The sequence below is a fragment of the Kitasatospora sp. NPDC003701 genome, from assembly GCF_053587085.1.
Genome location: NZ_JBSFNM010000058.1, coordinates 1 through 56,695, shown reverse-complemented (window position 1 = coordinate 56,695; position 56,695 = coordinate 1). Strand labels below are relative to the sequence as shown.

The 56,695-nt window shown below is 74.5% G+C and carries 45 protein-coding genes, 1 tRNA gene, 1 pseudogene and 1 riboswitch (1 of these 48 cut by a window edge); of the genes and pseudogenes, 12 read left to right on the top strand and 35 right to left on the bottom strand.

Annotated features, from left to right (window positions below):
• The 6 genes from ACWDRR_RS35650 to ACWDRR_RS35625 form a co-directional block, all read right to left on the bottom strand.
• Nucleotides 1–926, bottom strand: partial view of a Ppx/GppA phosphatase family protein gene (locus ACWDRR_RS35650; RefSeq protein WP_449776414.1) — the 5' portion only. It extends 16 nt beyond the left edge of the window; only the first 926 of its 942 coding nucleotides appear in the window; it begins with the start codon at nucleotides 924–926; its stop codon lies off the left edge, out of view.
• The gene (locus ACWDRR_RS35645; RefSeq protein WP_449776413.1) at nucleotides 923–1,570 is read right to left on the bottom strand and encodes a DUF501 domain-containing protein; all 648 of its coding nucleotides are present in this window, start codon (nucleotides 1,568–1,570) and stop codon (nucleotides 923–925) included. Before ACWDRR_RS35645 ends, ACWDRR_RS35650 begins: the two co-directional genes overlap by 4 nt.
• The gene (locus ACWDRR_RS35640) at nucleotides 1,560–2,057 is read right to left on the bottom strand and encodes an FtsB family cell division protein (RefSeq protein WP_449776412.1); all 498 of its coding nucleotides are present in this window, start codon (nucleotides 2,055–2,057) and stop codon (nucleotides 1,560–1,562) included. Before ACWDRR_RS35640 ends, ACWDRR_RS35645 begins: the two co-directional genes overlap by 11 nt.
• Nucleotides 2,058–2,280: 223 nt before the next feature.
• Nucleotides 2,281–3,567: a phosphopyruvate hydratase gene (gene eno / locus ACWDRR_RS35635; RefSeq protein ID WP_449776411.1), complete on the bottom strand. Its 1,287-nt coding sequence runs from the start codon at nucleotides 3,565–3,567 to the stop codon at nucleotides 2,281–2,283.
• 243 nt (nucleotides 3,568–3,810) lie between these two features.
• Complete coding sequence (locus tag ACWDRR_RS35630) at nucleotides 3,811–4,728, bottom strand: transglycosylase family protein (RefSeq protein WP_449776410.1); 918 nt, start codon at nucleotides 4,726–4,728, stop codon at nucleotides 3,811–3,813.
• 4 nt (nucleotides 4,729–4,732) lie between these two features.
• Nucleotides 4,733–4,904: riboswitch (cyclic di-AMP (ydaO/yuaA leader) on the bottom strand.
• A 298-nt stretch (nucleotides 4,905–5,202) separates the two neighbouring features.
• Nucleotides 5,203–6,477: a cytochrome P450 family protein gene (locus tag ACWDRR_RS35625; RefSeq protein ID WP_449776409.1), complete on the bottom strand. Its 1,275-nt coding sequence runs from the start codon at nucleotides 6,475–6,477 to the stop codon at nucleotides 5,203–5,205.
• 158 nt (nucleotides 6,478–6,635) lie between these two features.
• Between ACWDRR_RS35625 and ACWDRR_RS35620 the strand changes: the two genes are divergently transcribed.
• Nucleotides 6,636–7,070, top strand: coding sequence for an SDR family NAD(P)-dependent oxidoreductase (locus ACWDRR_RS35620; protein ID WP_449776408.1), 435 nt, complete (start codon nucleotides 6,636–6,638; stop codon nucleotides 7,068–7,070).
• A gap of 69 nt (nucleotides 7,071–7,139) precedes the next feature.
• Here the strand turns inward: ACWDRR_RS35620 and ACWDRR_RS35615 are convergent, their stop codons facing one another.
• The 3 genes from ACWDRR_RS35615 to ACWDRR_RS35605 form a co-directional block, all read right to left on the bottom strand.
• Nucleotides 7,140–8,159: a MazG family protein gene (locus tag ACWDRR_RS35615; protein WP_449776407.1), complete on the bottom strand. Its 1,020-nt coding sequence runs from the start codon at nucleotides 8,157–8,159 to the stop codon at nucleotides 7,140–7,142.
• A gap of 517 nt (nucleotides 8,160–8,676) precedes the next feature.
• On the bottom strand, nucleotides 8,677–9,273 hold the full coding sequence (locus ACWDRR_RS35610) for a SurA N-terminal domain-containing protein (RefSeq protein WP_449776406.1): 597 nt from the start codon (nucleotides 9,271–9,273) through the stop codon (nucleotides 8,677–8,679).
• A gap of 471 nt (nucleotides 9,274–9,744) precedes the next feature.
• Nucleotides 9,745–10,065, bottom strand: coding sequence for a hypothetical protein (locus tag ACWDRR_RS35605; protein WP_449776418.1), 321 nt, complete (start codon nucleotides 10,063–10,065; stop codon nucleotides 9,745–9,747).
• Between ACWDRR_RS35605 and ACWDRR_RS35600 the strand changes: the two are divergent.
• A pseudogene (locus ACWDRR_RS35600) lies at nucleotides 9,950–10,189 on the top strand (phosphatase PAP2 family protein); the annotation flags it as partial. The gene ACWDRR_RS35605 and the pseudogene ACWDRR_RS35600 sit on opposite strands and share 116 nt — an antisense overlap.
• 141 nt (nucleotides 10,190–10,330) lie before the next feature.
• Here the strand turns inward: ACWDRR_RS35600 and ACWDRR_RS35595 are convergent.
• From ACWDRR_RS35595 to ACWDRR_RS35575, 5 genes are all read right to left on the bottom strand, one after another.
• A complete protein-coding gene (locus tag ACWDRR_RS35595; RefSeq protein WP_449776405.1) occupies nucleotides 10,331–11,056 on the bottom strand; it encodes a response regulator in 726 nt (241 codons plus the stop codon).
• Between the two features lie 7 nt (nucleotides 11,057–11,063).
• A complete protein-coding gene (locus ACWDRR_RS35590; protein WP_449776404.1) occupies nucleotides 11,064–12,482 on the bottom strand; it encodes a sensor histidine kinase in 1,419 nt (472 codons plus the stop codon).
• 134 nt (nucleotides 12,483–12,616) lie between these two features.
• Nucleotides 12,617–14,338 (bottom strand): protein kinase domain-containing protein, encoded by a 1,722-nt coding sequence (locus ACWDRR_RS35585; protein ID WP_449776403.1) that lies wholly within the window; start codon nucleotides 14,336–14,338, stop codon nucleotides 12,617–12,619.
• Nucleotides 14,335–15,072, bottom strand: coding sequence for a hypothetical protein (locus ACWDRR_RS35580; protein ID WP_449776402.1), 738 nt, complete (start codon nucleotides 15,070–15,072; stop codon nucleotides 14,335–14,337). Before ACWDRR_RS35580 ends, ACWDRR_RS35585 begins: the two co-directional genes overlap by 4 nt.
• A 252-nt stretch (nucleotides 15,073–15,324) precedes the next feature.
• Complete coding sequence (locus ACWDRR_RS35575; protein ID WP_449776401.1) at nucleotides 15,325–17,484, bottom strand: N-6 DNA methylase; 2,160 nt, start codon at nucleotides 17,482–17,484, stop codon at nucleotides 15,325–15,327.
• 212 nt (nucleotides 17,485–17,696) lie between these two features.
• Here ACWDRR_RS35575 and ACWDRR_RS35570 point away from each other — a divergent pair, with 212 nt between their 5' ends.
• Entirely contained in the window at nucleotides 17,697–18,335 is a 639-nt protein-coding gene (locus tag ACWDRR_RS35570; RefSeq protein WP_449776400.1) for a DUF4352 domain-containing protein, read from the top strand.
• A 98-nt stretch (nucleotides 18,336–18,433) separates the two neighbouring features.
• Here ACWDRR_RS35570 and mfd read toward each other — a convergent pair whose 3' ends face one another.
• Entirely contained in the window at nucleotides 18,434–22,063 is a 3,630-nt protein-coding gene (gene mfd / locus ACWDRR_RS35565; protein ID WP_449776399.1) for a transcription-repair coupling factor, read from the bottom strand.
• Nucleotides 22,064–22,845: 782 nt separating this feature from the next.
• Between mfd and ACWDRR_RS35560 the strand changes: the two genes are divergently transcribed.
• Complete coding sequence (locus tag ACWDRR_RS35560; RefSeq protein ID WP_449776398.1) at nucleotides 22,846–24,159, top strand: nucleotide sugar dehydrogenase; 1,314 nt, start codon at nucleotides 22,846–22,848, stop codon at nucleotides 24,157–24,159.
• Nucleotides 24,160–24,249: 90 nt separating this feature from the next.
• Here ACWDRR_RS35560 and ACWDRR_RS35555 read toward each other — a convergent pair whose 3' ends face one another.
• Nucleotides 24,250–24,651, bottom strand: coding sequence for a beta/gamma crystallin domain-containing protein (locus tag ACWDRR_RS35555; protein ID WP_449776397.1), 402 nt, complete (start codon nucleotides 24,649–24,651; stop codon nucleotides 24,250–24,252).
• A gap of 388 nt (nucleotides 24,652–25,039) precedes the next feature.
• Here ACWDRR_RS35555 and ACWDRR_RS35550 point away from each other — a divergent pair, with 388 nt between their 5' ends.
• A complete protein-coding gene (locus ACWDRR_RS35550) occupies nucleotides 25,040–25,705 on the top strand; it encodes a hypothetical protein (RefSeq protein ID WP_449776396.1) in 666 nt (221 codons plus the stop codon).
• 66 nt (nucleotides 25,706–25,771) lie between these two features.
• Here the strand turns inward: ACWDRR_RS35550 and ACWDRR_RS35545 are convergent, their stop codons facing one another.
• The 7 genes from ACWDRR_RS35545 to ACWDRR_RS35515 form a co-directional block, all read right to left on the bottom strand.
• The gene (locus tag ACWDRR_RS35545) at nucleotides 25,772–27,151 is read right to left on the bottom strand and encodes a hypothetical protein (protein WP_449776395.1); all 1,380 of its coding nucleotides are present in this window, start codon (nucleotides 27,149–27,151) and stop codon (nucleotides 25,772–25,774) included.
• Nucleotides 27,152–27,416: 265 nt separating this feature from the next.
• Entirely contained in the window at nucleotides 27,417–30,155 is a 2,739-nt protein-coding gene (locus ACWDRR_RS35540) for an SUKH-4 family immunity protein (protein WP_449776394.1), read from the bottom strand.
• Nucleotides 30,156–30,230: 75 nt separating this feature from the next.
• Nucleotides 30,231–31,232 carry an SMI1/KNR4 family protein gene (locus tag ACWDRR_RS35535; protein ID WP_449776393.1) on the bottom strand — a complete coding sequence of 334 codons (1,002 nt, stop codon included), beginning with the start codon at nucleotides 31,230–31,232 and terminating at the stop codon, nucleotides 30,231–30,233.
• 176 nt (nucleotides 31,233–31,408) lie between these two features.
• Nucleotides 31,409–32,569 carry a DegT/DnrJ/EryC1/StrS family aminotransferase gene (locus ACWDRR_RS35530; protein WP_449776392.1) on the bottom strand — a complete coding sequence of 387 codons (1,161 nt, stop codon included), beginning with the start codon at nucleotides 32,567–32,569 and terminating at the stop codon, nucleotides 31,409–31,411.
• A 147-nt stretch (nucleotides 32,570–32,716) separates the two neighbouring features.
• Nucleotides 32,717–33,847, bottom strand: coding sequence for a DegT/DnrJ/EryC1/StrS family aminotransferase (locus ACWDRR_RS35525; protein ID WP_449776391.1), 1,131 nt, complete (start codon nucleotides 33,845–33,847; stop codon nucleotides 32,717–32,719).
• 35 nt (nucleotides 33,848–33,882) lie between these two features.
• Complete coding sequence (locus ACWDRR_RS35520; RefSeq protein WP_449776390.1) at nucleotides 33,883–34,863, bottom strand: NAD-dependent epimerase/dehydratase family protein; 981 nt, start codon at nucleotides 34,861–34,863, stop codon at nucleotides 33,883–33,885.
• Nucleotides 34,860–36,038 carry a Gfo/Idh/MocA family protein gene (locus tag ACWDRR_RS35515; RefSeq protein WP_449776389.1) on the bottom strand — a complete coding sequence of 393 codons (1,179 nt, stop codon included), beginning with the start codon at nucleotides 36,036–36,038 and terminating at the stop codon, nucleotides 34,860–34,862. Before ACWDRR_RS35515 ends, ACWDRR_RS35520 begins: the two co-directional genes overlap by 4 nt.
• 363 nt (nucleotides 36,039–36,401) lie before the next feature.
• Here ACWDRR_RS35515 and ACWDRR_RS35510 point away from each other — a divergent pair, with 363 nt between their 5' ends.
• Complete coding sequence (locus ACWDRR_RS35510) at nucleotides 36,402–36,863, top strand: YwqJ-related putative deaminase (protein ID WP_449776388.1); 462 nt, start codon at nucleotides 36,402–36,404, stop codon at nucleotides 36,861–36,863.
• A gap of 47 nt (nucleotides 36,864–36,910) precedes the next feature.
• Nucleotides 36,911–37,462, top strand: coding sequence for an SUKH-3 domain-containing protein (locus ACWDRR_RS35505; protein WP_449776417.1), 552 nt, complete (start codon nucleotides 36,911–36,913; stop codon nucleotides 37,460–37,462).
• A gap of 47 nt (nucleotides 37,463–37,509) precedes the next feature.
• On the opposite strand, the gene ACWDRR_RS35500 is transcribed toward ACWDRR_RS35505, so the two are convergent.
• Nucleotides 37,510–38,778, bottom strand: coding sequence for a sensor histidine kinase (locus tag ACWDRR_RS35500; protein ID WP_449776387.1), 1,269 nt, complete (start codon nucleotides 38,776–38,778; stop codon nucleotides 37,510–37,512).
• 338 nt (nucleotides 38,779–39,116) lie between these two features.
• Here ACWDRR_RS35500 and ppc point away from each other — a divergent pair, with 338 nt between their 5' ends.
• Complete coding sequence (ppc, locus tag ACWDRR_RS35495; RefSeq protein ID WP_449776416.1) at nucleotides 39,117–41,852, top strand: phosphoenolpyruvate carboxylase; 2,736 nt, start codon at nucleotides 39,117–39,119, stop codon at nucleotides 41,850–41,852.
• Nucleotides 41,853–42,193: 341 nt separating this feature from the next.
• Here ppc and ACWDRR_RS35490 read toward each other — a convergent pair whose 3' ends face one another.
• From ACWDRR_RS35490 to ACWDRR_RS35465, 6 genes are all read right to left on the bottom strand, one after another.
• Nucleotides 42,194–42,520 carry a hypothetical protein gene (locus ACWDRR_RS35490; RefSeq protein WP_449776386.1) on the bottom strand — a complete coding sequence of 109 codons (327 nt, stop codon included), beginning with the start codon at nucleotides 42,518–42,520 and terminating at the stop codon, nucleotides 42,194–42,196.
• A 258-nt stretch (nucleotides 42,521–42,778) separates the two neighbouring features.
• Complete coding sequence (gene pth / locus ACWDRR_RS35485; RefSeq protein WP_449776385.1) at nucleotides 42,779–43,360, bottom strand: aminoacyl-tRNA hydrolase; 582 nt, start codon at nucleotides 43,358–43,360, stop codon at nucleotides 42,779–42,781.
• A 107-nt stretch (nucleotides 43,361–43,467) separates the two neighbouring features.
• Nucleotides 43,468–44,064, bottom strand: coding sequence for a 50S ribosomal protein L25/general stress protein Ctc (locus ACWDRR_RS35480; protein ID WP_449776384.1), 597 nt, complete (start codon nucleotides 44,062–44,064; stop codon nucleotides 43,468–43,470).
• Between the two features lie 285 nt (nucleotides 44,065–44,349).
• Nucleotides 44,350–45,327, bottom strand: a complete 978-nt coding sequence (locus tag ACWDRR_RS35475) for a ribose-phosphate diphosphokinase (protein WP_449776383.1) — start codon at nucleotides 45,325–45,327, stop codon at nucleotides 44,350–44,352.
• Nucleotides 45,328–45,528: 201 nt separating this feature from the next.
• A complete protein-coding gene (glmU, locus tag ACWDRR_RS35470) occupies nucleotides 45,529–46,986 on the bottom strand; it encodes a bifunctional UDP-N-acetylglucosamine diphosphorylase/glucosamine-1-phosphate N-acetyltransferase GlmU (protein ID WP_449776382.1) in 1,458 nt (485 codons plus the stop codon).
• Nucleotides 46,987–47,125: 139 nt separating this feature from the next.
• Nucleotides 47,126–47,199, bottom strand: a tRNA-Gln gene (locus ACWDRR_RS35465).
• Between the two features lie 237 nt (nucleotides 47,200–47,436).
• On the opposite strand from ACWDRR_RS35465, the gene ACWDRR_RS35460 reads away from it, so the two are divergent.
• Nucleotides 47,437–48,408, top strand: coding sequence for an acyl-CoA desaturase (locus tag ACWDRR_RS35460; protein ID WP_449776381.1), 972 nt, complete (start codon nucleotides 47,437–47,439; stop codon nucleotides 48,406–48,408).
• A 191-nt stretch (nucleotides 48,409–48,599) separates the two neighbouring features.
• A complete protein-coding gene (locus ACWDRR_RS35455; protein ID WP_449776380.1) occupies nucleotides 48,600–49,202 on the top strand; it encodes a TetR family transcriptional regulator in 603 nt (200 codons plus the stop codon).
• Between the two features lie 13 nt (nucleotides 49,203–49,215).
• On the opposite strand, the gene ACWDRR_RS35450 is transcribed toward ACWDRR_RS35455, so the two are convergent.
• Nucleotides 49,216–50,037, bottom strand: coding sequence for a methyltransferase domain-containing protein (locus ACWDRR_RS35450; RefSeq protein WP_449776379.1), 822 nt, complete (start codon nucleotides 50,035–50,037; stop codon nucleotides 49,216–49,218).
• 111 nt (nucleotides 50,038–50,148) lie between these two features.
• Here ACWDRR_RS35450 and ACWDRR_RS35445 point away from each other — a divergent pair, with 111 nt between their 5' ends.
• A complete protein-coding gene (locus tag ACWDRR_RS35445) occupies nucleotides 50,149–50,646 on the top strand; it encodes a MarR family winged helix-turn-helix transcriptional regulator (RefSeq protein ID WP_329489314.1) in 498 nt (165 codons plus the stop codon).
• Nucleotides 50,647–50,664: 18 nt separating this feature from the next.
• Here ACWDRR_RS35445 and ACWDRR_RS35440 read toward each other — a convergent pair whose 3' ends face one another.
• The 4 genes from ACWDRR_RS35440 to ACWDRR_RS35425 form a co-directional block, all read right to left on the bottom strand.
• The gene (locus ACWDRR_RS35440; RefSeq protein ID WP_449776378.1) at nucleotides 50,665–52,251 is read right to left on the bottom strand and encodes a polysaccharide biosynthesis protein; all 1,587 of its coding nucleotides are present in this window, start codon (nucleotides 52,249–52,251) and stop codon (nucleotides 50,665–50,667) included.
• A 61-nt stretch (nucleotides 52,252–52,312) separates the two neighbouring features.
• Nucleotides 52,313–53,254: a LuxR C-terminal-related transcriptional regulator gene (locus ACWDRR_RS35435; RefSeq protein ID WP_449776377.1), complete on the bottom strand. Its 942-nt coding sequence runs from the start codon at nucleotides 53,252–53,254 to the stop codon at nucleotides 52,313–52,315.
• Nucleotides 53,255–53,438: 184 nt separating this feature from the next.
• Nucleotides 53,439–54,959, bottom strand: coding sequence for a DHA2 family efflux MFS transporter permease subunit (locus ACWDRR_RS35430; RefSeq protein WP_449776376.1), 1,521 nt, complete (start codon nucleotides 54,957–54,959; stop codon nucleotides 53,439–53,441).
• 132 nt (nucleotides 54,960–55,091) lie between these two features.
• Nucleotides 55,092–55,673, bottom strand: coding sequence for an NADPH-dependent FMN reductase (locus tag ACWDRR_RS35425; protein ID WP_449776375.1), 582 nt, complete (start codon nucleotides 55,671–55,673; stop codon nucleotides 55,092–55,094).
• A 117-nt stretch (nucleotides 55,674–55,790) separates the two neighbouring features.
• Between ACWDRR_RS35425 and ACWDRR_RS35420 the strand changes: the two genes are divergently transcribed.
• Complete coding sequence (locus ACWDRR_RS35420) at nucleotides 55,791–56,450, top strand: TetR/AcrR family transcriptional regulator (RefSeq protein ID WP_449776374.1); 660 nt, start codon at nucleotides 55,791–55,793, stop codon at nucleotides 56,448–56,450.
• The last annotated feature ends 245 nt before the right edge of the window (nucleotides 56,451–56,695 follow it).

The following is a 56,695-nucleotide window of genomic DNA, read 5'->3' as shown; positions in this document are numbered from 1 at the left end:
CAGGCGATGCCGTCCAGGATGTCGTGCTCGCTGACGACCACCTCGGCGGCGCCGGTCCGCTCCATGATCTCCAGCAGCTCCAGCGCGCCGGCCGCGATCACGTCCACCCGGCCGGGGTGCATCGACGGGATCGCCGCCCGCTGGGCGTGCGTGGCGGAGAGCAGCTCGGCCGCGATCCGGGCCACCTGCTCCCGGCCGATCCGGGAGTGGTGGATCCGCTCGGAGTCGTACGCGGGCAGGTCCTGGGCGATCGCCGACACGGTGGTGACCGTCCCGGCCAGGCCGACCAGGGTGGCCGCGCCGGTCAGCGGGACGGCCTCCTCGGCCTTGTCCAGCTCGGCCCGGACGTGCGCCCGCGCCTCGGCGACCTGCTCGGCCGAGGGCAGCTCGGCCCCGCCGAAGTGGCGCTCGGTCAGCCGGACGCAGCCGATGTCGACCGAGCGGGCCGCCTGGACGTCCGCCGCCCCGAGCACGAACTCGGTGGAGCCGCCGCCGAGGTCGAAGACCAGGTACGGCGCCGGGAACTGGCCGCCGGTGAGCTCCTTGGTGGCGCCGACGAAGGAGAGGTGCGCCTCCTCCTCACCGCTCACCACCTCGGGCCCGACACCCAGGATGTCGCGCACGCCCTTGGCGTACTCGTCGCTGTTCTCGGCGTCCCGGGAGGCGCTGGTGGCGACGAAGCGGATCCGGTCCGGACCCACCCCGAAGCCGGAGATGACCTCGGCGTACTCGCGGCAGGCCGCGAAGGTGCGCGCCAGCGCGTCCGGGTGCAGCCGGCCGGTCCGGTCCACGCCCTGGCCCAGCCGGTTGATGATCATCCGGCGGTCGAGGTCGGTGATCGCACCGGTCTCCGGGTCGAGGTCGGCGACCAGCAGACGGATCGAGTTGGTGCCGCAGTCGATCGCGGCGACCCGGGTGACGCTCATGCGCCGTCCTCCTCGGGACTCTCCTGCGCGGCCCGCTTGGCGGCGCGCTCGGCGGCCTTCTGCTGCTTGGCCGCGATCACGGCCTCGTGGTCCTGCTCCTTGGCACGGTTCCTCGCGACCCGCTCACCGGCGGCCTCGACCTCGGCGGCGGAGACGCAGGGGCCCTTGGCCCACCAGTCCTCCAGCATGCCGATCGCCTCGTCGCCGAGCGGGTTGACGCCCTCGCCGGCCGCCAGCGAGTGGCCGACCAGCACGTGCAGGCACTTGACCCGGTCCGGCATGCCGCCGGCGCTCGGGAAGCCCTCCAGCACCTCGATGGCGTCGCGCCGGGCGATGTAGTCCTCGTGCGCCTTCTGGTAGGCGGCGGCCAGCTCCGGATCCTCGGCGAGCCGGGCGGTCTGCTCCTTCATCACGCCGTCCGCCTCCAGCGTGCCGATCAGCGAGGCGGCCTTGGGGCAGGTCAGGTAGTAGAGCGTGGGGAACGGCGTGCCGTCCGCGAGGCGCGGGGCCGTCTCCACGACGTCCGGGTTGCCGCAGGGGCAGCGGTGCGCCACCGAGCGCAGGCCGCGCGGGACCCGGCCGAGCTGCGCGGCGATGGCCGCGACATCGGTGTCGGAGACGGAGGGGTGGTTCTCAGTGGTCATGGGGGGAGCTGGCTCCAGCAGGGGCAGGGGCGGGTGGAGAGGGCGGGGCGAGGGCGGCGGTGTCGGCTGCGTCCACCGAGTCCCAGACGCTCGCGTACCAGGGCTTGGCGGCCTTCACCGCTCCGGCGGCCACGCCGTCGGACGGGGCGGGCGGGGCGACGGAGGAACGGCCGGGGCCCTGGCCCGCCGGATCCACCGCAATGTACGGGGTCTCCCCCGGCATCGCGTAGTGCAGCCGGCTGCGGGCCTGCGCCTTGACGTACTCCGGGTCCTGCCAGCGGGCCTTCTCCCGGCGCAGCTGTTCGACCTGCTGCCGGGCGTGCTCGGCCTTCGCCCGCTGGGCGGAGATCTCGGACCGCTGGGAGATGAACTGCCTGGTCGGGTAGGCCAGGATCGCCACCAGGGAGCAGAGCACCAGGACGAGGACGGTCGCCCGGCTCGTGAAGCGAGGCCGGGCGGCAAAGCCCGGGATCCTCCAGCCTGCCATCTCCCCTGTCCCCTCCTGGTCGCGACGGTGCCCCGCCGACCACCCTACGGGGTGAACGGCGGGGCACCGGTCAGGCTTGCGCTACTGGGCGCGCGCGGCCCTCGTGCTCGGCTGCGGCGGCGACCGCTCCGGGGAGCGCGTGTGCTCGTTGCTCCCCGGAGCGCGTGTGCTTGTTGCTCCGCCGAGCGACCGTGCTGGTTACTCCGCCGAGCGACTGTGCTTGTTACTCCGCAGAGCGGAAGCGCGGGAACGCGCCGCGGCCGGCGTACTCGGCGGCGTCGTCGAGGATCTCCTCGATGCGCAGCAGCTGGTTGTACTTGGCGACGCGCTCGGAGCGGGCCGGGGCGCCGGTCTTGATCTGGCCGCAGTTGGTGGCGACGGCGAGGTCGGCGATGGTGACGTCCTCGGTCTCGCCGGAGCGGTGGGACATCATGCAGCGGTAGCCGTTGCGCTGGGCCAGCTCGACGGCGTCCAGGGTCTCGGTCAGCGAACCGATCTGGTTCACCTTCACCAGCAGCGCGTTGGCGGTGCCGGTCTCGATGCCCTTGGCCAGGCGGGCCGGGTTGGTGACGAACAGGTCGTCGCCGACCAGCTGGACCTTGTCGCCCAGCTTGACGGTCATGGCCTTCCAGCCGTCCCAGTCCGACTCGTCCAGCGGGTCCTCGATGGAGACCAGCGGGTAGGAGGCGACCAGGTCGGCGTAGTACTCGATGAGCTCGGCGGCGGAGAGCGCCTTGCCCTCGAACTGGTAGGCGCCGTCCTTGTAGAACTCGGAGGCGGCGACGTCCAGGGCGAGCGCGATGTCCTTGCCGGGCACGTAGCCGGCCTTCTTGATGGCCTCGGTGATGAGGTCCAGGGCCTCGCGGTTGCTGTCCAGGTTCGGCGCGAAGCCGCCCTCGTCGCCGAGGCCGGTGGACAGGCCGCGCTCCTTCAGCACGCCCTTGAGGGTGTGGTAGACCTCGACGCCCCAGCGGACGGCCTCGGAGAAGGACTCCGCGCCGATCGGAGCGATCATGAACTCCTGGATGTCGACGTTGGAGTCCGCGTGCGAGCCACCGTTGAGGATGTTCATCATCGGGACCGGCAGGACGTGCGCGTTCGGGCCGCCCAGGTAGCGGAACAGCGGCAGGTCGCTGGCCTCGGAGGCGGCGTGCGCGACGGCCAGCGAGACGCCGAGGATCGCGTTGGCGCCGAGCGAGGACTTGTCCGGGGTGGCGTCCAGGTCGAGCATGGCCTGGTCGATCAGGCGCTGCTCGGTGGCGTCGTAGCCGACCAGCTCGGGGCCGATCTGCTCGATGACGGCCAGGACGGCCTTCTCCACGCCCTTGCCGAAGTAGCGGTTCTTGTCACCGTCGCGAAGCTCCAGCGCCTCGAAGGCACCGGTGGAGGCACCCGACGGGACAGCGGCACGGCCGGTGCTGCCGTCGTCGAGGCCGACCTCGACCTCGACCGTGGGGTTGCCACGCGAGTCGAGAATCTCACGGGCTACGACGACATCGATGGACGGCACGAGGCATCTCCTAGCGGAAGCAGGTTCGGCTGACGATGGGTGCTGTCGGCCGGATGGTTGCGGAGTCGTTACGACCAGAGCCTAACCGCACGGGCTCTCGGGACCACGTCGACCTCGGTCCCGTCTCAGCGTGTGGCCCGGCTACCCACCGGTAGTTCACCTGGTTGCCCCATGAAAGGGGCCCGAATGCGGACGAAGGGGGTCTGACCGACCCCCTTCGTGGAGCCACCGCGGCGGCGGGCGTCAGCCGAGGTCGAGCACCTGGCCCGGAAGGATCAGGTTCGGGTCGGTGCCGACGGTGCCGCGGTTGCCGTCGTACAGCGACTGCCAGCCGCCCTGAACACCCTGCGCCGTGGCGATGGTCGACAGCGTGTCACCGGACTGGACGGTGTAGCCGTGGCCGGCGCGCTGCTGGGCGGCGGGGGCGGCCGCGGCGACCGGGGCGCCGTGGGCGGCGGCCGGGCGACCGTCCTGGCCCGCGTACTGGCCCGCGGCCTGACCCGCGTACTGCTGATAGACGCTCTGGTGGCTGGTCCAGTACCAGGCGCCGTTGCTCTGGTACCAGAAGACCTTGGCGTCGGCGTCCCAGCCGGACTTGTGCTGCGCGTCCTGCTGGACGGGCTGCTGGGCGGCGGGCTTCGGGGCCTGCTGCTGGACCGGCTGCTGGGCGGGCTTCTGAGCGGGCTTCGGCTGCGCGGGCTTCGGCTGGGCCGGCTTCGGCGCGGCGGGCTGCTGGGCCGCGGACTCGGCGTCCGAGGAGGTGCCGACCGAAGCCGGGGCGCCGCCCTTGGTCAGGCCCGCCTTCTGCGAGCAGACCGGCCAGGCGCCCGGCCCCTGCGAGGCGAGGACCTTCTCGGCGACGGAGATCTGCTGCGCCCGGCTGGCCTGGTGGGCCTGCGGCGCGTACGAGGTGCCGCCGTACGCCTTCCAGGTGCTGGGGGTGAACTGCAGCCCGCCGTAGAAGCCGTTGCCGGTGTTGATGCTCCAGTTGCCGCCGCTCTCGCACTGGGCGACCGCGTCCCAGGTCGAGACCGGGGCGGCGGAGGCGCCGGCGGCGGTGAGCAGCGGCAGTGCGAGTCCGACGCCGGCCACACCGGCGACGGCGATGGCCTTCTCGGTCTGGGTGCGACGACGATGACGGCCGGTTCCGACGAAGAGCATGACGTTTCCCTCTCCGCACGCCTGCGAGGTGAGCTGTCGGGTTCGGACCGGGAGGTGGCCCGGCCGCGTGACGCGAAGGCTTTCTGCCCGCGCGAGCGGCTTCACCCCAAGCCGTGGGGGACGGCAACAAACCTGGTTCCCCCGCCCCTGCCCAAGGGTTCTGGTCGGTTTCCCGTGACGCGGCGGGCAGGATTCGGCGTTCCGCGCACGGGGTTCGCAGCTGCGAACTCCAGGGAGGGTAGACAGATCCTCACATCAATCACAAGCTCATATCGCAGGTATCACACATAAATTACGGCGCGTGGCCGATCGCCTACCAACGACGGCGCTATGTCCTGATTGATTGCGGTTCAGGTCCCGTAGGAGGGCGCGGCGGCGACACCCCGTCAGCCCGAAGGCGACACCCCGTCAGCGTGTCGCCGGCCCGAAAGGGCGGAGATCGAGGCGCCGTCGGGGCATCGCCGCGCGGATTGCTCAGAGCCCGGCCGGGGGTTCCGCGGACGGCTTCTCGGGGGTGAATTCCACCGGGAGATCGCGAAGTCCGCGCATGATCAGGCCGCCGCGCCAGCGGAGATTCTCCGGGCTTTCGGCGAGTTGCAGATCGGGCAGCCGGGTGAGCAGGGTGGCGAGCGCCGACCGCCCCTCCAACCGGGCCAGCGGAGCGCCGATGCAGTAGTGGATGCCGTGCCCGAACCCCAGGTGCGGGTTGTCGGTCCGGGCCAGGTCGAGGGTGTTCTCGTCGGCGAACCGCGCCGGATCCCGGTCCGCCGCCGCGAGCACCACCAACACCGGGTCGCCGACCGGGATCTCCACCCCGCCGATGGTCAGCGGGCTGGTCGCGAACCGCCAGGTGGCGAGCTCCACCGGCCCGTCGTAGCGCAGGAGTTCCTCGATCCCGGTCTCCAGCAGAGCGGTCTCGCCGCGGGCGATCGAATCCTGGAGCAGCGCCCGCTGCCCGGGGTTGCGCAGCAGCGCGTAAGTGCCGTTGCCGATCAGGTTGACGGTCGTCTCGAACCCGGCGAAGAGGAGGATGAAGGCCATCGCCGCGGCCTCGTTCTCGGTCAGGTGCTCACCGTGATCGCTGGCCCGGATCAGGCCGGAGATCAGGTCGTCGCCGAGGTCGGCCCGCTTGCGGTGGATCAGCTCCGCCAGATAGGCGCGCATCCGCTTGACGGCCCGCCCCACCCCGCCGCGCTGCCCGCTGCCGTGGCGGATCATCATGCCCGCCCAGTCCCGGAAGTCGTCCTGGTCCTCGGCCGGCACGCCGAGCAGGTCGCAGATCGCGTAGATGGGCAGCGGGAAGGCGAACTCGTGGATCAGGTCCGCCGAGCCGCGCTGCGCGAAGCCGTCGATCAGCCGGTCGGTGAGCTGCTGCACCCGGGGTTCGAACTCGGCGACCCGGCGCGGCGTGAACGCCTTGGAGACCAGCCGGCGCAGCCGGGTGTGGTCCGGCGGGTCGATGTTCAGCAGGTGGGTCATCAGGTTGGCCTGGCGCTCGCCGGGGATGCCGACCCGGCCGGCCCGGTGGGCGTGCCCGCTGTGGTGGGCCGGGTTCTTCGAGAGCCGGCTGTCGGCGAGCGCCTGCCGGGCGTCCGCGTACCTGGTCACCAGCCAGGCCTCGACCCCGCTCGGCAGGGTGGTGCGGTGCACCGGCTCGTGCTCCCGCAGCCACGCGTACGCCGGGTACGGGTCGGCGGCGAACTCCCAGGTGAAGAGCGGCGGGCGGGCTGAATCGGGCTGAACTGGCATGTGTCGACCGTATCCGGTGGGGATCTCCGGCGTGGCAGGCGTGAGCCTGGTCACCTGCGGGGTAATCCCTGTTGCGGAGGGTCAGGACCTGCCTACGATCCTCCGCAAGCAAAACGCGTGGGCGCCGGTGCGGAGCCGCCCACAGGGAGGAGCGCACCATGCGGGTCACCGGGGCAGTCGTGGTCATCGCCGTACTCGCCGGCGGGTCGGGGGCCGACCTCGCCCGCCGGTTCACCGCCGCGGGCGCCGCCGGCGTGCTCATCGCCGACCAGCAGGTCGGCATCGCCGAGGACCTCGCCGCCGAGCTCGACCGGACGGGCTGCCCGGTCGTCGGCGTCTGCGGTGACATCCGCCGCCCGAGCGACATCGCCGCGCTGGTCGACACCACCGAGAAGCACCTCGGCCCGATCGACCTGTTCTGCGTGGCCGGCCCGGACGGCGAGCGCATCGTCTCCCTCGCCGAACTGCCCGACCACCTGGACCTGGAGCGGCTCGCCGAGCTGCTCGCCCTGGTCGGCGAGGCGATCGCGGAGGTCGTCGGCGAGGTCGTCCCGGCGCAGCGCCGGTCGGTGGTGGACGTCGCGGCGGTCTGACGGGCGGGCGCGGTCGGCCCGGGTGGTTCGGGGCGGTTCGGGCAGCTCCGGCTGCTCGGGCTGTTCGGGCTACTCGGGCTTGAGTCCCTCGGCCGCGCGCACGGCGTCCCGGTAGCCGCGTGCGGCCGCCCGAAGCGCGGCGTCCACGTCGACGCCCGCGTCGTGCGCCCGCTGCGCCACGGCGAGCAGCAGCCTGCCCGCCGACTCCGCCGTGAGCTCCGCGGGCAGCTCGTAGGCCGCGTCCGGCACACCCGTGAACCCCGCCCGGCGCACCCGGGACACCAGCTTCGCCGCGTACGCCAGCGACGGCAGACCGGCCGGTACGCCGTCCAGCACCGACTCGCGCTCCGACTTCTCGGCGGCCTTCAGCGCCTCCCAGTTCGCCTCGACCTCGGCGGCGCCCTCCGCCTCGGCGTCCCCGAACACGTGCGGGTGGCGGTACATCAGCTTCTCGACGATGTCGCCCGCCACGTCGTCGATGGAGAACGCGTCGGTGGGGTGCTCCTCGGCGATCCGGGAGTGGAAGAAGACCTGAAGCAGGACGTCGCCCAGTTCCTCGCGGAGGGTCCCGCGGTCCCCCTCCTCGATCGCCTCGACCAGCTCGAAGGCCTCCTCGACCAGGTACTTCACCAGGCTGGCGTGGGTCTGCTCGGCGTCCCAGGGGCAGCCGCCGGGCGAGCGCAGGCGGTCCATCACCGAGACCAGGTCCAGCAGCCGCGCGCCCGGCAGGTCGTACGAGCCCGGCAGCACCTCGATCTCGGGCACCTCGCCCGCGTGCTCGACCGCGAGGCGCGCCAGCGCGTCGGTGAGCCCCGGGTCGCCGTCCGGGCCGCCCAGCCAGACCGTCGGGCCCGAAGCCGCCGGCTGCCCGGTCAGCAGCCGGGCGAGCGACGGCGCCGAACCGGGCACCACCACCTCCACCTCGACCCCGGCCGCCCGCACCGCCGGCAGCTGCGGGTGCGCGGCGTCGCCGGCGAGCACCCGTCCGGCCGACCGCAGCGCCTCCCAGGCGGGCCAGGCCAGCAGGCCGGGGGCGACCCGGTGGGTGGTGGTGAGCAGGATCAGCTTCGCGCCCGGAAGATTCGTCACACCCCGAACCTACCCGCCCCCGGCAGGCCGCCGCCCCCGCGTTTCCGCCCGGTCCGGGGCCCGGGCAGGACGGGCGGCGGCGGGTCCGGCGGAGGGGGCGCGGGCCGCGGAGCGTGGCAGAGCCCGCAGGCGGGAGCAGGAAGTTGGCCGGCTCGACTTCCTGCTCCTCCACGGCCACCCGCATGCGGGGCTGCGGGGCCGGGGCAGCGGCGCCGGGGCGGGGCGGGCGACGGAGGCGGGACGGCCGAGGCGGGCGGTAGCCCGGGGCCCGGGCAGGACGGGCGGCTGTGGGTCCGGCGGAGGGGGCGCGGGCCGCGGAGCGTGGCAAAGCCCGCGGGCGGGAGCAGGAAGTCGGCCGGCTCGACTTCCTGCTCCTCCACGGCCACCCGCATGCGGGGCTGCGGGGCCGGTCCCCGTGAGGGCCGGCCCCGGACCGCGCGCCCGGAGCCCGGGAGTGGGACGTCGGGCGGGCCGACTTCCCACTCCCCGGCAGCACCCGCAGCACCCGCACGCAGGACTACGGGGCCAGCCAGAGCGGGCTGTCGGGGAGGAGGGCGACCCGGTCGGCGTCCCAGGTGCCGTAGCGGGGGTTGACGCGCAGGTGGAGGGCGGTGGCGGCCTCGGCCAGGGCGAGGCGGACGGCGGTGTCGCCTGCCGGGGTGCCGGCGTCCTGCCCAGCTGCGGCGGCGAGGCGGCGGATGCCCAGCTGGCGACGGAGGTAGTCGTCGATCCCGGCGCCGGGGACGCCCCGGGAAGCCAGCACCCGGGCGAACGGACCGGCCCCGCCGTACCGGACCTCCTCCGCCGTCCGGGCCGCCGCCACCTCGGCACCGCCCACGGCGAGCCCGCGGTCGGCAGCCGCGCGGGCGACCACCGCGTCGAGCACCAGGTCCGTGACGGCTCGCCGCGCCAGCCCGTCCGACTGCTGCCGGGCGTCCGCCGAGGCGCCACCGGCCGTGTCACGCAGCTCCGCGACCCGGGCCTCGACCGCCGCCACCGGGATCCGCCGGCCGTCCAGCGCCGCCGCCGTGCCCGGCGACAGCCCGTTGCCTCCGCAGGCGGCCAGCGCCGAGGCGGCGAGCAGGGCGCCGGCGACGGCGGTCCGACGGTGCATGGCTGGTCTCCGGGGTGGGGTGGCACGCGACCGGGCCGCCGTCCCACGAGCGGCCGGGCGTTGTCCCGAGAGTAGGGCGGCCGGGCCCGCACCGCGCGGACCGTGACCCGAACGGGTCACCCCGCGTGCGGCGGCTGTCAACCCTGACGATCGTCCAGGTCTCCCCCTGCCTTTAGGCCCGGGCCTCGGTCCCCGGACCGCCCCTACCGTCCTGACCATGACGAACACGGACAGGAAGCGAGCGGCCAGCACGAGCACAGTCGGGGCCGGAACGGTCAGAACGAGGACGGCCGGAGAGAAGGCCGCCGGAAGGAGGACGGACGGTGCGAGGACGGTCAGGACCACCGGTACCCGGGTGGCCGCGGCGGCGGCGCTGCTGGGTGCGGGCGCCGGCGTGGTCGGGTGGCTGGCACCGGCCCGCGGTGAGGAGGGCGGGCCGGCCCGGGTGACCACCGGCGCGTCCACCGGCGGCTATCGGCGGGTGGCCGACGCCGTCGCCGATGCGCCGGACCGGCTCGGCTCACTGCTGGAGCCCGCCACCGAGGCCGGGCTGCTGGTGCTGGGCCTGCTGCTGGCGCTCTGCTGGTGGACGGCCCGCGGCCAGCGCGCCGCCGACCTGGTCGCGGGGGTCGCGCTCACCGGCCTCGGCACGGTCGTCGCGTACGGGGCGAGCGAGGTGTTGAAGGTCGTGATCGACGAGGAGCGGCCCTGCCGCGCGCTGTCCGGCGCCCTGTCCGCACGGTCGGCCGTCGCGGAATGCCCGCCGCCGGGCGACTGGTCGTTCCCCAGCAACCACGCGACCCTCGCCGTCGCCCTCGCGACCGGCCTGGTCCTGCTGCGACCGCGCTGGGCCCTGCTGGTCGTCCCGGTCGGCGTGGCGACGGCCGCGCTGCGGGTGGCCGCCGGGGTGCACTATCCGCACGACGTGGTCGCCGGGGCCGCACTCGGCGGGGCGGTCACCGCGGCGGTGGTCGTCGCGCTGCTGCCGCTCACCACCGCCGCCGTGACGTCACTGGCCGGTATACCGGTGCTGGGCCCGCTGCTGGCGGCGCCGCCGTCAGGCGCGCGGACCGCCCGCGCAGGCTCCGCCGGTGGTCAGACCGGCCTCGTGGGCGAGGACGGCGGCGGCCGCCCGGTTGGCCACGCCGAGCCGCGCCAGGACGGAGCTCACGTGGGCCTTCACGGTGCCCTCCACCACCCCGATCCGGCGGGCGATCTGACCGTTGGACAGGCCGGCGGCGATCAGCGTCAGCACGTCCCGTTCCCGGGTGGTCAGCCCGGCCACCTGTTCACGGGCGGCGGAGCGGCGGTCGGCCGGCCCACCGGCTCCGGCGGCGGCGAGGTGGGCAACCACCCGCGCGGCCACCTTGGGTGACAGGTAGGCGGCGCCGTCCGCCACCGCCCGTACCCCGGCGATCAGCTCCTCCGGCTCACCGGACTTGATCAGGAACCCGTTGGCGCCACCGGCGAGGGCCCGCAGGATGTAGTCGTCCTCGCCGAAGGTCGTCAGCATGACGATCCCGGCGGTGGCGCCGCTGCGGCGGATCTCGGCGGCGGCGGTGATGCCGTCCGTACCGGGCATCCGGATGTCCAGCACGACGACGTCGGGCCGGTGGCGGCGGACCAGTTCGACGGCCTCCCGGCCGTCCCCGGTCTCGGCCACGATCTCGATCCCCGGGTCGGTGGTGAGCACCGCGCGGACGCCGGCGCGGACCATCGGCTCGTCGTCGGCGATCACCACCCGGATCGGCGTGCCGGTCGCGGCCCGCTCGCCGCCGCTCATCCGGCGCTCACGCGACCAGCGCGTCCAGGGAGATCAGCACGCCGCCCTGGAAGCAGAGCCGGTAGGCGTCGCCGGAACGGTCGTTGCTGAACGGTTCGGCGGTGATCGCGTAGTACTCGCACGTCACTCCTTCTCCCCGGGGCGGCGGGTTCCCCACGGATGGATGGTACGGAAACTGATGGGCCGGCAGAAACCGCTGGACGGTCGCGCGATCCTGGCCGACCCGCAGCGACGCGTAGTCCGCCGGCTCCAGCACGGCACGGCCGGCGGTGTAGATCGTCCACCCCCGTAGGACGCCGGTCAGCACCAGAACGGTGACCAGCGGAGCCAGCACCGTCGCGGCCATCATCCGACCCACCCGACGGCGGGCGCGGCTCAGCTCACGGGCCGGTGACACCGGGGCGGGCCCGGGAGCCCGGGCGATGGCGGAGCCGGAGCGCGGAAGGTACGCGAGCACCTCGAAGCCACCGCCGTCGGTGCGCGGCCCGTGTGCGAAGGTGCCGCCGGCCAGTCTGACCCGCTCGGCCAGGCCGATCAGCCCACGGCCGCCCCCGCCCGGTGCGGCCGTCGGGCCCGCCGGTGACGGGCCGTTGACCACCTGGACGCGGGCGCCGTCCGGTGTGTAGGCCACCCGCACCGTGACCGGCGCCTGCGGGGCGTGCTTGGCCGCGTTGGTCAGCGCCTCCTGGGTCACCCGGTAGGCGGCGTGCTCGGCCGCCCGCGGCAGGCCGTCCGCCGTGCCGCTCACGGTCAGCCGGACCTCCAACCCTGCAGCGGCCGCCTCCTCGACCAGCTGGGCGATTCCCGCGTCGGCGGGGCCCCGGCCGGCCTCGTCCACGTCGTCCCGCAGGATTCCGATCACCTCGGCGAGGCGCTCCACGGCCGCTCCCGCGCCCTTGCGGATCTCCTGGGCCGCCTCGCGGTGCGACGGCGCGAGGTCGGGCGCCAGCTTCAGTGCGCCGGCCCGCAGGGCGATCAGGCTCAGGTCATGGCCGAGGGCGTCGTGCATGTCCTGGGCGATCCGGGCCCGCTCGCGCAGCCGGGCCTGTTCGGCCACCAGCTGCTGCTCGCGCTCCAGCCGCTCCGCCCGCTCCCAGCCGGCCCGGACCAACTCCTGCGACTGGCGCCAGAACCGGCCCGCCATCCAGGGCGCCATACCCGCGCAGACCACCAGGGACAGGAACGACGTCCCCTGGACCATCCACGCCGGCACCGTCAGCGCCGCCGTCACCCCGAGCGCGACCATCAGGGCCAGGACGACCGTCGCCCACCGCACCCGGTCCGTCCGCCACCCGGTGAGGAACGCCGCACCGATCGCCGGCAGGGCCCACCAGATGCTCACCGTGCCGGCCCCGGTCGCCGCCGCCGCACCCGCCAGCAGTCCGCCGTCGAGCCACCCGCTCCACCGCTCACCGTTCGTCCTCACGGCTACGACAGTAGAAGGCGGTCTGCGGCACCGGATCTGCCGAAAGTCATACCGATGCCACGGTCATACCGGGTGGACCGGACCGCAGGGCACGCGCGGGGCCCACCATCCGACGGCCCGGGCGGCCCGGTGACTCAGCGGGTGGGGGGCCACGGGGCGGCGCGAGGGTCGGGAGGTGCGGGGTTGTTGGTGCTGCGGTGCGGCTGGAGGGTGTCGAGGGCCTGGCGCAGCCGGCGGACGGCCGGGTGGTGCGGGCCCTCCCGGCGTTCGCGGTCGAAGAGGAGCTGGAGCAGCCACTGCCAGGCCTCCTCGGACTCGCCGCCCGCCGCCAGCAGCAGACCGATCCGCTCGCGCGCGTCGAACGCCCGCTCCGGGTCCAGCCCCGGTCCGCCGTCGAGCAGTGCCCGGTACTCGGCGAGGGCCTCGGTGCCCTGCCCCGACCGCTCCAGGCACTCGGCCGCGCGGTAGCGGTGTTCGAGAGCCTGCGGGCCGTGCGGGCCCCCGTCGGCGGTGGCGGCCAGCAGCCGGTACTCGGGCAGTGCCTGCCGGTAGCGGCGCTCCTGGTGCAGGGTACGGGCGTAGATGGTCCGGACGGTGCGCACCAGCGGTGCGTTGTCGCCGAGTTCGGCCTGGGCCCGGGGCAGCAGCGTGCCGGCGAGGTCGAGCACCTCCGCGCGGCGGCCCGCGTCGAGCAGGTCGGAGAGCCGGGCGCAGGCCGCCGCCAGCTCCGCCCCGGACCCCGGCGCGGCGGGTGCCGCGGCCGGAGGGGGCGGCGAGGACGGGAGGACGGGCCCCGGCACCGCGGCCATCAGGAACGGGCGCGGCTCCGCGCGCGGCGCGGGCGGTGGTACCGGTGCCGGTGAAGGTGCCGGCGCCGGTGGCGGTGTCGCGGCCTCGACCGGCCGGGGCTGCGGCTGGTGGGGGTGGCGGTACGGGCGGGCGGGATCGGGCAGCGGCCCGTACCGGGGCTGCGGCGCCCGGGTGGTGGCGGGCAGCAGCGGGAGCAGCCGCGCGTACACCTCCTGGGCGTCGGTGGGGCGGCCGTCGGGCTGCTTGGCGAGCAGGTCGAGGACCAGCCGCTCCAGCGGTTCCGGGACGTCCGGGCGGAGTTCGCGCAGCGGCACCGGCGGTTCGTCGACGTGCCGGCGCAGCACGCCGAGCGCGGTGGGCGCGCGGAACGGCTCCTCGCCGGCGAGCATCTCGTGCAGCAGGCAACCGAGCGCGTAGAGGTCGCTGCGCGGGTCGACCGTCGCGGCGAGCGCCTGCTCGGGCGCCATGTAGGACGGGCTGCCGACGGGGACGCCGGTCAGGGTGAGGCGGGTGGCCTCGGTGTCGAGCGCGGTGGCGATGCCGAGATCGAGCAGGATCGTCCGGCCGTCGTCACGGACCATCACATTGCTGGGCTTCAGGTCGCGGTGGACCACCGGTACGGCGTGGACGGCCGCCAGGGCCGCGCAGAGCTGGGCCGCCACGGCGGCCGCGCGCTCCGGCGGGAACGGTGCGTCCTCGGCGATCAGGTCGGCCAGGCTGATGCCCGGCACGCGCTGCATGACCAGGTACAGCTCGCCGTCGTCCTCCCCGGCGTCGAAGACGGTGACCAGACCGGGGTGGTCGAGGGCGGCGGTGATCCGGCACTCGCGCAGGAAGCGGCGGCGGAGCTCGTCCCCCTGCCGGCGGTGTTCGGTACCGCCGCCGGCGGACGGGTCGACCGGGAGCAGGCGGTCGGTCCGGAGCAGTTTGACGGCGACCGGGCGGTCCAGCCGCTCGTCGTAGCCGCCCCAGACCTGGCCCATCCCGCCGTGGCCGATCTTCTCGGCCAGGCGGTAGCGGCCGCCGATCACCCTGGCGGTGGTCACGGTCGGCCGCCCTCGCGGGCCTGACGCCGCAGCAGCTCACCCAGCTCGCGCAGCTCCTCACCGGTCGCGGGCGCGCTCGGAGCCGTGTACGGGGACTGGTAGCCGTAGCCGGGCGCGGGCGGCGGGGTGCTCGGAGCGGCCGCACCGGGCGGGGTCGGGGCGCCGAAGGGCGCGGCGTACCCGGGCGCCGGGGTCGGGGCGTAGCCCGCACCGGGCGCGGGCTGCGCGTAAGGCGCGGCCGGCTGCGCGTACGGCGCGGCGGGCGGCGGGTACTGGGCGGCCGGGGCGGGCGCCTTCGGCTTGCCGGCCTCCCAGACGGCGCGCAGGTCCATCGCCAGGAAGTGCAGTGGCGCACCGAACCACATCACCACCATGGCGACCATGCCGACGGTGTCCGCGGTGGGCGCATCGCCGGTGCCGCCGGCCACGCCCGCGCAGACCAGGTAGGTGAGGAACAGCCCCGCGAAGACCAGCGCACCGAGGATGTCGTAGGCCCGGCGGCGGCGGATCGCCAGCAGCAGCGAGGGGATCATGCCGAGCAGACCGACCGTCACCAGCGGGGTGAGGGCGCACAGCACCCGGCCGAGCACGCCGTAGGGCCCGGGGCTCCGCGTCGGTCCGGGTGGTGACGGGACGGCGTACGGCACCGGGCCCGGCCCCCCGCCGTGGGGCAGACCGCCGGGGAACGCGCCGCCGGGCGGTGGTCCGAACTGCCCCGGGTACTGCCCTGACATGTGCGCTCCTGAGCGGGTGAGGACGGCGGTCGGCCGCGGACGGACGAACCCCGCACACCGTACCTTCCGCGGCCGACACGCCGGGGCGGCTTCCCGAGCTCCGGTACCCGGCCGGGCCCGACGGGCCTGACGGGCCTGACGGGCGGCCACCGACCGGTGGCAGCCGGGCCGCACCCGGGCCGGCACCGCACCCGGACCGCACCGGGAGCACATCGGCACCGCACCCGGACCGGGCCGCGGCGGCACCGGCAGTCAGGAGCGGCCGGGCGGGGCCAGGGTGCCGGTCGCGAGGCCGTCGGTGAGGGCCTGGGTGAGGGTGTGGGCGAGCCCGGCGGCCTGGTGGAGCGCGCTCTCGAAGCCGGCCAGGCGCGCGAAGGCGGCACCGAGCAGGCGCTGTTCGGCGATCGGGAGGCGCGGGAGCTCGACCCGGCGGATGTCGAGGCGGGCGGTGGTGGAGGCGTGGCTGGCGGCCCGCCGGGTGGCGGCCGTCGAGCGGAACTGGCCGGCCAGGAAGTCGGGGTCGAGCACCGCGGGGTCGGGGCGCAGCAGGTGGAGCTGGCGCCCCAGCGCGGCACCGTCCGACGGGCCGCCGGCCCGGACGACGCGCGCCGCACCCGTGCCCAGGGCCGGGACCAGGACGTCACCGGGGCGGGTCCGGAGGTCGCCGGCCGGCCCGGAGCCGTCGAGGACGGCGCTGGGCGGGTTGCCCGCGATCACGTCCTGGTCGGTCAGCACGGGCGTGCCGGAGGGGCCGGCGCCCGCCGGGCGGGTCGGTGCGCCGGCGCCCGAGGAGTGGACCTCCAGCACACCGCTGCGGACCAGTTCGCCCACCGTGACGACCGGTCCGGCCGCCGCCGCGGGCTGCGCCGTCGGCACCGCCGGGTCGGGCAGCAGCGAGCCGGGGTCGGCCAGGCCGGCCAGCAGTTCGGTCAGCCGGCCGCTCAGGTGGGCGAGTTCGGCGGCGCCGCCGACCGGGGCGGCGGGCGGGACGTGGCGGGTGGGCGAGAGGTCGGTCTCGTCGTCGAGCAGGTCGATCGCGGCCATCGTCCGGTGCACGCCCGGCCGGTCGGCCGGCAGCGGCAGGCCCTCCCGGGCGGCGAGGTCGAAGGCGTGCCAGGCGTCCAGGACGGTCCGGCGCAGCTCCGGCCAGCGGACCTTGTCGCGCCCGCCCTCGGCCTCGGCGGCGGCGGGCACGGCGGAGTGGCCGGCGGGGAGTGCGGTCGAGGCCGCGTCCAGCAGCAGCACCTGCCGGAAGTCGTCGCCCGGCCGGGGCGCGCGCAGCACCCAGAGGTGGAGCGGCACCCCGTACGGCGGTGCGGCTCCGGCCGGCAGCGCGACCACGGCGCGCAGCGCACCGGAGCGCAGCAGTTCGGCGCGGACCCGTCGCCCGGCCCGGCGGGTGGCGACGGTGGGCGGCAGCAGCAGGGCGGCGAGGCCACCGGGGCGGGTGTGGGCGAGGCAGTGCAGCACCCAGGCGAGTTCGGACTCGCCGCGCGGCGGCACGAGGCCGCCCGGCCAGCGCGAGTCGAACTGCAACTCGTCGTGACCCCAGTCCCGTTCGTTGTACGGCGGCTGGCAGAGCACGGCCTCGAAGGTGTCACCGGGGTAGCCGTCGGCGCGCAGGGCGTCGCCGGCGCGCAGCTCGAGGGGCAGCGGCCCGGGGTCGGCGGCCGGGGTGTGCAGCGCGAGCCGGAGCCGGGCGAGGGCGCCGGTCACCTCGTCCGCGTCCTGTCCGTAGCGGCCGGTGGTGGGCGGGAGGGCGAGCAGCAGGGCGCCCAGACCGGTGGCCGGGTCCAGCACGGTGGCGGGGACGCCGGCGACGGCCGCGAGCAGGTCGGCGGCCTCCGGCGGGGTGGGGCTGAGCTGGCGGGTGTTGGCCTCGGCGTAGCGGGTCAGCAGCTGCTCGTACGCGCCCGGGACGCCGGCGGCGGCCGCGAGTTCGGCCAGCAGTCGGGCCAGGTCCAGCTGGGTGGAGCCGAGCAGGCCGGGCAGGCGCAGGGCCGCGGCGCCGTCGCCGAACGCACCGGAGGCGGTCTCGGCCAGGGCCCGGGGCAGGGCGGTGGCGAGCCGGGTGTCCGGTTCGGCGGCGAGCGCGGACCAGCGGTCGGGGTCACGGTGCAGCAGCAACAGGACGGCGCCGACCTGGACGAGGGGTGCGGCGGGGTGGCCGGCCGGGTCGCGCAGGGTCTCCACCAGTTGCCAGACGCGTTCCAGCAACGGCAGTTCGGCGATCTTGCCCTGCCCGCGCAACCAGGACGCCACTTCGTCGAGGGCGAAGGTCGGGCTGCTGTCGGTGCCGCCGACCGGGCGGGGGAAGTCGGCGTGGCGACGGCGCCAGTTGCTGACGGCGGCCCGCCCGACCCCGGCCAGCCGAGCGATCTCGACGGCGGTCACCTCGGGACGGTCCGGCATGGAGACTCCTTCGGCACACGGGGGCGGTGTGCTCACACGTGGGGGCGGGTGTGACCACACAGCATAGCCAGCACCTCGCGATCCACCGTTCACACGTGAACAGAGAGGTTCCATGAATCACTGTTGACACCGTTCACAGTGAATGGTGTGATCTCTCTGTCGGCACCGCAGAGGGCGCCGGCACCACACCACCGAGAACCGGGAGACACCCCATGGCCGTCACCACCCGCGCCACCCGTCGCAACGCCGCCCTGCTGCTGGGCGCGGCGCTCGTCGCCCTCACCGCGACGGCCTGCAACTCCACCGGCGGGTCGACCGTCTCCACCGAGCCGAAGCAGACCTCGGCCGCCGCGCCCGCCGCGGGCTCCCCCGGCGCCGCCAACCCCGCCGAGTCCAAGCCGGCCGAGTCCAAGCCGGCCGACGCCCCCAAGGCCGCGGCCAAGGTGGGCGACACCATCGCGCTCAAGGGCAACGACCCGGCCGACGTCGCCGACGTCACCCTGGTGAAGGTGGTGGACAACGCCGAGGGCGAGGACGAGTTCACCCACCCGGCCGACGGCAAGCGCTTCGTCTCGGTCCAGTTCCGGATCAAGGCGAGCGGCAAGAAGGCCTACAGCGACGTCCCCGGCAACAGCGCCAAGCTGCTGGACGCCCAGGGCCAGGCCTTCGGCTCGACGGTCGCCGACACCAAGGCGGGCCCGGGCTTCCAGCTCCCCGCCAACGTCGCCCCCGGGGAGAGCGCCCTCGGCTTCGTCACCTTCGAGGTGCCGAAGGACATCAAGCTCGACAGGGCCCAGTTCGGCCTCGACAGCGGCTTCGCCCCGCAGACCGGCCAGTGGAAGCTCGGCTGACCCCGGGCAGCACCCGCCGAACGTGCGACGGCGGCCTCAGGCACCCTGGCCCGAGACCGCCGCAAGGCCCGCCGAACCGGCGGGCGACTCCCCCGCCGCTACTTCTTCGCCCCCGCCAGGTCGTCGAACATCGCGGACAGGAACTCGCGGCACCAGCCCAGGAGTTCCCGCCCGACCAGCGGCTTCCCGCCGATCCGCCCGGTGGCCGGCCGGGGCACCAGCAGCTGCTGGGCAGCCGCCTTCACCTGGCTGCGCGGGTAGAGCCGGTTCAGCCGCAGCTGCTGCGACTCGCGCAGCTCCACCGGCCCGAACCGGACGTTGGCGCCCTGCAGCGTGATGTCCGCGATGCCGCACCGGCGGGCGTACAGCCGCAGTGCGGCCACCAGCAGCAGGTTCTCCACCGGCTCGGGCAACTTGCCGTACCGGTCGACCAGTTCGTCCCGGACCTGCTTGATGTCGTCCTCCGAGTTGACCGCCGCGATCGAGCGGTACGCCTGGAGCCGGAGCCGCTCGCCCGGGGCGTAGTCGTGCGGCACGTGGGCGTCCACCGGCAGCTCGATCTTGACCTCCAGCGGCTCCTCCTCCGGCTCGCCGCCACCGGCCAGCGACTCCCGGAACTCGGCCACCGCCTCGCCGACCATCCGCATGTAGAGGTCGAAGCCGACGCCCGCGATGTGCCCGGACTGCTCGCCGCCGAGCAGGTTCCCGGCGCCGCGGATCTCCAGGTCCTTCATCGCCACGTACATACCGGCGCCCATCTCGGTGTGCTGGGCGATGGTGGCCAACCGCTCGTGCGCCGTCTCGGTCAGCGGCTTCTCCGGCGGGTACAGCATGTACGCGTAGCCGCGCTCGCGCCCGCGGCCGACCCGGCCGCGCAGCTGGTGCAGCTGGGAGAGGCCGAAGGTGTCACCGCGCTCGACGATCAGGGTGTTGGCGTTGGAGATGTCGATGCCCGACTCGACGATCGTGGTGGAGACCAGGACGTCGAACTCCTTCTCCCAGAAGTCGACGACCACCTTCTCCAGCGCGGTCTCCCCCATCTGCCCGTGCGCGGTGGCGATCCGCGCCTCGGGGACGAGGTCCTTCAGCCGGGCGGCCGCCCGGTCGATCGACTCCACCCGGTTGTGGATGTAGAACACCTGGCCCTCGCGCAGGAGTTCACGCCGGATGGCGGCCGAGATCTGCTTCTCGTCGTACGGGCCGACGAAGGTCAGCACCGGGTGCCGCTCCTCCGGCGGGGTGGTGATGGTGGACATCTCCCGGATCCCGGTGACCGCCATCTCCAGGGTGCGCGGGATCGGCGTGGCGGACATCGTCAGCACGTCCACGTTGGCGCGCAGCTTCTTCAGCTGCTCCTTGTGCTCGACGCCGAAGCGCTGCTCCTCGTCCACGATGACCAGGCCGAGGTCCTTGAAGCGGGTCTCCGAGGAGAACAGCCGGTGGGTGCCGATCACGACGTCCACCGAGCCCTCGAAGAGCCCCTCCAGCACGGCCTTCGCCTCGCCGTCGGTCTGGAACCGGGAGAGCGCCTTCACCGTCACCGGGAAGTTGGCGTACCGCTCGGCGAAGGTGGAGAAGTGCTGCTGCACCAGCAGCGTGGTCGGCACCAGCACCGCCACCTGCTTGCCGTCCTGCACCGCCTTGAAGGCCGCCCGGACGGCGATCTCGGTCTTGCCGTAGCCGACGTCGCCGCAGATCAGGCGGTCCATCGGGACGGACTTCTCCATGTCCGACTTGACCTCGGCGATGGTGGTGAGCTGGTCGGGCGTCTCCGCGTAGGGGAAGGCGTCCTCCAGCTCGCGCTGCCACGGGGTGTCCGGGCCGAAGGTGTGGCCGGGCGCGGCCATCCGGGCCGAGTACAGCTTGATCAGGTCGGCGGCGATCTCCTTGACCGCCTTCTTGGCCCGCTGCTTGGTCTTCGCCCAGTCCGCGCCGCCGAGGCGGTGCAGCGTCGGGGCCTCGCCGCCGACGTACTTGGTGACCTGGTCCAGCTGGTCGGTCGGCACGAACAGTCGGTCGCCGGGGTGCCCGCGCTTGGCCGGCGCGTACTCCAGCACCAGGTACTCGCGGGTGGCGCCCTGCACCGTGCGCTGCACCATCTCGACGTAGCGACCGACGCCGTGCGCCTCGTGGACGACGTAGTCGCCGGCCACCAGCGCCAGCGGGTCGATCGCGTTGCGCCGCCGGGACGGCATCCGGCGCATGTCCTTGGTGGAGGACTTCTGCCCGGAGAGGTCGGTCTCGGTGATGACGGTGAGCTTGAGCGCCTCGTCGACGAAGCCGTGCTCGATCGAACCGCAGGAGACGTAGACGACGTCCCTGGTCGGCGCCTCGGCGAGGTCGGCGACCAGCCGGGCCGGGATGCCCTCGTTGCCGAGCACCTCGGCGAGCCGGGAGGCCGGGCCGTGGCCCTCCGTCACCATGACGACCCGCCAGTCGGCGGCCAGCCGCTCCTTGGCGTCGGCGATCGCCCGGGCCGTGTCGCCCCGGTACGCCTCGACCGCGTGCATGCCCAGGGTCAGCGTGTTGACGTCGAACTCCAGCACCTCGCTGATGCTGGACTCGCTGGTCGCGAACGGGCTGACCGACCACCAGGGCAGGTCGATCTCGGCGGCGTGCTCGCGCACGTCCGCGAGCGAGCGCAGCGAGGCGGCCGAGACGTCGATCGCCTCCAGGTCGATCGGCCGGTCCCCGCCGGCCGCGGCCGCCACCCAGGAGGCGTGCAGGAACTCCTGGCTGGTCGCCACCAGGTCGGCCGCCCGGGTACGGACCCGCTCCGGGTCGCAGACCACGGCGACCGAGCCGAGCGGCAGCACGTCCAGCAGCAGCTCCATGTCGTCCACCAGGACGGGCGCCAGCGACTCCATGCCCTCGACCGCGATGCCCTCGGCGATCTTGTCCAGGATCTCGGCCAGCCCCGGGTGCGCGACGGACAGCTCGGCGGCCCGTGCCCGCACCTCGTCGGTCAGCAGCAGTTCACGGCAGGGCGGAGCCCAGAGGCCGTGCTCGGCGATCTCCAGCGAGCGCTGGTCGGCGACCTTGAAGTACCGGATCTCCTCGACGTCGTCGCCCCAGAACTCCACCCGCAGCGGGTGCTCCTCGGTCGGCGGGAAGACGTCCAGGATGCCGCCGCGCACGGCGAACTCGCCGCGCTTCTCCACCAGTTCGACCCGGGCGTAGGCGGCCGCCGACAACCGCCGGGCCACCGTCTCCAGGTCGTGCGACTCCCCGCGCCGGACGAACACCGGCTCCAGCTCGGCCAGCCCCTTGACCTGCGGCTGGAGCACCGAACGGACGGGGGCCACGATCACCTGCACCGGGCCGGCCGCCGGGTCGTCCGCCCGCGGGTGCACGATCCGGCGCAGCACCGCCAGCCGGCGGCCGACGGTGTCCGAGCGCGGCGAGAGGCGCTCGTGCGGCAGGGTCTCCCAGGCCGGGTACTCGGCGACCGCGTCGGGCGGCAGCAGCGAACGGAGCGAGGCGGCGAGGTCCTCGGCCTCCCGGCCGGTCGCCGTGACGGCCAGCACCGGGCGGCCGCGCTCCCCGGCCGCCTGCCCGGCCAGCGCACGGGCCAGCGCGGCGATGGCGAAGGGCCTGGCGGCGGGCGGGCCGACCAGGTCCAGGTGGTGGCGGCCGCCGGCCGCGGTACCGATCGCGGTCGCGGCCTCGATCGCCTCGGCGAGCGCCGCGTCCCGCGCGACGACATCGAGCAGTCCGGTCAGGCTCATCAGGAGTCTCTTCTTCGTGCCGTGGCTGGTGCTGCCCCCGGGCGGCACCAGCCTGCCGGGGCAACGCGAACGGCCCGGCACGCCGAGCGGCCGGGGGTCTCCAGCCTACGCCGCAGCGCCGACACGCACGCGGTGCACGAGCCCGGCGGGGCCGCGGGACGGGCGGGTCGGGCGCGGGGCCCGGCCGCGGCGACGCCCGGACGGGGACGAAGCACCGGCCGCACGCTGCGACTCGGGCTCCGCGATCTGCCACGAACTGGACATACTCCTGTCACTGCCCGTCCATGGAGATCGCGCACCATGGTGAATGTGCCCGCCGCACCCAACCGTGGGGGATGGCTGTGGCGGCACAGTCGCACACCCGATGGGGGTCGGGAGTGCGAGGCCGGGCGACCCTGGGTGGGGGCGCCCGCCCAAGCGCCGGGAACCGTGGCGCCCTTTCCTGGAGGGCGCCACGGGTCTCGGCCTCTTTGTCGTCCGGCCCCACCCCGCGGTTCGGCCCCGTCCCCGCGGTTCGGCACGGTCTTCGCCGTTCGGCTCGGCCGTTCACAGCCACTCGCTCCGCGCGCGCCCGTTCCCCACCTCGCACCCCTCCCTCGCGCCCCTTCCCCGTTCCCCGCACACCGCACCCCGGCCCCCGCCCACGGCCCCGCGGGTGACGGATCCGCCCACTTCGCCGAAAAGCCACGCGGCCCGGCGCCGCTCCCTACCCTGTTGTGAAGGCCGTGTGGGGATGCCCCGGAGGGGACCAGGGGGCGTCGCGATGGAGGGGGTTCTTCGTCATGCGCGTTGTCATCGCAGGTCAGGGCTATGTGGGGCTGCCACTGGCGGTCCGGGCGGCCGAGGTGGGCTACCGGGTGGTCGGCTACGACGTGGACGAGCGCCGGATCAAACGGCTGGCCGTCGGCGAGTCCTACGTCGAGGACATCCCGGCCGCGCGGCTACGGCCGCTGCTGGAGAGCGGCACGTACCTGCCGTCCGCCGATCCGGCCGACGTGGCCGGCTTCGACATCGCGGTGATCACCGTGCCGACGCCGCTGCGCGACGGGGTGCCCGACCTCTCCTTCATCGAGTCCTCGGCCCGGCTGCTCGCCCAGCACCTGCGCCCGGGGGCGACCGTCGTGCTGGAGTCCACCACCTACCCGGGCACCACCGAGGAGCTGCTCGCGCCGCTGCTGGAGGAGGGCTCGGGGCTGACCGCCGGCCGCGACTTCCACCTCGGCTACAGCCCCGAGCGGATCGACCCGGGCAACCCGACCTGGCGACTGGAGAACACCCCGAAGGTGGTCTCCGGCGTCGATCCGGCGGCACTGGCGGCGGTCGAGGGCTTCTACGGGCGGCTGGTCGAACGGACGGTGCCGGTCTCCTCCTGCAAGGAGGCCGAGCTGACCAAGCTGCTGGAGAACACCTTCCGGCATGTGAACATCGCCCTGGTCAACGAGCTGGCGATGTTCGCGCACGACCTCGGCATCGACGTCTGGGAGGCGATCGACGCCGCCTCCACCAAGCCGTTCGGCTATCTGCGCTTCACCCCGGGGCCCGGGGTCGGCGGGCACTGCCTGCCGATCGACCCCTCCTACCTGTCCTGGCGGGTGGAGCGGGCGCTCGGCCAGTCGTTCCGCTTCGTCGAGCTGGCCAACGACGTGAACAGCCACATGCCCGACTACGTGGTGCGCCGGCTCGCCGAGGCGCTGAACGAGCGGCAGCGCTCCGTCAAGGGCTCCCGGGTGCTGCTGCTCGGGCTCGCCTACAAGAAGAACACCGGCGACGCCCGGGAGACGCCGGCCGCCCGGGTCGCCGAGCTGCTGACCCGGATGGGCGCCGAGGTCCGGGCCGCCGACCCGCACGTGGTCGTCGGGGTGCACGTCCCGGAGCCGGTGATCCCCGGGCAGCGGGCCCCCGAGCTGGACCCGCACGGCGACCCGTTCGCCGCCGTCCGCCGGGTCGAGGCGACGCCGGAGGAGCTGGCCGCGGCCGACGCGGTGGTGCTGCTCGCCGACCACGACGAGTTCGACTACGAGGCCGTCGCCACGCACTCCCGCTACGTGCTGGACTGCCGCCGCCGGCTCGCGGGCGCGGCCGTCGAGGTGCTCTAGGGCCCGTCGACAAGCGGAAACGCGGTGCCGGGCGTCCGCACCCGCCCGGCACCGCGCACGGGAAATCCGGCCCGCTCCGGCCACCGGCGGCTACCAGCGGGAGAGATTGATGTCGTACATCGTCACCTGATAGCCCTGGTTGCCGTTGAAGTCGTACTGCTCCCAGTTGAAGACGGTCCAGGAGCCGAGGCCACCCCCCAGATAGGTGATGACCCGGTTGTTGCCCGCATCGATCCGGTCGACGTTGTAGACGCGGACGGACATCCAGCCGTCATTCGCGAAGCAGAGCCGGCCGCTGTAGCCGTAGTTGTACACCTTCGCGAAATCGGTGCGGTTTCCGCAGTCGACCCGGCTCACCGCGTTCGCGCCGGTGGTCGGCAGCAGCGCGGCCGCGGCGGCGGTGAGAACGGCGACGGCACCGATCCGGCGGGCCAGGACATTTCCGGTGCGGCGATCCCTGCGGGGATTTGCGGGATTTGTGCGGCGAATCATGAAACCCCTCCATCGACAGCGGTTGCGACTCCAGAGATTTACATGGGGGCCTGCTGCCGAACAGCTGATTTCCGGCCAAGCCGAAACCCCGGGACAGCCCGCCGGGCCGGGGTCAAGCGGAATGCGCTAGGGTCCGAACAACCTTGCCGCGCCTCAGGATCGGAGCAGACGATTGGCACGTCCACCACATTTCGGACGATTCACCGCCATCACTCTGGCGGCCGCGCTGTCGGCGATTTCCGCAGGCTGCACCGACCCTTCCGGGGGCAGTTCGACGAAATCCGCGCCGACACCCCCGGCGATCGGCACACCGAAGCCCCCGGAATCCGGCCGCGCCGGAATGACCGGACTGCCGCTTTCCGCTTATCAGGCCAATGACCAGGTGGCCGTGAAAGAGATTCAGGCCAGGAATATGCTGGTCGTCTCCTGTATGCAGCGGGCCGGATTCACCGGGTTCGGCGGCGACGGCCTGCAGGCCGCGCAGGCCCCGGACAACGCGACCGCCCTGCCGGCCGGCGCCTGGGGGTACCTCGGCGCCGAGGTCGCCGCCGTCCAGGGGTTCCATCCGCCGAAGCGGGCACTGCCCCGGCCGACCGCACCGGCGGCCGGCTCCGGCGAGGCCTACGACACCGCCCGGGTCGACTGCGACCGGCAGGCGGCGGAGCGGATCGGCTCACCGCCGGGCCCGGGCGCCGAGCTGGTCGGCCGGCTCTTCGACGAATCCATCGGGGCGACCGGCCGCGACGCCCGGGTGACCGCGGCGACCGGCGACTGGTCCGCCTGCATGGCCGCCGCCGGCTTCCGGGCCGACGACCCGGCGGCCCTGCCGGAGCGGTACCGGGCCGTCGCGGAGATCACCCCGGGCGAGCTCGCGATGGCCCGCGCCGACGCCGACTGCACGCTCCGGAGCAACCTGGCGGGGATCTGGTTCGCCGTCCTGGCCGGCTACCAGCGGCAGCAGATCGACCGGAACGCGCAGGCCCTGACCGCCCAGCAGGAGGCGGTCAGGGCCCAGGAGGCGAAGCTCACCCGGCTGGTGGCCGGCGGCTCGTAGGAATCCGACGCGTGCGGCGCCCCGGGCCCGTACGGCACCCGGGGGTGGCGCACGGGCCTCGGCGTCTCAGCGCCGCCGGTTGAGGCCCACCGTGTTGGGGGTGGCGTAGTCGGTGCCGTCGTCGACGATCACGATCTTCGGAATGATCCGGGTCTCGTCGTCCCCCGCCCGGCCCTGCGCGGCGGCCGCCGCGGCCGCGGCACCCGTCGCGGTCGACCCGCTCGGCGGCGTGGCAGGCCGGGGCGGCACCCCCACCGGGGCGGCGGGCGCCACCGGTCCGGGCGCCACCGGGCCGGGGCTGACCGGGCCGGTGGTGACCGCTTCGGCAGCGGCCTCCGCGGCCGCCGGGGCGGCGTCCGCGGGAGCGGCGTCGACCGGACCCTTCGGGCCGGGGGTGACCGCCGGCAGCACCGCGGTGGCCGCGTCGGTACCGGCCGGCTGTCCGCCGCCCACCGCGACGGCCTTGCGCAGGCTCGCCACCGCGATCTCGCCGGTGTCCGCCTCGGAGTCCACCTCCGGCGCGCCGTCGCCCGGCTCGGCCGGCCCGGCGACCTCGACCGGTTCGATCGCACCCACCGCCGCGCCGGTGAGCGAGGCGAGGGTGGCCTTGATGTGGTCCAGGTGCTGCTGCACCGTCTCCTGCCGGACGGCGAACTCGCGCTGCTCGCGCTCGCTCGCCGCGTTGATCCGCTCGGCCTCGCGCCGGGCCTGCTCGATCAGCTGGTCCGCCCGGGCCTGCGCCTCGGCGTCCGACTGCTTGATCTGTCCGAGCACGGTCTCCCGGTACTGCTCGGCCTCCTTGACCCGGCGCTCCGCGGTCGCCGAGATCTCGGCGTCCTCGGCGTCGGCCTTGGCCGCGACCGCCGCGAAGGTCTCGTCGGCCTCCCGGCGCAGCTCGGCGAGCTTGGCCTCGGCCAGCTCGGACGCCTCGGCCGCCGCCACCCGCACCTTGGCGGCGTGGGCCGTGGCGGCGTCCCGGAGGGTCCGGGCCTCGCGGTCGGTGTCGGCCCGGATCGCCTCGGCCTCGGCGCGGGTCCGCTCGTCGGTGCGGCGGGCGGCCTGGTCGGCCTCGGAGCGGGTGGTGGCGCCGTACTCCTTCGCGGCCTGGCCGAGCGCCTGGCCGGCCTCGTAGACCTCGTCACGGAGGTCCTCGGCGAAGCGCTCGGCGGCCTCCCGGACCGCCCTGGCCTCGTTCGCGGCCATCGTGGCCAGTCCGGCGGCCTGCTCGCTGAGCACCTGGTAGTCCGGGTCCGGGGCATCGGCGGCGGCCTGCTGGATGTCGGCCAGGCGCCGCTCCATCTCCCGGATTCCGGCGCCTAGCACGCTCAGCCGCTCCCACGCCTCGTCCCGTTGGGCGGTGAAGACGGTCAGGGCTCGGTCTACCTGCTCGGGCGCGTAACCACGCCGGGCAGCGGTGAAGCCGTACTGGGGGACGGCATCGCTCATGGGCTCTTCCCCTCGGGTCGCGGGCTGCGGAGCCCATGATCGGACGGAACGGACGAATCCGGAACCGGATCCGGAACCCGGTCCGGATTCGGACGTCGTACGGATCGGTTCGCGGCGAGGATTGGACGAATAGACCCATCCTCTTGACCTATTTTGCGCAGATCAGGGCGAAACCCCAACGAGGCAGAGCCGCGACGGCACGCCGAAGGGGTCGTTCCGGACACCGGAACGACCCCTTCCACCTGCGCGGATCCAAGCCGGCCCGCTACAACAGGCCGTCCCAGAACTGCTCCAGGAGGACGGCCCACCAGGTGTCCGCCGACTGCAGGGCCGCCGGGTCGATCGCGGCGAGCTGAGCCTGGAAGTCGGTCGTCCAGCGACCGGCCTGGTCCGGGGTCAGCCCGTACCGCAGCCGCCACATCCGGCCCAGCAGGGCCAGGGCGCGAACGAACTCCGGTACACCACTGTTGACGAACCGCGGCGGCTCGCCGGTTCCCTCCAGGTCCACCGCGACCACGTGCGCCGTGCCGTACTGCACGCAGAGCTGGCGGCCGTAGTCGTTGCCGAGCACCAGGTAGCCGCCGAAGTCCGGGCCGCCGGCCAGGCCGCGCTCGGCGGCCAGCTCGGCGAGCGTCGGGATCGGGCGGCCCTCCTGGGCCTGGGCCCAGAAGAAGGGCCCGAACTCGCGCGGCAGGCCCGCCCACATCAGGGTCTGCGCCACCGGCTCGGGGACGCCCTGGCGGGAGACGGCCCGCTGCTCGAACTGGAACACGTTCGGCCCGAAGGCCTGGCCGAGCTCGTGGCCGAGCTGCTGCGGGGCGATCGGCGGCAGCGGCGGGACGGTGCCCGGGGCGGGCAGCGGCACCCGGAACGGGCGGACCCGCTGGGCGCCCGAGGCCAGCTGGTGCAGCTCGTCCAGGTGGTCGAGCAGCTGGGCCATGCCGGCCTGCCGGGAGTGGTGGTCCCGGCCGTAGTCGGCGGTGTGGGTGAGCCGGACGTTCGGCCAGGAGGCGGCGATCATCCGGTTGCAGTAGCCGCCCGGCAGGTCGCAGGACTCCAGCTCGGTGTAGAGCTCCAGCACCTGCTCCGGCGGGACGTTCAGCCGGCGCAGGTCCTGCAGGATCTTCCACTCCGGGTGCGGGGTGCCCGGCTCGCTGCGGTGCAGCAGCTTCTGCTCGGAGCCGTCCGGGCCGCGGTAGCTGAGCGCGGCGAAGTAGCCGGGGCCGACGGCGGGCACGCCGGGCGGCACCGGGGCGCCCTGCGGCGGACCGGGGACGGGCGCCGGCGGGACGACCGCCGCGGGAGCGGGAGCCGGGGCGACGGGCGAGGCCGCACCGGGGTAGCCGTAGCCGGCCGCGGGCGCGCCGGGGCCGGGCGGCGGCGGCACGGCCGGGCCGCCGGACGGCGGGGTGCCGGGATCGGCCGGGACGCCGCCGAGCAGCGCGGGGTCGATCGCGCCCGCCAGCTGGGTGCGCTCGTACGCGACCCCGGCGCCGGGCGTGGCCGCGACGGGCGGTGCGGGCGGGGCTCCGGCGCCGCGCAGGCCGGCCGGGGGCGGGGGCGGCGGGGCGCCCGCCGCGCCGCGACCGCCCGCTCCGGCGGCGGGGGCACCCGCGCCGGGGGACTGCCTCAGCTCGCCCGGCGGGGGCGGCGGCGGAGCGGAGGCCGAACCCCGGCCGAGGGAGACCGGTGCGGTGCCCGGAGCGGCCGGGCCGCCGCGCAGGGCGGCCGGCGGGGGCGGCGGCGGGGCCGAGGCCCCACCCCGGCCGAGCGCCCCGTGCGGGGCGTGCGGGGCATCGGCGCCCGGGGCGGCGGGCGCGCCGGGGCCGGGAGCTCCGGGCAGGCCCAGCAGACCGGGCAGCGCGTCCGGCGAGGCCAGCATGGTCGCGGCGTGTTCGACCCCGGGACCACCCGGCGGCGGGGTCGCCGGGACACCGGGAGCCGGGGCGCCGGGCAGGCCGTCCGGCGGCGCCAGCATGGTCGGGGCCTGCTCGGCCGACGGCATCACGGGCGCGGCCGGAGCCGGCACACCGGGCACGGGCGTACCGGGAGCGGGCGTACCGGGGCCCGGGGCGCCCGGCAGACCGGCCAACCCCGGCAGGCCGCCCGGCGGCGCGAGCACCGTCGGTGCGGGCTCGGGCGCCGGCGCGGCGGCGGGCGGCACCGGGGCCGTGCCGTAGCCGCTCTCGGGCAGCAGCACGGTGGCCGCCTCGGCACCGGGCCGGGGCGCGCCGGGCAGGCCCGCGCCGTTGGTGCGCAGACCGTCGGGCAGCAGCACGGTCGCCGCCTCGGCACCCGCCCGCGGGGCGGGCGGGGCGAGCGGCGCGTCGGGCACCGGCGGGGTGGCGGGAGGAGCCGTCAGCGGCGGTCCGCCGTGGCCGGGCGGCGGGGCCAGCATGGTCGGCGCGTCCCCGGCCGGCCGCTCGGAGACCGGCGGCGTGGTCAGCACGGCGGGCGCCGGCACGGCCTCGGGCACCACCGGCGCGACCGGCGCGGGGGCGGGGGCCGGCGCGGGCGCGGGCGCGACCACCGGAGCCGGAGCCGGGGAGCCGAGCCGCTCGGCCTCGGCGGCGATCGCCGCGGCGCCCGCCTCCTGGAGCCACTGCGGCGGGCTCAGCAGGAAGGACGTCGCCTCGACCGGACCGGGCGCGGGCTTCGCCGCGCCGGCCGGGTTGGCCGCGACCGGCCGCCCGTAGACCTCCTCGTACTGCCGGACCACCTCGTTGACCGGCAGCGCGGGCCAGAGCGTGCTGGCGCCGGAGTCACGGGCGATCACCAGCCGCGCCTCACCCGCCGAACCACCCGCGCCCGCCGAGCCACCCGCCCCGTCGGGGCCGTCCGCCCGGCCGCCGGCATCGCCGGCCGCGCCCTCCACGGGCTGCACCGCCCAGCAGACGAAGCCCAGGTCGAACTCCCGGACCCGTACCTCGCGCTGCTGCGAACGCGGCACCCCGCCGTTGATCCACTCGTCGGCGAGCTCCTGTGCCTGCGCGTACGTCACCACGCCCGGTTCACCCCTGTCCCCTTCGTCCCCGCTTGTTCCGCTACCACCACCGCCGCCGGAGCCGTGCGGGCCACGTCAGCCCACCGGCACGGCGCGGGCGAAGCCGCCGTCCACCATCAGCTCCGCGACCGTCTCCAGCTCCGGCGGGCTGCCGGCCAGCCGGAGCAGGAAGTCGTCGAAGTCCTCGCCGCAGGGCAGCAGCAGCCGGGTGACCCGCTCCTCGGGCGCCTCGGGGGCGCCGTCGTCGCGGGCGTCGTCGTAGAGGCAGAACCAGACCGAGCCGATCCGGTCGCCGCGCACCTTGAGCGCCACGATGCCGCCCTGGGCGTAGGCGATGCCCAGGTAGTCCTTGGTGAGGTGGTCGCGCAGGCACTTGTTGGCGTAGACGACGTCCTCGGTGCCGTACTCCTCGCTGAGGGTCAGGAACGGCTGGTCGAGCAGCAGCCCGAGCTCGGGGCCGAGCGCCACGCCGACCGGGGCCCGCCCGCCGGCGAGCTTGAGGAAGGTGCGGTACGCGCCGGGCAGCCGGTAGCCGAGGCGCTCCTCGGCCCGCTGCACCAGGTCCTCGGGGACGCCGATCGGGTCGCTGCCGTCCCTGGCGAGCGAGAAGTGCACCGGCCGGCGCTCCTGCAGCGGGCGGGTGCCGCGGCGGCTGTGGTCGGCGGTGGAGGTGGCCAGGCCGCCGTGGTGCCGCAGCAGCGCCTTGACCTCGACCGGGACGAGCTCCATCCGCCGCCAGCCGGGCGCGGCCCGGCCGACCGCGTGGTGCCAGGTCCAGCCGGGCGGGGTGGCGACGGCGGTGTCCAGGTCGGCCCAGAGCGGATGGCCCTGGGTGAACTGGGCGGCGTTGGCCGAGACGTAGTCGGTCAGCCGCAGTTCGTCGACGCCGAAGCCCGGCGGCGGGTCGGCGACCTCGGCCGCGGCGGCCGCGTACGGGCCGAAGTCCGGATGGCCGTGCTCGTCCACCCGGACCCCGGCGGGGTGCCGCTCGGCGCGGACCGGGTCCGGGAACTGCACCACCTGACCTGCGTACGCCGCGTTGGGCGCGGCGGCGACGCCGGGCCGACCTGTCGTCATCTGGGAGCCCCCACTGGCTGCTGCAAATTCGGTGCGCTTGCTGGACACCAGCGTAGGGGGTCACCCCGCGCCCCGACCCCCCGCCCGGGTGACACCGTACGAGCGGGGACCACGGCGGCCGGGAGTACGAGCGGGGGGCACGGGCGCGGAGCGGGTGGAGAGCGGGCGGAGCGGGTTCAGGCCGCGAGCGCCTTGGCCAGCACCTCGACGACGCGTTCCTGCTGGCCCTCGGTGATCTGCGGGAAGAGCGGCAGGGTGAGCAGCTCCCGGGCGGCCCGCTCGGCGACCGGGAACGCGCCCGCCCCGTGGCCGAGATGACGGAACGCGGGCTGCAGGTGGACCGGCACCGGGTAGTGGACGCCGGCGCCGACGCCCGCGGCCTGCAGCGCGGCGAGGACGGCGTCCCGGTCCCGGCCGGGCCCGATCCGCACCGCGTACAGGTGCCAGACGTGCTCGTTGCCGGGCGCGGCCCTCGGCAGGGTGAGACCGTCGAACCCGGCCAGCAGCCGGTGGTAGCGCCCGGCGGCGGCGCGGCGGGCCTCGTTCCAGGCGGGCAGCCGGCGCAGCTTGGCCCGCAGCACGACGGCCTGCAGCGCGTCCATCCGGGAGTTGAAGCCGAACCGCTCGTGCTCGTACTTGCGGCCCGAGCCGTGGTCGCCGATCAGCCGGACGGCGGCGGCCAGATCGTCGTCGTCGGTGACGACGGCGCCCGCGTCCCCGTACGCGCCGAGGTTCTTGCCGGGGTAGAAGCTGGTGGCGGAGATCAGCCCGTGGAAGGCGCGGCCGTGCTGCCGGGCGCCCTGGGACTGCGCGGCGTCCTCCACCACGGGCCGGCCGGCGGCCAGCTCCAGCAGCGGGGCCATCGGGGCGAGCTGCCCGTTGAGGTGGACGGGCAGCAGCGCGACGGCGCCGGGCAGGGCGTCCGCCGCGCGCTCGGGGTCGATCAGCAGGTGGTCCGGGTCGGCGTCGACCAGCACCGGGCGCAGCCCGGCCCGGACCACGGCCTCGGCGGTGGCGACGAAGGTGTTGGCGGGGAGCACCACGCGGCCGCCGGGCCGCAGGTCGAGGGCGCGCAGGGCCAGTTCGAGGGCGTCGGTGCCGTTGGCGGCGCCGACGCAGTGCCGGGTGCCGGAGAAGGCCGCGTACTCCTCCTCGAAGCCGGCCGTCTCGGGGCCCTTGACGTAGCCGCCGGTGGCGAGCACCCGGTCGAAGCCGGCCCGGACCTCGGCCGCCACCTCGGCGTGCGCGGCCAACAGGTCCACGAGCGGAACGGGCTGGTCTGCGGGCTGGTCTGCGGGCTGATCAGCAGACTGGTCGACGAACTGGCCGGTGGTCATCCTGGTCTCCCCTGGGGCGTCTCGGCGGATCGGAGCGGGCGTACGGCGGCGACCGCCCGGGCCGCGCCGGTGGGCGGGTCCGGGCGCGGCGGGCTGTCCACGGCGGGCTGTCCACGGCGGCCCGGCGGCCGGCCCGGCACTCGGCGCTCAGCCGAGGGCGGCCCGCAGGGCGTCGACCACCCGGTCCTGCTGCCGCTCGGTGAGCGCGTGGTAGAGCGGCAGGATCAGCGAGCGGCGGGTGAGCAGCTCGGTGACGGGCAGCGGCACCCGGGCGGTGCCCTTGTACGGGGCCTCCAGGTGGGCCGCCATGATGCCGCGCCGGGCGGAGACCCCCTCGGCGGCGAGGGCGTCCAGCACCGTGCGGCTGTCGGGGGCGGTGTCCGGCAGCAGCAGCCAGCAGGACTGGTAGTTGGTGCTGCCGTGCACCGGGTCGGCCACCAGCCGGGCGCCGGTACCGGCCAGCAGCTCCCGGTACCGCTCGGCGCGTTCGCGCCGCCGGGCGACCATGGCCGGCAGCTTGCGCAGCTGCACCAGGCCGATCGCCGCCTGGATGTCGGTCATCCGGTAGTTGAAGCCGATCTCGTCGTACGTCTCCAGCCGGCCGGCCCCGCCCTTCGCGGCGTGCCGGTCGGCGGCCGAGACGCTCATCCCGTGCTCGCGCAGCCGGCGCAGCCGGGCGGCGAGCGCGCCGTCCCGACAGGTGACCATGCCGCCCTCGCCGGTGGTGAGCAGCTTGCGCGGGTGGAAGGAGTAGGCGGCGAGCGCGGCCGTACCGCCCACCGGTAGGCCCCGGTACACCGAACCGGCCGCGCAGGCGGCGTCCTCGACCACGGTGGCGCCGCGCGGCTCGACCAGCTCCCGGAGCCCGTCCAGGTCGACCGGGACACCGCCCTGGTCGACCGCGATCACGGCCCTGGTCCGCCCGGTGAGCAGCGGTTCGACGGTGGCGGGGGTGAGGTTGCCGGTGGTGGCGTCCACGTCGGCGAAGACCGGGACGGCGCCGACGTAGGTGACGGCGTTGGCGGTGGCGACGAAGGAGAGCGAGGGGACGACCACTTCGTCCCCGGGCCCGACGCCGGCGCCGATCAGCGCCAGGTGCAGGGCGGTGGTGCAGGAGGAGACCGCGACGGCGTGCGGCACCCCGAGGTGTTCGGCGAAGGCCCGCTCGAACTCGGCGACCCGGGGGCCCTGGGCCACCCAGCCGGAGCGGACGGCCTCGGCGGCGGCGAGGGCCTCCTCCTCGCCGAGCCAGGGGATCATGACGGGGATGGTGGACACAGGTGTGCTCCGAACTGCCGTGCAGACAAGGGGGACTACTGCTCGCGCCACCAGGCGACCAGCCTGCGCAGGCCGTCGTCGAGGCCGAGTTCGGGCTTCCAGCCGAGGTCGCGCTCGGCGGCGGTGATGTCCGCCAGGCGCCGGACCACGCCGCCGGCCGTGCCCCGGGCGGGGCCGTGCTCGACGTCCAGGTCGGTGCGGTCCATCGCGGTGAGCAGGGCGTCGGCCAGGCCGCGCAGCGAGACCTCGGTGCTGCTGGCGATGTTGTAGACCCGGTCGGTGACGGGCGCCGCGGCGGCCAGCAGGTTGGCCCGGGCGATGTCCTCGGTGTAGACGAAGTCCATGGTCTGCGCGCCGTCGCCGAAGATCAGCGGTGGCTGCCCGGCGGCGATCCGCTCCATCCAGCGGATGAACACCTCGGTGTACTTGCCGTGGACGTCCATCCGGGGCCCGTAGACGTTGAAGTACCGGAGCGCGACGTAGTCCAGGCCGGCCATCGCGTGGAAGCTGCGCAGCAGGCCCTCGTTGAAGACCTTGGCCGCCCCGTACAGGGTGTCGTTGTGGTACGGGTGCTGGGTCTCGGGCGTCGGGAAGACGTCGGCGAGGCCGTAGACGGAGGCGGTGGAGGAGGCGATCACCTTGCCGACGCCGACCTCCGCGGCGGCCTCCACCACGTCGAAGGTGCCGTCCACCATGATCTCCAGGGCCAGCCGGGGCTCGGTGGCGCACTGGGTGATCCGGATCGCGGCCAGGTGGAACAGCAGGTCGGTGCCGGGGTCCAGCAGTTCGCGCAGGAGCCCGCGGTCGCGGATGTCGCCGTCCACCACCCGCAGCTGTCCGGGTGCGGCGATCTCCTGGGCGTACGCCAGATTGGCCCTGCGGCCGCGGACGAAGTTGTCGAGCACGATCACCTCGCGGGCGCCCGCCTCGATCAGCTGGTCGACCACGGTGGAGCCGATGGTGCCGGCCCCGCCCGTGACCAGGCAGCGGGAGCCCTCGATCTGTACAGCGTTCACCGCGCGGCGGCCCTCTCGTGTGCGTCGGACAGTCGGTTGATCGGCACAGCGTCGTCGAGGCCGGCACCCACCGGGACGGTGGCGCCGCCGAGTTCCAGGCTGAGCGAGGCGGCCTCCAGCAGCTGCAGCACGCGCAGCCCGGACCGGCCGTCGGTGAGCGGGGCCCGGCCCTCGGTGATGGCGGCGGCGAACTCGGCCATCACGTTGCGCAGCGCCTCCTGCTCGACCAGCGCGGGCGCGACCATCTCGCCCACCCGGTAGGAGATCAGCGTCTGGTGGCGGATCGCGTCGGTCAGCTCGTCGGGCGGGGTGAGGTCCACGCCGCGGTCGTGCACCGCGAGCCGGGCCTGCGGGTTGAGGTCGTCCCAGACCAGGGTGCGCCGGGAGCCGCCGATGAGCGTGGTGCGGACCTTGGTCGGGGAGAGCCAGTTGACGTGGCAGTGCGCCAGCGCGCCGTTGCTCAGCCGGACCGTCAGGTAGGCGACGCAGGCCCGGCCGGCGCCGATCGGGTCGGCGCCCTGGGCGGACACCCCGATCGGGTCGACGCCCGGCGGCAGCACGAAGTCCAGGATGGACAGGTCGTGCGGGGCGAGGTCCCAGAGCACGTCCACGTCCGGCTGGACCAGCCCGAGGTTGATCCGCACCGAGTCGAAGAACTGGACGTCGCCGATCTCCCCTCCGTGCACCAGCTCGCGGATCCGGCGCACCACGGGCGTGTAGCAGAAGGTGTGGTCGCACATCAGCACCAGACCGCGCTCCTCGGCGAGCGCCACCAGCTCGGCGGCCTCCTCGGCGGAGGTGGTGATCGGCTTCTCCACCAGGACGTGTTTGCCGGCCTCCAGCGCGGCCCGGACCAGCCGGTAGTGCGCGGCGGCGGGCGTGGCCACGGCGACCGCGCCGACCCGCTCGTCCGCGAGCACCTGCGCGAAGGAGGTGGTGGACCGGACGGTGCTGTACTCCCCCAGCACCCGCCGGGACTTGCTCTCGTCCAGGTCGCAGAGCCAGTGCAGGCGCAGCGCCGGCGTCTGCTGCGCGTTGCGGACCAGGTTCGGGCCCCAGTAGCCGGCGCCGACCACCGCGATCCCGATCGGGTGCGCGGGCGCGGGCTGCGGCGGCACGCCCGGTGTGGGCACGTGCTCGCCGGGCGCCTCGTTGGCGGTTTCCGTCTCCGTCATCGCAAGACCCCCCTTGCTCGACGCCGGGGCGCCCTTGCCCCGGCGGCCTCAACGGCCAGACCGAGCAAAGGAGTTGCCGAACCGGCCGATCAACCCCCCAGGGACCGGCCACCCCCTTGGCTCGCTGCTGGAACGCTACCGGCCGCCACCCCCGGCCGGGGGCGGATTCGGGAAACCCGAGGACGAGTCGTGACGATGGCGTGCGGATCCGGCCGACACGGCGTGCCCACCCTGGCGGTCGCGGCCCCCGGCCGCCCGCCGCCGCCCCCCGGTTGTACGGATGTCGGTGCCATTTGACAGGCTTGCCCCGGACTGACCCCACACGGTCCGGTCATCAACGGAGAAACAGGAGGAGGACGACGTATGACCACCGGCGAACCGGTCGGCCCGCCCGTGCTGCGCCACTTCCGCGACAGCCTGCTGCCCGCCGTCGCCGCCGCCCTGTCGCTGAAGGGCGGCGAGGTGCACACCCTGGCCGGCGACAAGCCCGCCCGGCGCCCGGGCCTGCACCCGCTGGTCACCGACTTCCTGGACGCGCTGCCGCTGGAGCACCGCGAGCGCTTCACCGGCCGCTGCCCGGAGGCCGTCCTGCTCTCCCAGTACCTGACCGTCGTGGACGGCAAGCGCTCCAAGCGCGCCGCCCGCAAGCCGATGAACCTGCCCGAGGCCCGCAAGGCGCTCAAGGGCTCGCGACTGACCACCATACGGATCCGCGAGGAGGGCGACCCGGCGCACGGCACCCACGCCCCGCCCTGCCGCTCCTGCGTACCGCTGTTGGAGCACTTCACCGTGCAGAGCGTCGCCGTCGGCCCGCCCGCCCGCTGACCGCGCGCCCTCGTACGCCCCCTGCCCCCGAACCACCGGAGCCCGCCCTGAACCCGCCCAGCCCGCCCCCGCCCCCGCCCCCGCCGAGCACGCTCGGCGGGCCCGCCCCGCGGACCCGCCCGCGCTTCCCGGCCGACGTCGCCGCCGAGCTCAAGGCGGCCGGCTGGCACCCCGGCCGCTGGCAGATCCGCCAGGCCGAGGAGTGGGCCGACGCCCTGGCGGCGTACGGCGGCCCGGCCGGGGTCGGGCACGCGGTGTTCCCGGCGGCGGTGGAGGCCTGGGCCGAGTTCGGCGGCCTCGCCTTCGACCTCGACGGCCCGGGGCGTCAACTGGCCCGTACACCCTTCCTGGTGGATCCGCTCTGCGGGCTCCACCAGCCGCGCACGCTGGCCGACCTCGGCCGCGCCCTGGACACCCGGCTCGCCCCGCTCGGCGAGGAGGCGTACGGCCAGGCCCTGTTGGCCGTCGACGAGGAGGGCCGGGTCTACAGCCTGGACCACACCGGCGAGTGGTTCCTCGGCCACGGCATCGACCAGGCGATCGCCGCCCTCGTCCTCGGCACCGCCCCCGAACGGCTGCGCACCGCCGACGAGGGCTGATCACCCCGCCCGGCGCCGCCCCGGCCCGGTGCGCCCGGCCCGCGGCCTCACGCCAGCCGGTCGGACCGGACGGCCAGCCGGGACGGCAGCACCGCCTCCACCCGGAAGCCCCCGTCCGGCTCCGGCCCCGCCGAGAAGGTGCCGCCCAGCGCGACCACCCGCTCGCGCATCCCGATCAGCCCGTTGCCCCCGCTGGGCAGCGCCGCCGCCGTCCGCTCGCCGCCCGGGCAGGCGTTCACCACGCTGACCCGGACGCCGTTGGGCGCGTAGGCGAGCAGGACGGAAACCTGGGCGCCGCCGGCGTGCTTGTGCGCGTTGGTCAGGCCCTCCTGCACCACCCGGTACGCGGTCTGCTCGGCCTCGGTGGTGAACTCCTGGCGGCTGCCGCTGACGGTCAGGGTGACGGCCATTCCGGCCGCCCGCGACTGGTCGACCAGTCGCGGCAGCGCGACCAGCGAGTCCGGCTCCTGCGCGGTGTCGTCCGACATCCGCAGGACCCCGAGGATCTCGCGCAGTTCGTTCAGCGCCTGCCGGCCGACCTCACCCATCAGCTTGGCGCTCTGCGCCGCCTTCTCCGGGTCCTTCGCCACGATCCGCTCCAGCGCGCCGGCGTGCACCACCATCAGCGACACCCGGTGCGCCACCACGTCGTGCATCTCCCGGGCGATCCTGGTCCGCTCCTCCAGCCGGGCCCGGCGGGCGCGCTCGCGGGCCTGCTCGGCCAGTAGGTCCAGCTCGGTCTCCAGGCCGTGCGCGCGGTCCTTGAGCGACTCGATCAGCCGCCGCCGCGCGCCCACGTACAGGCCGGTCACCACCGGCGGCACGGTCAGGCCGACGGCGACCAGCACCGCCAGCAGCACCTGCCCCCAGAGCGGCGGCTCCTCCACCGACAGGTCGGAGGGGGTGAGCATCGACACCAGCATCACGCCGACCGCCTCGGCGAAGGCCAGCGCCGACAGCGCCACCACCCGCCGGCGCCGGGTCGGCCACTCCCAGGTCTCCGCGAGCGTGTACAGCGACACCGTCAGCAGCACCACGCCCAGCATCCCGGGCATCGCGACCAGTGCCACCAGCACCGGTACCGCCGGCCAGCGCCGCCGCAGCACCAGGGTGGACCCCGCCAGCGCGCCGAACAGCGCGACCCCGACGATCGCCACCAGCCCCAGGTGGACCCGGGGCGCCAGGAAGGCGACCGCGCTGGCCGCACACTCCAGCGCCGCCAACGCGGCCAGCCCGATGTCCAGCAGAGCGCTGCGCCGCCGCTCCCACCACCAGAACGACCGGCCCCGCTCGCGCTCCCCAGGCGACTTGCTCATAGCCCCACAGCCTAAGCGTGAACCCTGATCCATCCCCACCCGGTTCCGCTCCGACACCCGTTCGGGCCCTCAAGTGGTCCAGACCACATAGGCCGCCTGTGATCTTGTCCGCCATCCGGCCACCTCGCGGACAGCAACCGCCCCGACACCTATGCTGGGTCGCGTCGGACAGCGCGGTCCGCACGCGTCACACCCGCCACACGTGCGCGGAACTGTGACGATGAGCCGTTGCCGAACCCCACCACCACAGGGAGCCAGCCGTGACCGCTCCGGTCCCCACCCCGGCGGACAGCCCCAGCCGCGTCGGCGCAGCCGGCGCCGAGGCTGACAACACAGCCCTGCGCGCGGACATCCGCCGTCTCGGCGACCTGCTCGGCGAGACACTGGTCCGCCAGGAGGGCCCCCAGCTGCTGGGCCTCGTCGAACAGGTCCGACTGCTCAGCCGCACCGACGGCGAGGCCACCGCCGAGCTGCTCTCCGACATCGACCTGGAGACCGCCGGCAAGCTGGTCCGCGCCTTCTCCACCTACTTCCACCTCGCCAACGTCACCGAACAGGTGCACCGCGGCCGGGAGCTGGCCACCCGCCGCGCCCGCGAGGGCTCGCTGCTCGCCCAGACCGCGGACCAGCTCGCCGAGGCCGACCCGAAGCACCTCGCGGACACCCTGGCCCACCTGGCCGTCCGTCCGGTCTTCACCGCCCACCCCACCGAGGCCGCCCGCCGCAGCGTCCTCAACAAGCTCCGCCGGATCGGCGAGCTCCTCGACCGGATCCACCGCGAGCAGATCGCCGCCGGCCTCTCCCACGCCGACCCGGCCCGCACCTCCTCCGCCAAGCGGCAGGCCGACCGCCGCCTCGCCGAGGTCATCGACCTGCTCTGGCAGACCGACGAGCTGCGGATCGCCCGCCCCGAGCCGACCGACGAGGCCCGCAACGCCGTCTACTACCTGGACGAGCTCTACCGCGAGGCCGTCCCCGAGGTCCTGGAGGAGCTGCACGAGGAGCTCGCCCGGGTCGGCCTCACCCTGCCCGACGGCGTCCGCCCGCTCACCTTCGGCACCTGGATCGGCGGCGACCGCGACGGCAACCCGAACGTCACCCCGCAGGTCACCTGGGACGTCCTGAACCTCCAGCACGAGTACGGCATCATGGACGCCCTCGCCGCCGTCGACGACCTGCGCAACTCGCTCTCCACCTCCGAGCGCCTGGCCGGCGCCTCGGTCGAGCTGCTCGCCTCGCTCAACGCCGACCTGAACGTGCTCCCCGAGCTGAGCCCGCGCTACAAGCGGATGAACGCCGAGGAGCCCTACCGCCTCAAGGCCACCTGCGTCCGGCTCAAGCTGGAGAACACCCGCGAGCGGCTCGCCCAGGGCACCCCGCACGTCGAGGGCCGCGACTACCTCGGCACCCGCGAGCTCGTCGCCGACCTCCGGCTGATCCAGGAGTCGCTGCGCTCGCACCGCGGCGGGCTGATCGCCGACGGCCGGCTCGCCCGCGCCATCCGCACCATCGAGGCCTTCGGCCTCCAGCTCGCCACCATGGACGTCCGCGAGCACGCCGAGGCCCACCACCACGCCCTCGGCCAGCTCTTCGACCGGCTCGGCGAGGAAGCCTGGCGCTACGCCGACATGCCCCGCGAGTACCGGCAGAAGCTGCTCGCCAAGGAGCTCCGCTCGCGCCGCCCGCTCGCACCCACCCCGGCTCCGCTGGACGCCGCCGGCACCAAGACCCTCGGTGTCTTCAACACCATCCGCGAGGGCTTCGAGCGGTTCGGCGACGAGATCGTCGAGAGCTACATCATCTCGATGTGCCAGGGCGCCGACGACGTCTTCGCCGCCACCGTGCTGGCCCGCGAGGCCGGCCTGATCGACCTGCACGCCGGTATCGCCAAGATCGGCATCGTGCCGCTGCTGGAGACCACCGACGAGCTCCAGGAGGCCGACCGGATCCTGGACGAGATGCTCTCCGACCCCTCCTACCGGCTGCTCGTCTCGCTGCGCGGCGACGTCCAGGAGGTCATGCTCGGCTACTCCGACTCCTCCAAGTTCGGCGGCATCACCACCTCCCAGTGGGAGATCCACCGCGCCCAGCGCCGGCTGCGCGACGTCGCCCACCGCTACGGCATCCGGCTGCGGCTCTTCCACGGCCGCGGCGGCACCGTCGGCCGCGGCGGCGGCCCCTCGCACGAGGCCATCCTGGCCCAGCCCTGGGGCACCCTGGAGGGCGAGATCAAGGTCACCGAGCAGGGCGAGGTCATCTCCGACAAGTACCTGCTGCCCTCGCTGGCCCGGGAGAACCTCGAACTGACCATCTCCGCCACGCTCTCCGCCTCCGCGCTGCACACCGCACCGCGCCAGGCCCCCGAGGAACTGGCCCGCTGGGACGCCGCGATGGACCAGGTCTCGGCGGCCGCGCACACCGCCTACCGTGCCCTGGTCGAGCAGGAGGACCTGCCGAAGTACTTCTTCGCGGCCACCCCGGTCGACCAGCTCGCCTCGCTGCACCTGGGCTCCCGCCCGTCCCGCCGCCCCGACTCCGGCGCGGGCCTGGACGGCCTGCGGGCCATCCCGTGGGTGTTCGGCTGGACCCAGTCCCGCCAGATCGTCCCCGGCTGGTTCGGCGTCGGCGCCGGCCTCGCCGCCGCCCGCGAAGCGGGTCTCGGGGACGTGCTGGACGAGATGTACGGCCAGTGGCACTTCTTCCGCAACTTCCTGTCCAACGTCGCCATGACGCTGGCCAAGACCGACCTGCGGATCGCCCGCCACTACGTCGAGCAGCTGGTGCCCGCCGACCTGCACCACGTCTTCGACCAGATCACCGCCGAGCACGAGCTGACCCTGCGCGAGGTGCTCCGCCTCACCGGCGAGAGCGAACTGCTGGAGCACAACCCGGTGCTGAAGCAGACCTTCACCGTCCGCGACGCCTACCTCGACCCGATCTCCTACCTCCAGGTCGCGCTGCTGCGCCGGCAGCGCGAGGAGGCCGCCACCGGCCGCCCGGAGGACCCGCTGCGGGCCCGCGCCCTTCTGCTGACCGTGAACGGCATCGCCGCCGGCCTGCGCAACACCGGCTGACCGGCGCGGGGTGCGCCGCCCGGACCACCGGGCGCGCACCCCGCCGGAACACCCGAAGGGCCCCGCAGCCGACGCTGCGGGGCCCTTCGCGCCCGTTCTCCCGTGGTCCCGGTGGCTCCTCGTGGTCCCCCGTCGGTCGCGCGTCCCCACCTCGACCACCGGCACCGCACCGCACGGCACGGCACGGCACCGGGGCAGGATGTCGGCCTCGGCAGCCGCGGCCTGCCCGGTGACGAGGACCGACCCGGTGCCGTCCTCCGGGATCCGGAACGGACGGCAGCCGCGGGAGAACACCGGAGGGGCCGGCGTCCGCACCGCGGACCCGGCCCCTCCGGCCCTCGTCACTCGCCCAGATCGCCCGCGCGCCGGCGCTTGACCCAGAGCGCCGCGCCGCCCGCCGCCACGACCAGGCCGCCGCCGACGGCCAGCAGGCCCGCGTCACCGCCGACCGAGCCGCCGAGCACCGGACCGAACTGCGCCGCGGCGGGATCCTGGGACACCACACCGGGATCGGGCTCCGCCACCGACTCCGCGTGCGCCACACCGCCGCTGGAGAGCAGCACCCCGGCCGCCCCCAGCGCACCGGCCGTACCGACCCTCCGGCCGAGCTTCCTCAGCCGTACCACCCGGACCGGCCGCAGGCACCGGATCGGCCGCAAACTCCGCATCGAGAACTCCCCAGGACCCGTTCGCGTACGGGCCTGACGCTATCCGATCCCGCACGGGTTTCTCACACCCATTCAGGTTTGGCGGGCCAAGCGTTGTACGACTGTTGCCCAGCCGGCCGCGTCCGGCGCCGCCCGCCCCCGCGGGGCGCACGGCCGCCCCGGCGCGAGGACCGGGCTCCCTGCGGGACAACCCTCCTGACGCCGGGTCAGCCGAGTGGTGCGGCGGGGCTCCCCCGCGCCCGCCGGCAGGTGCGGCGGTCAGGAGTTGTAGACGCCCTGGGCCCGCTCCAGACCGTCGGCGAGCAGCGCCTCCACGGCGTCCGCCGAGCGGTCCACGAACCACTCCAGCTCCTTGCGCTCGGTGCCGGAGAAGTCCTTCAGGACGAAGTCCGCGACCTCCATCCGGCCCGGCGGCCGGCCGATCCCGCAGCGCACCCGGTAGTACTCCGGGCCCAGCGACTTGGTGATCGACTTCAGCCCGTTGTGGCCGTTGTCGCCGCCGCCGAGCTTCAGCCGCAGCGTCGCGTAGTCGATGTCCAGCTCGTCGTGGACGGCCACCACGGCCGAGGCCGGCGCCTTGTAGAAGTCCCGCAGGGCGGTCACCGGGCCGCCCGAGAGGTTCATGAAGGACATCGGCTTGGCCAGCACCACCCGCCGGCCCGACAGCCGCCCCTCGGCCACCTGGGCGCGGCTCTTGTGCGCCTTGAACCTGGCACCCATCCGCTCCGCCAGGAGGTCCGCCACCATGAAACCGATGTTGTGCCGGTTCCGGGCGTACTGCTCCCCCGGATTGCCCAGCCCGACCACCAGCCAGGGGCCCTCGTACACGTCCTCGCTCATCGCATCGCTCCTCGTGCTCTCGCTCGTCGACATCATCCCGGACACACCGCTGCCCCGGCCGCTCCAGAACGGAGCGGCCGGGGCAGCGGTCAGAGGGTGCGGGAGGCTCAGGCCTCGGCGCCGGCCTCGGCCTCGGCGGCCTCGGCGTCGGCGTCGGCCTGCGAGGCCTGGGCACCGATGACCTGCAGCACGACGGTGTCGGCCTCGACGGCCAGCGTGGTGCCCTTGGGCAGCGCGATGTCACCGGCGGTGATCGAGGCACCGGCCTCCAGGCCCTCGACCGAGACGGTCACGGACTCGGGCAGGTGGGTGGCCTCGGCCTCGATCGGCAGCGCGTTGAGGACGTGCTCCAGCAGGTTGCCGCCGGGGGCCAGCTCGCCCTCGGTCAGCACGGGGATCTCGACGGTGACCTTCTCGCCGCGCTTCACGAGCAGCAGGTCGACGTGCTCGATGGTGCGCTTGATGGCCTGGCGCTGGACGGCCTTCGGCAGGACGTACTCGTCCTTGCCCTCGATCGGAACGACCAGCAGGGCGTTCGGGGTCTTCAGGGCCATCATCAGGTCGTGGCCGGGCAGGTTCAGGTGAACCGGGGCGTGGCCGTGGCCGTAGACGACACCGGGGACCAGGCCGGCACGACGGGCCCGGCGGGCGGCGCCCTTGCCGAACTCGGAACGGGTCTCAGCGGCGATGCGGATCTCGGACACGACTGCACTCCTCGTGAAAACTGGCGCGGGGGTGCAGGCAACGCGAAAAACCGCCGGGACCACACCCACAGAACGTTCGGGGGTCACTCGGCGGCGCACGACCTCTGCCAACAACCGGAAGAACCGGCTCCAGCAGCGCGTCGATCACGGAGTCGGCACCCGACGAGCAGGCACACGGCATCCCTCGCCGAGCAGTTTCACGAGTCTAACCGCACCGACGGCCTCCCGTGAAATCGGCGGCGGCCCCGGCCCCCCAGGGACCGGGGCCGCCGCGGCGGGGCTTCGTCAGTGCACGCCCTCGAACAGGCTGGTGACCGAGCCGTCCTCGAACACCTCGCGGATCGCGGCGGCGATCGACGGGGCGATCGACAGCGTGGTGATCTTGTCCAGCTGGAGCTCGGCCGGGGTCGGCAGGGTGTTGGTGAACACGAACTCGCTGACCCGGGAGTTCTTCAGCCGGTCCGCGGCCGGCCCGGAGAGCACGCCGTGGGTGGCGGCCACGATCACGTCCGCGGCGCCGTTCTCGAACAGCGCGTCGGCCGCGGCGCAGATGGTGCCGGCGGTGTCGATCATGTCGTCGACCAGGACGCAGACCCGGCCCTTGACGTCACCGACCACCTCGGCGGACAGGATGGTGTTGGCCTGCGTCATGTCGCGGCGCTTGTGGATGATCGCCAGCGGCGCGCCCAGGCGGTCCGACCACTGGTCGGCGACCTTCACCCGGCCGGCGTCCGGGGACACCACGGTGAGCCGGTCGCGGTCGACCTTCTCGCCCACGTAGTCCGCGAGCAGCGGCAGCGCGAACAGGTGGTCCACCGGGCCGGAGAAGAAGCCCTGGATCTGCGCGGTGTGCAGGTCCACCGCCATGATCCGGTCCGCACCGGCCGTGGCCAGCAGGTCCGCGATCAGCCGGGCCGAGATGGGCTCGCGGCCCAGGTGCTTCTTGTCCTGGCGGGCGTAGCCGTAGAACGGCAGGATCGCGGTGATGCTCCGGGCCGAGGCCCGCTTCAGAGCATCGATCATGATCAGCTGTTCCATGATCCACTGGTTGATGGGAGCCGTGTGGCTCTGCATCACGAAGCAGTCCGCACCGCGCGCGGAGTCCAGGAAGCGGACGTAGATCTCACCGTTGGCGAAGTCCAGGGCCTTGGTCGGAACCAGCTCGGTCCCGAGCGACTCGGCCACCTCCCTCGCCAGCTCGGGGTGGGCACGGCCGGAGAAGAGCTTGAGTTTCTTCTCACCCGACGTCGTGATCCCGCTCACTGCACCGTCTCCTCGCGTTGCTGACGCTGAACCCGTCCGCACCGCAGGCAGGCGCGAGCCCGCTGGCGATAGGGGTCGGGGAAATGTCGGTACGCCTGGACACGGGCGGTAAGCCCAGTGGCGCACGTATGTCCCCAAGGTTACGCGCCCGCGCAGAAACCGTCCGCCCCGGGACCGCTCCTCGGACTCCCGCGAGACCCGTCAGGCCTCCCCGGCCTCCTCGGACGCAGCAGCCGCGGCCTGGGCCGATGTGGTCCCGGGGCGCTTGCGCTCCACCCAGCCCGCGATGTTGCGCTGCTGCGCCCGGCTCACGCCCAGTGCGCCGGCGGGGACGTCGCCGGTGATCACCGACCCGGCCGCGGTGTAGGCGCCGTCACCGACCGTCACCGGCGCGATGAACATGTTGTCCGAGCCGGTGCGGCAGTGCGCCCCGATCACCGTGCGGTGCTTGTTCACCCCGTCGTAGTTCACCGTGACGGAGGCCGCGCCGATGTTGGTGCCCTCGCCGATGGTGGCGTCCCCGATGTAGGACAGGTGCGGCACCTTGGCGCCCTCGCCCAGCTCCGAGTTCTTCACCTCGACGTAGGTGCCGACCTTCGCCTTGCGCGCCAGCTTCGCCCCCGGGCGCAGGTACGCGTACGGGCCGGCGGTGGCGAAGTCGCCCACCACGGCGCCGTCCGCCGTGGTGTTGCTCACACGCGCGCCGGCGCCGATCCGGGTGTCCTTGATCGTGGAGTTCGGGCCCACCTCGCAGCCCTCGCCCAGATGGGTGGCGCCCTGCAGCTGGGTGCCCGGCAGGACCACGGCGTCCGGCTCGTAGGACACCTGCACGTCGATCCAGGTGGTCGCCGGGTCCACCACGGTGACGCCCTCGCGCATCGCCCGCTCCAGCAGGCGGTCGTTCAGCAGGCGCCGGGCCTGGGCCAGCTGCACCCGGTCGTTGATGCCCAGGATGTCGCGGTAGTCCGCGGCCACCACGGCACCGACCCGGTGGCCGGCCGTCCGCAGGATCTCCAGGGTGTCGGTGAGGTACTCCTCGCCCTGCACGTTGTCGGTGGTGACCCGGGACAGCGCCTCGGCCAGCAGCTTGGCGTCGAAGGCGAAGACCCCCGAGTTGATCTCGTCGATCGCCCGCTGGGCGTCCGAGGCGTCCTTCTCCTCGACGATCGCCGCGACCGCGCCGTCCGCCTCGTCCCGCAGGATCCGCCCGTAGCCGAACGGGTCCGGGACGACGGCGGTCAGGACGGTGACGCCGTTGCCCTGCTCGGCGTGCGCCCCCGCGAGGGCCGCCAGGGTCGCACCGGTCAGCAGCGGCGCGTCACCGGTCGTGACGATCACCGTGCCGTCCAGCTCCACCCCGTCGGCCGCCAGGGCCTCCAGCGCGGTACGGACGGCGTGCCCGGTGCCCTTCTGATCCTCCTGCACCACGGCGCGCGCCGCCGGGTAGTGCGCCCCGAGGTGCTCCTGCACCTTCTCCCGCATGTGCCCGACCACGACGACCAGCTGCTGCGGGGTCAACTCCTGTGCCGCTGCCACCGCGTGGCCCACCAGTGACCGCCCGCAGACCTCGTGCAGCACCTTGGGCAGGCTGTTCGACTTCATCCGGGTCCCGCCACCGGCGGCGAGCACGACAACGGCGGCAGGCGAATTGGCACTCACGGGGGGAGGCTCCTCAGTCGGTTCACAGAGAGGGCAGTGCAGCCCGGCCGGGACCCAGGCCGGTCGCCTTCGCACAGTCCGCCGAGCAGCCCCGACAATACCGGGGGGCGGGTGGTACGCCCGAAACAGAGGCGTCTACTGGCTCCGCCGCTAGGATTCGAACCCAGACAAAGGCCTCCAAAGGGCCCTGTGCTGCCATTACACCACGGCGGATCGATCATCAACTCGCAGCGCCAGGGGCGCTTCGACACAGCCTAAGGGTTGCGGCCGCGTACCTCCACCACCTCGGCGCGGCCGACCCCGCCCGTGTGGATTCCGGGCGTTGTCCATCCAGTCGGGTGAAATACGCCGAGCCGCCCGCGGCCATGTATTCCCCTGACGGCCGAACGCAACCTACGATGCCGTAGGTTACGCAGACGTAACCTCCACCCCCGCCCTCAAGGGACTCCCATGACCATCCAGGCCGGCGAGGCGCGCGCCGATACCGCGCACTCCATCGATCCCGCCCCGACACTGCTCTCCGCCACCCGCGGCGGGGAGAACCAGGGGCTCGCCGAGCGGGTCGCGCTCGGGCTGTTCATCGCCGTACCGTTCGCCGCGCTCCTGGCGGCCGTGCCGGTGGCCTGGGGCTGGGGCCTGGGGTGGACCGATCTCGCGATCGCCACCGTCATGTACTTCCTCACCTGCCACGGCATCACCATCGGCTACCACCGCTACTTCACCCACGGCTCCTTCAAGGCCAACAAGGCCCTGCGGGTCACCCTCGCCGTGGCCGGCTCGCTGGCCATCGAGGGCCCGCTGGTCCGCTGGGTGGCCGACCACCGCAAGCACCACCGGTACAGCGACAAGGACGGCGACCCGCACTCGCCGTGGCGCTACGGCGAGACCGTCCCGGCGCTGCTCAAGGGCCTCTGGTGGGCGCACATGGGCTGGCTCTTCGACGAGGAGCAGACCCCGCAGCTGAAGTACGCGCCGGACCTCGTCGACGACCCGGCCATAAGGCGGATCTCCCGGCTGTTCTGGCTCTGGACCACGCTCTCGATGCTGATCCCGCCGCTGGTCGGCGGGCTGGTCACGCTCTCCTGGCAGGGGGCGCTGTCCGCCTTCTTCTGGGGGTCACTGGTCCGGGTCGCCCTGCTGCACCACGTCACCTGGTCGATCAACTCGATCTGCCACGCGATCGGCAACCGCCCGTTCCGCTCCCGCGACCGCTCCGGGAACGTCTGGTGGCTGGCGGTGCTCTCCTGCGGTGAGTCCTGGCACAACCTGCACCACGCGGACCCGACCTCGGCCCGGCACGGCGTGCTGCGCGGCCAGGTCGACTCCTCGGCCCGGCTGATCCGCTGGTTCGAGCTGGCCGGCTGGGCCCGGGACGTCCGCTGGCCGGACGCGCAGCGGATCGCCGCCCGCCGCGCCGCATGAGGGCGCGCCTGCAGCATGATGTAGGGGTGAACGGGAGCAGCGCAGACAGCACAGGCGGCCACGAGAGCACGCGGACGGAGGCCGCGCCCGATGCGGCGCAGGCCCGTCCGCGTGCCGCTGCCCCGGCGGGCGCGGCTGCACCGGCGGGCACCGCCGCACCGGCGGGCCGCCGCCGGGGCGGCCGGGTGCGGATGACCGGGAAGCAGCGGCGGGAGCAGCTGCTGGAGATCGGCCGGTCGGTGTTCGCGGAGCGCGGCTACGACGGCACCTCGGTGGAGGAGATCGCCGAGCGGGCCGGGGTGTCCAAGCCGGTGGTGTACGAGCACTTCGGCGGCAAGGAGGGGCTCTACGCGGTGGTGGTGGACCGCGAGATGCAGCTGCTGCTGGACATGGTGACGGGGGCGCTGACCGGCGGGCACTCGCGGGAGCTGCTGGAGCAGGCGGCGTTCGCGCTGATGGACTACATCGACACCTCGACGGACGGTTTCAAGATCCTGGTCCGGGACTCCCCGGTGGCCCAGTCGACCGGCACCTTCGCCTCGCTGATCAGCGACATCGCGACGCAGGTGGAGGACATCCTGGGCCTGGAGTTCAAGGCGCGGGGCTTCGACGCGCGGCTCGCCCCGATGTACTCGCAGATGCTGGTGGGGATGGTGGCACTGACCGGCCAGTGGTGGCTGGAGGTGCGCAAGCCGCAGAAGGCCGAGGTCGCCGCCCACCTGGTGAACCTGGCCTGGCACGGCCTGGAGGGGATGGAGCGGCACCCCAAGCTGGTCGGCGACCGCAAGGCCTAGGGGCGCTCGCGCCCTACCGCTTCACACCGACGGCGAAGATCCGCCGGAACGGGAAGACCGTGCCGTGCGGCCCGGCCGGGTAGGCCTCGCGGAGCAGGGCGCCGTACTCGGCGAGGAAGGCCGCCCGCTCGGCGGGGTCGGTGAGCCGGGTGAGCACGGGCCGCAGCGCGGTGCCCTTGACCCACTCCAGGACCGGGTCCGCGCCCGGGAGCAGGGTGCTGTAGGTGGTCTCCCAGACGTCGGTGGCGCAGCCGGCCCCGGCGAGGGCCGCCAGGTACGCGCCGGGTTCGTGGACGCCGGCCCGGGTGGCGCCGTCGCCCAGGGCGTCGCGCCAGCGGGGGGCGCGGCGGAGTTCGGCGAGCAGGGTGTGGCTGGGCGAGTCGAAGTTGCCGGGCACCTGGAAGGCGACCACGCCGCCGGGCTCCAGCGCCGCGGCCCAGCGGGACGGCAGGTCGAGGTGGCCCGCCGGCCCGTCCTCCCCCTCCGGGGTGAAGCCGATCCACTGCAGCGCCGCGTTGGAGACGATCAGGTCCGGCGCGGCCGGGGCCGGGTCGTAGTCGCGCGCGTCGGCGAGCAGGTAGTCGGCGGTGGGCTCGCCCTCGGTGCGGGCGGCGGCCAGCATCTCGGCGGAGTTGTCGATGCCGGTGATCCCGGCCCCGGGCCAGCGTTCGCGCAGGACGGCGGTGGAGTTGCCGGGGCCGCAGCCGATGTCCAGGACCGTGGCGGCCGGTTCGTTCGCGAGGGCGGGGACGCGGGCGAGCAGGTCCCGCAGCGGGCGGGTCCGTTCGTCGGCGAATCGCAGGTACTGCTCCGGGTCCCAGACGGGGGTGCTCATGGTCGACCTCGCAAGTATCTCGACATCAAGATATCCAACCGCAGCTTCCACGTTACATTTCTCGACGTCAAGAGACTTCACATCGACACATCCCCCGATACACTGATCGTCATGGAGGACGAGGTCGACCGCCTGGTCGCAGCATGGCGCCGAGAGCGCCCCGACCTCGACGTGGAACCACTTGAGGTGCTCAGCCGGGTCAGCCGGCTCGCCCGGCACCTCGACCGCGCCCGCCGGACGGCCTTCGCCGAGCACGGCCTGGAGCCCTGGGAGTTCGACGTCCTGACCGCGCTGCGGCGCGCCGGCTCCCCCTACCAGCTCTCCCCCGGCCAGCTGCTCACCCAGACCCTGGTCACCTCCGGCACCATGACCAACCGGATCGACCGGCTCACCGGCAAGGGCCTGGTCAAGCGCCTGCCCGACCCGGACGACCGGCGCGGCGTGCTGGTCCGGCTCACCGAGGACGGGCGTGACCGGGCCGATCAGGCGCTGGCCGGGCTGCTGGCGCACGAGCGCGAGCTGCTGGCCCAGCTCACCGGCACCCAGCAGGGCGAACTCGCCGGACTGCTGCGGCAGCTGGTCGCCCCCTTCGACAACATCCCGAGCTGACCCCCGGCCCGCCGGCCGTCAGAAGCCGTCCGGGTACGGGGCGCTGAGCGCCGGCACCGGAGCCGGCTCGGGCTCCGCGGTGCGGTAGCCGGGCAGCAGTTCGGCCAGCCGCCGGCGCACCTCCTCGTCGCTGTTGCCCACCGCCGCCTCGTACAGACCGGTCAGGCCGCCCGCGAGGTCCTCGGGGCCGGCGCCGCACTCGGCCACGGTGGCGTAGATCCGGGCGTGCGCGGTGGGCAGCCGCTCCTCGCCCTCCGAGAACAGCGCCTCGTTCAGCTTCTCGCCCGCCCGCAGGCCGGTGTAGCGGATCTCCACCTCGTCCCGGCCCAGCTGCACCTGCTCGGCGAAGTTGTGCACCAGGTCGACGATCCGCACCGGCTCGCCCATGTCGAGCACGAACACCTCACCGCCGCGGGCCATCCGGCCGGACTCCAGCACCAGCCCGACGGCCTCCTCGATGGTCATGAAGAACCGCGTCACATCGGGGTGGGTGATGGTCACCGGGCCGCCGCTGCGCAACTGCTCGGCCAGCACCGACAGCAGCGAGCCGCGCGAGCCCAGCACGTTGCCGAAGCGGACCGCCGAGAACACCCCGGTGCCGAGGTTGCGCGCGTCCCGGGCGTTCGCCTGCACGATCAGCTCGGCCAGCCGCTTGCTCGCCCCGAGCACCGAGGTCGGGTCGGCCGCCTTGTCGGTGGAGATCAGCACGAACCGCTCGACCCCGGTGGCCAGCGCGGCCTCCACCAGGTGGTCGGTGCCCAGCACGTTGGACTTGACCGCCTCGCTGGGGTGCCGCTCCAGCAGCGGCAGGTGCTTGTGCGCGGCGGCGTGGAAGACCACCTCGGGCTTGAGGTCGCGGAAGATCTGCTGGATCCGCGGCCGGTCCCGGATGTCCGCGATCACCAGTGACTCGTCGGTGAGCAGCGCCTCGCCCCAGATCTCCAGCTGGAGCCGGTGCAGGTTGGACTCGTCGTGGTCCAGCATGTAGAGCGCGCTCGGGTTGAACGCGTGGACCTGGCGGCAGAGTTCACTGCCGATCGAGCCTCCGGCCCCGGTCACCAGCACCCGCCGGCCCTCGATCACGTCCCGGACGTCGGCGGAGACCACATGCACCTCGTGCCGCCCGATCAGCCGGTTGACGTCCAGGCTGCGCATGTCCGAGCCGACCACCTCGCGGCGCAGCGCGGCGAGGAAGGACGGCAGGTAGCGGACGGCGGCGCCGGCCGCGGCGGCGGCGGTGGCCAGGGCCCGGACCCGCTGCGGGGCGAGACCGGGGATGGCCAGCGCGACCACCTGGACGCGGTGGCGGACGGCGAGCCCGGTGAGTTCGGCCAGGGTGCCGAGGACCGGCACCTCGCCCACCACCCGGCCGGCCTTGGCCGGGTCGTCGTCGAGCAGGCCGATCGGGTCGAGTCCGAACTCCGGTGTCCGGCCGAGGTCACGGACCAGCGCCGTCCCGGCGGCGCCGGCTCCGACGACCAGGGTGCGCAGGCCCGTCGGCGGTGTCGCGGCGGGGGCGCTCGCGGCCGGCGAGGGGGCGTCCGGTCCCCCGTTCGCACCGGGCTGGGCTGTGTGCGGGCGTGCGGAAGTGCTGTGCGGCGACATCTGTCCTCCGGATTTCCCTGACCTGACGGACCTGAGCCGGTACCTGGGTGTGACGGGCCGATCAGCCGGCGCCGGGAGCTGTGGTCGAGGCGACGGACGGCGGAGCGGTGGGCGCGGCCGGCTCGGAGGGGCTGACGCCCGCCCGCCGTGCGACCGCGACGGCGGCCAGGGTGGAGTGCACCCCGAGCTTGCCGAGGACGTTCTGCATGTGGGTGCGCACGGTGTGCGGGGAGAGGTAGAGCCGCTCGGCGACGGCCTGCCGGCCGAGGCCGGCGACCATGCAGCGCAGGATCTGCTTCTCCCGGGGGGTGAGCGTGTCGACGAGGCGCTCGCTCTCGGTGCGGTCCCGCCGGGCGGTGGTGAGCTCCCGGATGACGCCGGTGAGCAGGGCGGGCGGCAGGTGCGTCTCGTCGCGCAGCACGCCCCGGACCACGGCCAGCAGACGGGCCAGCGAACTCTCCTTGGCCACCCAGCCGGTGGCGCCGGCGTGCAGGGCGCGGGCGGCGCGGAGCGGGTCGTCGGCGGTGGCCAGGACGATCGCCCGCAGTGCGGGATGGTTGCGGCGGGCCCGGGCGAGGAGGGTGATCCCGTCGGGCACCGGGGCGGCGGCGTGGTACCGGTCGGGCGGGTACGGGGCGGTCGAACAGGCCGGGGGCGGCGTGGTGCGGGCCGGGGAGCCGGGGCCCGCGAGCGGCCCGGGCACGGCGGCCGGGCGGCGGGGCGCGGGCAGGGTGACCGGCGGGCGGCGGCGTACCGCGTCGGGCGGGTCGGCGCCGGGCTGGCGCGGTTTGCGCGCGCCGTCGGACTCGGCGCCGAGGTCGGCATCGATCAGGACGACGTCGAAGGCCCGGCCCTCGGTGGCGGCGCGCTCCAGCGCCCGCTCCGCGGCGGCCGCACTGCCGGCCGCGCCGACCTCCACATCGGGCTCGGCGGCGAGCGCCGCGGCCAGCGCCTCGGCGAAGATCCGGTGGTCGTCGACCACCAGGACGCGGATCCGCCCCATCGTCACTCCCCCCTGTTCGGCCGAGCCTGCGCCCGGGGCGCCGACCCGCCCACCGCCCGTGGCCCGGGTACTCCTCCGCCGCCCACCCCCCGGCTCCCGGGAGGACCAAAGCACCGACCCCCACCGGTACCGGAATCAGCGTACGGGGTGGGGGGCGGCTCGGTGGGGGTTTGGTGAAGTTTCGTCAGGAGGTGCGAACTTGGCGTGACTTGACCCTCCCGGCGACGCCTCCCGGCGCACGGCGGGAGAGCAGCAGCGCGGGCAGCAGGGCCAGGGCGAGCAGTGCGACGGCCCACCCGTACGTCCCCCGGAAGGCGTCCGCGAGGCCGGGAGCGAGCGCCGCCCGCGAGCCCGGGTCCAGGGCGTGCACGGCGGCCAGGCCGTCACCGGCCGCACCGGGCAGCCGCCCGGCCAACGCCCCGGAGAGGAGGACGGACATCAGCGCGGTGCCGACCGAGCCGGAGACCTGCTGGACGATGGTGACCAGGGTGGTGGCGGCCGGGACCTCGGACGGGGCGACGCCGCGGGTGGCGGCCGCCATGGCGGGCATCAGCGTCATGCCGACACCGGTCCCCATCACCACCAGCGCCGCGACCAGGCGCCAGTACGGGGTGCCGGCGCCGAGCTGGACGGTGAAGCCCAGGAAGCCGGCGGTGGCCACCGCGGCGCCGGTGAGCACGATCCGGCCCGGGGCGAAGCGGTCGGCCAGCCGCCCGGCGAACTGCATCGTGATGCCGGTGGCGAGCGCCTGCGGGACGCCGAGCAGGCCGACGTCGGTCGCGCTCTGCCCGCGCACCAGCTGGTAGTAGAGCGGGAGCAGCAGCATCGAGCCGAAGTAGCCGCAGCCGAACAGGGCGAGGGTGGCGGCGGGGGCGGCGAACGCCCGGCGGCCCAGGAGGCGCAGGTCCAGCAGCGGATCACGGGTGGTCAGCGCCCGGACGACGAACCCGGCGACCAGGGCGGCCCCGGCCAGCAGGGGCAGCAGGCCGGCGACACCGGGGTTGCCGTGCTCGGCGCCCAGCCCGTAGATCAGCGCGGCCAGGCCCGGGGAGAGCATCAGCAGACCGGGCAGGTCCAGCCGGCGACCGGCGGCCGCGCCGGCGTCGCGGGGCAGCAGCCGGGCGGCCAGCACGAGCGCGAGCGCGCCGATCGGCAGGTTGACCAGGAAGACCCAGCGCCAGGAGGCCTCGTCGACCAGCCAGCCGCCCAGCACCGGCCCGGCGAGCGGGCCGATCAGCACGGGGATGCCGAGCACGCTCATGGTGCGCCCGGTGCGGGCCGGGTCGGAGGCCCGGACCAGGACGGTCATCCCGACCGGCATCACCATGCCGCCGCCCAGCCCCTGGAGCACCCGGAAGGCGATCAGCGAGGGCGCGTCCCAGGCCGCGCCGGCCAGCAGCGAGCCGAGCACGAAGAGGGTGAGCGCCGTCAGGTAGAGGCGCCGGGTGCCGAACCGTCCGATCGCCCAGGCGGTGACCGGCGTGACGGTGGCGAGGGCGAGGGTGTAGCCGGTGGTCACCCACTGGACGGTGGCCAGCGGGGCGTGGAAGCCCTCGGCGAGGCGGTTGAGCGCGACGTTGACGATCGTGGTGTCGAGGACGGTCAGCAGCGAGCCGAGGACCACGACCGCGGCGATCGCCGCGGTGCGCGGGCCGGGTGCGGCGGCCGCCGAGGTGGTGGCGGGTACGGCGGTACTGGTGCTCATCGGTCCCCCTGGGTGACGGGCTTCAGGCCGGCGGTCCGGGACGCCAGCCGCCGAGATGCGGTGCGGTGCGGGCAGGACGGGCGGGGCCGGCCCGGCGCGCCGCGGGCCTCGGCGGCCGGGCCCGGCCTCGGGTCAGGCGCCGTACGGGCGGGCGGTGCGGGCGTCCCGCAGCGCGTGGGCCCACCAGGTGAGCTGGTCGAGCATGCCCTTGGCGGCGCCGTTCGGGACGGTCGGGTCGACCGGCTCGCCGTCCTCCCCGAAGGCGGCCCAGACGCTGTGGAAGCTGACGGAGTCCCGGACGGTGACGGCGTGCAGCTCGGCGAAGATCAGCCGGAGCTGCTCGACCGCGCGCAGCCCGCCGCCGAGGCCGCCGTAGGAGACGAAGCCGACCGGCTTGGCCTGCCACTCGGCGCGGTGCCAGTCGAGGGCGTTCTTCAGCACGGCGGGGAAGCTGTGGTTGTACTCGGGCGTGATCACCACGAAGGCGTCGGCGGCGGCCAGCCGCGGCGAGAGCGCGGCGAGGCACTCGGCCTGCTCGGCGGTGGGCTCCTCACCCAGGTGCGGCAGCGGGTGCTCGAGCAGGTCGATGATGTCGAGCTCGAGGTCGGCCCGGTGCCCGGCGGTGCGCTGGAACCAGTCGGCCACGGTGGGCGCGACACGGCCCTGTCGGCTGCTGCCGACGATGACGGCGACGCGGTACGGGGTCTCGGACATGACGGCCTCCGGAAGTGCTGTGAACGGTCACCGCCCGATCGGACGGTACGTCAGGTAAAGTACAACGTGCATGGCAATGAGTACAACGCTTACTGCAAACTTCCTGGGAGCCCCTCGATGACCAGTGAGAACGAAGCGCCGCCCGCACCCCGCCGGGGGCTGGCCGAGAAGCGGCAGGCCATCACCCGGGCCGCCCGGACGGTCTTCGGCCGGGACGGCTACTCCCGCGCCAGCATCGACGCCATCGCCGCGGAGGCCGGGGTGTCCACCCGGACCATCTACAACCACTTCGCCGGCAAGGAGCTGCTCTTCCGGACCGTCGTCCAGGAGAGCGCGGGACAGGTCAGGGACGCCCACCTGGAGGTCGTCGAACGCCATCTGGCCAAGGTCACCGACCTGGAGGCGGACCTCGTCGCCCTGAGCCTGGCCTGGGTGGCGGCGCTCACCACCTTCGCCGACCACTTCGCACTCGTCCGGCAGATCAACGCCGAGGCGGCGCACCTCCCGAAGGACCTGCTGGACGCCTGGCAGGACGCCGGACCGCGCCGGGCCGTGACCGAACTCGGCACCAGGTTCGGCGAGTTGGCCGACCAGGGCCTCCTGGACGCGCCCGATCCGGCGCGCGCCGCCCAGCACTTCGTCCTGCTCATCGGGAGCGAGGTCACCCAGCGCTCCTACTGGGGCTCGTACCCGCTCGCCCCGGCGGAGACCGAGGAGATCGTCACCGCCGGCGTGCAGGCCTTCCTGCGCGCCTACGCCGCGCGCCCGACGCGGTAGCGGTCGGGGGCCGGGGGTCGGCAGGCGGCAGGCGGCAGGCGGCAGGCGGCAGGCGGCAGGCGGCAGGCGGGAACGACGAAGCGCCGCCCCCGGAACGGGAGCGGCACTTCGTCGACGGTGCGGGCGAGGCCTACAGGCCGTTCTTCTCCAGGGTGAACTTCCAGGCGTCGGCGACGATGTCGTCCAGGTTCGGACGGCTCGGGGTCCAGCCCAGCGCCTGGTGGGCGCGCTCGGCGGAGGCCACC

What these genes read in the sequence shown, in the direction of transcription:
- ACWDRR_RS35570 (WP_449776400.1), top strand. Translation starts at nt 17,697, where the DNA reads ATGGCCGTCACCACCCGCGCCACCCGTCGCAACGCCGCCCTGCTGCTG.
- ACWDRR_RS35560 (WP_449776398.1), top strand. Translation starts at nt 22,846, where the DNA reads ATGCGCGTTGTCATCGCAGGTCAGGGCTATGTGGGGCTGCCACTGGCG.
- ACWDRR_RS35575 (WP_449776401.1), bottom strand. Translation starts at nt 17,484, where the DNA reads ATGCCGGACCGTCCCGAGGTGACCGCCGTCGAGATCGCTCGGCTGGCC.
- ACWDRR_RS35515 (WP_449776389.1), bottom strand. Translation starts at nt 36,038, where the DNA reads ATGACGGAGACGGAAACCGCCAACGAGGCGCCCGGCGAGCACGTGCCC.
- ACWDRR_RS35640 (WP_449776412.1), bottom strand. Translation starts at nt 2,057, where the DNA reads ATGGCAGGCTGGAGGATCCCGGGCTTTGCCGCCCGGCCTCGCTTCACG.
- ACWDRR_RS35535 (WP_449776393.1), bottom strand. Translation starts at nt 31,232, where the DNA reads ATGACGACAGGTCGGCCCGGCGTCGCCGCCGCGCCCAACGCGGCGTAC.
- ACWDRR_RS35610 (WP_449776406.1), bottom strand. Translation starts at nt 9,273, where the DNA reads ATGCACCGTCGGACCGCCGTCGCCGGCGCCCTGCTCGCCGCCTCGGCG.
- ACWDRR_RS35490 (WP_449776386.1), bottom strand. Translation starts at nt 42,520, where the DNA reads ATGCGGAGTTTGCGGCCGATCCGGTGCCTGCGGCCGGTCCGGGTGGTA.
- ACWDRR_RS35420 (WP_449776374.1), top strand. Translation starts at nt 55,791, where the DNA reads ATGACCAGTGAGAACGAAGCGCCGCCCGCACCCCGCCGGGGGCTGGCC.
- ACWDRR_RS35425 (WP_449776375.1), bottom strand. Translation starts at nt 55,673, where the DNA reads ATGTCCGAGACCCCGTACCGCGTCGCCGTCATCGTCGGCAGCAGCCGA.
- ACWDRR_RS35645 (WP_449776413.1), bottom strand. Translation starts at nt 1,570, where the DNA reads ATGACCACTGAGAACCACCCCTCCGTCTCCGACACCGATGTCGCGGCC.
- ACWDRR_RS35445 (WP_329489314.1), top strand. Translation starts at nt 50,149, where the DNA reads ATGGAGGACGAGGTCGACCGCCTGGTCGCAGCATGGCGCCGAGAGCGC.
- ACWDRR_RS35530 (WP_449776392.1), bottom strand. Translation starts at nt 32,569, where the DNA reads ATGACCACCGGCCAGTTCGTCGACCAGTCTGCTGATCAGCCCGCAGAC.
- ACWDRR_RS35430 (WP_449776376.1), bottom strand. Translation starts at nt 54,959, where the DNA reads ATGAGCACCAGTACCGCCGTACCCGCCACCACCTCGGCGGCCGCCGCA.
- ACWDRR_RS35440 (WP_449776378.1), bottom strand. Translation starts at nt 52,251, where the DNA reads ATGTCGCCGCACAGCACTTCCGCACGCCCGCACACAGCCCAGCCCGGT.
- ACWDRR_RS35580 (WP_449776402.1), bottom strand. Translation starts at nt 15,072, where the DNA reads ATGTCAGGGCAGTACCCGGGGCAGTTCGGACCACCGCCCGGCGGCGCG.
- pth (WP_449776385.1), bottom strand. Translation starts at nt 43,360, where the DNA reads ATGAGCGAGGACGTGTACGAGGGCCCCTGGCTGGTGGTCGGGCTGGGC.
- mfd (WP_449776399.1), bottom strand. Translation starts at nt 22,063, where the DNA reads ATGAGCCTGACCGGACTGCTCGATGTCGTCGCGCGGGACGCGGCGCTC.
- ACWDRR_RS35630 (WP_449776410.1), bottom strand. Translation starts at nt 4,728, where the DNA reads ATGCTCTTCGTCGGAACCGGCCGTCATCGTCGTCGCACCCAGACCGAG.
- ACWDRR_RS35500 (WP_449776387.1), bottom strand. Translation starts at nt 38,778, where the DNA reads ATGAGCAAGTCGCCTGGGGAGCGCGAGCGGGGCCGGTCGTTCTGGTGG.
- ACWDRR_RS35510 (WP_449776388.1), top strand. Translation starts at nt 36,402, where the DNA reads ATGACCACCGGCGAACCGGTCGGCCCGCCCGTGCTGCGCCACTTCCGC.
- ACWDRR_RS35460 (WP_449776381.1), top strand. Translation starts at nt 47,437, where the DNA reads ATGACCATCCAGGCCGGCGAGGCGCGCGCCGATACCGCGCACTCCATC.
- ACWDRR_RS35435 (WP_449776377.1), bottom strand. Translation starts at nt 53,254, where the DNA reads ATGGGGCGGATCCGCGTCCTGGTGGTCGACGACCACCGGATCTTCGCC.
- ACWDRR_RS35450 (WP_449776379.1), bottom strand. Translation starts at nt 50,037, where the DNA reads ATGAGCACCCCCGTCTGGGACCCGGAGCAGTACCTGCGATTCGCCGAC.
- ACWDRR_RS35545 (WP_449776395.1), bottom strand. Translation starts at nt 27,151, where the DNA reads ATGAGCGATGCCGTCCCCCAGTACGGCTTCACCGCTGCCCGGCGTGGT.
- ACWDRR_RS35625 (WP_449776409.1), bottom strand. Translation starts at nt 6,477, where the DNA reads ATGCCAGTTCAGCCCGATTCAGCCCGCCCGCCGCTCTTCACCTGGGAG.
- ACWDRR_RS35455 (WP_449776380.1), top strand. Translation starts at nt 48,600, where the DNA reads ATGACCGGGAAGCAGCGGCGGGAGCAGCTGCTGGAGATCGGCCGGTCG.
- ACWDRR_RS35595 (WP_449776405.1), bottom strand. Translation starts at nt 11,056, where the DNA reads ATGAGCGGCGGCGAGCGGGCCGCGACCGGCACGCCGATCCGGGTGGTG.
- ACWDRR_RS35620 (WP_449776408.1), top strand. Translation starts at nt 6,636, where the DNA reads ATGCGGGTCACCGGGGCAGTCGTGGTCATCGCCGTACTCGCCGGCGGG.
- ACWDRR_RS35555 (WP_449776397.1), bottom strand. Translation starts at nt 24,651, where the DNA reads ATGATTCGCCGCACAAATCCCGCAAATCCCCGCAGGGATCGCCGCACC.